General features: G+C 59.1%; 58 protein-coding genes and 4 tRNA genes (2 of these 62 cut by a window edge). 23 read left to right on the top strand and 39 right to left on the bottom strand.

Annotated features, from left to right (window positions below; translation table 11 throughout):
• Together kdsA and ACRQ1B_RS07510 are read right to left on the bottom strand one after the other, a co-directional pair.
• A protein-coding gene (gene kdsA / locus ACRQ1B_RS07505) for a 3-deoxy-8-phosphooctulonate synthase (protein ID WP_432293004.1) crosses the window boundary here: on the bottom strand, positions 1–721 show its 5' portion. It extends 128 nt beyond the left edge of the window; only the first 721 of its 849 coding nucleotides appear in the window; its start codon is at positions 719–721; its stop codon lies off the left edge, out of view.
• Between the two features lie 2 nt (positions 722–723).
• On the bottom strand, positions 724–1,602 hold the full coding sequence (locus ACRQ1B_RS07510; protein ID WP_432293005.1) for a VOC family protein: 879 nt from the start codon (positions 1,600–1,602) through the stop codon (positions 724–726).
• Between the two features lie 172 nt (positions 1,603–1,774).
• Between ACRQ1B_RS07510 and lexA the strand changes: the two genes are divergently transcribed.
• Entirely contained in the window at positions 1,775–2,494 is a 720-nt protein-coding gene (gene lexA / locus ACRQ1B_RS07515; protein WP_432293006.1) for a transcriptional repressor LexA, read from the top strand.
• Here lexA and ACRQ1B_RS07520 read toward each other — a convergent pair.
• Complete coding sequence (locus ACRQ1B_RS07520; protein WP_432293007.1) at positions 2,475–4,940, bottom strand: ComEC/Rec2 family competence protein; 2,466 nt, start codon at positions 4,938–4,940, stop codon at positions 2,475–2,477. The two genes, lexA and ACRQ1B_RS07520, sit on opposite strands and share 20 nt — an antisense overlap.
• 621 nt (positions 4,941–5,561) lie before the next feature.
• Here ACRQ1B_RS07520 and gltA point away from each other — a divergent pair.
• On the top strand, positions 5,562–6,851 hold the full coding sequence (gene gltA / locus ACRQ1B_RS07525; protein WP_432293008.1) for a citrate synthase: 1,290 nt from the start codon (positions 5,562–5,564) through the stop codon (positions 6,849–6,851).
• A gap of 31 nt (positions 6,852–6,882) precedes the next feature.
• On the opposite strand, the gene lpxB is transcribed toward gltA, so the two are convergent.
• From lpxB to ACRQ1B_RS07600, 15 genes are all read right to left on the bottom strand, one after another.
• On the bottom strand, positions 6,883–8,061 hold the full coding sequence (gene lpxB / locus ACRQ1B_RS07530; protein WP_432293009.1) for a lipid-A-disaccharide synthase: 1,179 nt from the start codon (positions 8,059–8,061) through the stop codon (positions 6,883–6,885).
• On the bottom strand, positions 8,058–8,921 hold the full coding sequence (locus ACRQ1B_RS07535; protein WP_432293836.1) for an LpxI family protein: 864 nt from the start codon (positions 8,919–8,921) through the stop codon (positions 8,058–8,060). The genes lpxB and ACRQ1B_RS07535 overlap by 4 nt, the downstream gene beginning before the upstream one ends.
• A 25-nt stretch (positions 8,922–8,946) precedes the next feature.
• On the bottom strand, positions 8,947–9,762 hold the full coding sequence (lpxA, locus tag ACRQ1B_RS07540) for an acyl-ACP--UDP-N-acetylglucosamine O-acyltransferase (RefSeq protein ID WP_432293010.1): 816 nt from the start codon (positions 9,760–9,762) through the stop codon (positions 8,947–8,949).
• Positions 9,762–10,223, bottom strand: coding sequence for a 3-hydroxyacyl-ACP dehydratase FabZ (gene fabZ / locus ACRQ1B_RS07545; protein WP_432293011.1), 462 nt, complete (start codon positions 10,221–10,223; stop codon positions 9,762–9,764). Before fabZ ends, lpxA begins: the two co-directional genes overlap by 1 nt.
• A complete protein-coding gene (lpxD, locus tag ACRQ1B_RS07550; RefSeq protein ID WP_432293012.1) occupies positions 10,216–11,280 on the bottom strand; it encodes a UDP-3-O-(3-hydroxymyristoyl)glucosamine N-acyltransferase in 1,065 nt (354 codons plus the stop codon). The genes fabZ and lpxD overlap by 8 nt, the downstream gene beginning before the upstream one ends.
• A 48-nt stretch (positions 11,281–11,328) precedes the next feature.
• Positions 11,329–13,659, bottom strand: coding sequence for an outer membrane protein assembly factor BamA (gene bamA, locus ACRQ1B_RS07555; protein WP_432293013.1), 2,331 nt, complete (start codon positions 13,657–13,659; stop codon positions 11,329–11,331).
• 196 nt (positions 13,660–13,855) lie between these two features.
• Positions 13,856–14,980: an RIP metalloprotease RseP gene (rseP, locus tag ACRQ1B_RS07560; RefSeq protein ID WP_432293014.1), complete on the bottom strand. Its 1,125-nt coding sequence runs from the start codon at positions 14,978–14,980 to the stop codon at positions 13,856–13,858.
• Positions 14,981–15,054: 74 nt separating this feature from the next.
• A complete protein-coding gene (locus ACRQ1B_RS07565; RefSeq protein WP_432293015.1) occupies positions 15,055–15,888 on the bottom strand; it encodes a phosphatidate cytidylyltransferase in 834 nt (277 codons plus the stop codon).
• On the bottom strand, positions 15,888–16,631 hold the full coding sequence (locus ACRQ1B_RS07570; protein WP_432293016.1) for an isoprenyl transferase: 744 nt from the start codon (positions 16,629–16,631) through the stop codon (positions 15,888–15,890). The genes ACRQ1B_RS07565 and ACRQ1B_RS07570 overlap by 1 nt, the downstream gene beginning before the upstream one ends.
• A 48-nt stretch (positions 16,632–16,679) precedes the next feature.
• Complete coding sequence (gene frr / locus ACRQ1B_RS07575) at positions 16,680–17,240, bottom strand: ribosome recycling factor (protein ID WP_432293017.1); 561 nt, start codon at positions 17,238–17,240, stop codon at positions 16,680–16,682.
• A gap of 60 nt (positions 17,241–17,300) precedes the next feature.
• A complete protein-coding gene (gene pyrH, locus ACRQ1B_RS07580; RefSeq protein WP_432293018.1) occupies positions 17,301–18,023 on the bottom strand; it encodes a UMP kinase in 723 nt (240 codons plus the stop codon).
• A gap of 97 nt (positions 18,024–18,120) precedes the next feature.
• Positions 18,121–19,047, bottom strand: coding sequence for a translation elongation factor Ts (gene tsf / locus ACRQ1B_RS07585; protein WP_432293019.1), 927 nt, complete (start codon positions 19,045–19,047; stop codon positions 18,121–18,123).
• A 247-nt stretch (positions 19,048–19,294) separates the two neighbouring features.
• The gene (rpsB, locus tag ACRQ1B_RS07590) at positions 19,295–20,068 is read right to left on the bottom strand and encodes a 30S ribosomal protein S2 (RefSeq protein WP_432293020.1); all 774 of its coding nucleotides are present in this window, start codon (positions 20,066–20,068) and stop codon (positions 19,295–19,297) included.
• Between the two features lie 185 nt (positions 20,069–20,253).
• The gene (locus ACRQ1B_RS07595; RefSeq protein ID WP_432293021.1) at positions 20,254–20,967 is read right to left on the bottom strand and encodes a pentapeptide repeat-containing protein; all 714 of its coding nucleotides are present in this window, start codon (positions 20,965–20,967) and stop codon (positions 20,254–20,256) included.
• Positions 20,968–21,057: 90 nt separating this feature from the next.
• Positions 21,058–21,888, bottom strand: coding sequence for a cell envelope integrity EipB family protein (locus tag ACRQ1B_RS07600; RefSeq protein ID WP_432293022.1), 831 nt, complete (start codon positions 21,886–21,888; stop codon positions 21,058–21,060).
• Positions 21,889–22,001: 113 nt separating this feature from the next.
• On the opposite strand from ACRQ1B_RS07600, the gene ACRQ1B_RS07605 reads away from it, so the two are divergent.
• Genes ACRQ1B_RS07605 through ACRQ1B_RS07620 form a run of 4 tightly spaced genes read left to right on the top strand, consistent with a single transcriptional unit; the run spans position 22,002 to position 24,896 of the window.
• Complete coding sequence (locus tag ACRQ1B_RS07605) at positions 22,002–22,472, top strand: RidA family protein (protein WP_432293023.1); 471 nt, start codon at positions 22,002–22,004, stop codon at positions 22,470–22,472.
• Complete coding sequence (locus ACRQ1B_RS07610) at positions 22,469–23,209, top strand: glycerophosphodiester phosphodiesterase (protein ID WP_432293024.1); 741 nt, start codon at positions 22,469–22,471, stop codon at positions 23,207–23,209. The genes ACRQ1B_RS07605 and ACRQ1B_RS07610 overlap by 4 nt, the downstream gene beginning before the upstream one ends.
• Positions 23,210–23,240: 31 nt before the next feature.
• A complete protein-coding gene (locus ACRQ1B_RS07615; protein WP_432293025.1) occupies positions 23,241–24,428 on the top strand; it encodes a GNAT family N-acetyltransferase in 1,188 nt (395 codons plus the stop codon).
• Positions 24,429–24,464: 36 nt separating this feature from the next.
• On the top strand, positions 24,465–24,896 hold the full coding sequence (locus ACRQ1B_RS07620; protein WP_432293026.1) for an HIT family protein: 432 nt from the start codon (positions 24,465–24,467) through the stop codon (positions 24,894–24,896).
• Here ACRQ1B_RS07620 and ACRQ1B_RS07625 read toward each other — a convergent pair whose 3' ends face one another.
• The 7 genes from ACRQ1B_RS07625 to ACRQ1B_RS07655 form a co-directional block, all read right to left on the bottom strand.
• Complete coding sequence (locus ACRQ1B_RS07625) at positions 24,897–25,238, bottom strand: AzlD domain-containing protein (protein ID WP_432293837.1); 342 nt, start codon at positions 25,236–25,238, stop codon at positions 24,897–24,899.
• Positions 25,235–25,966, bottom strand: a complete 732-nt coding sequence (locus ACRQ1B_RS07630) for an AzlC family ABC transporter permease (protein WP_432293027.1) — start codon at positions 25,964–25,966, stop codon at positions 25,235–25,237. Before ACRQ1B_RS07630 ends, ACRQ1B_RS07625 begins: the two co-directional genes overlap by 4 nt.
• 97 nt (positions 25,967–26,063) lie before the next feature.
• Positions 26,064–28,592, bottom strand: a complete 2,529-nt coding sequence (gene clpA, locus ACRQ1B_RS07635) for an ATP-dependent Clp protease ATP-binding subunit ClpA (protein ID WP_432293028.1) — start codon at positions 28,590–28,592, stop codon at positions 26,064–26,066.
• A 9-nt stretch (positions 28,593–28,601) separates the two neighbouring features.
• Positions 28,602–28,955 carry an ATP-dependent Clp protease adapter ClpS gene (gene clpS, locus ACRQ1B_RS07640; RefSeq protein ID WP_432293029.1) on the bottom strand — a complete coding sequence of 118 codons (354 nt, stop codon included), beginning with the start codon at positions 28,953–28,955 and terminating at the stop codon, positions 28,602–28,604.
• Positions 28,956–29,309: 354 nt separating this feature from the next.
• Positions 29,310–29,513 (bottom strand): DUF3126 family protein, encoded by a 204-nt coding sequence (locus tag ACRQ1B_RS07645; protein ID WP_112731183.1) that lies wholly within the window; start codon positions 29,511–29,513, stop codon positions 29,310–29,312.
• A 125-nt stretch (positions 29,514–29,638) separates the two neighbouring features.
• Positions 29,639–30,463: a serine O-acetyltransferase gene (gene cysE / locus ACRQ1B_RS07650; RefSeq protein ID WP_432293030.1), complete on the bottom strand. Its 825-nt coding sequence runs from the start codon at positions 30,461–30,463 to the stop codon at positions 29,639–29,641.
• 103 nt (positions 30,464–30,566) lie between these two features.
• A complete protein-coding gene (locus ACRQ1B_RS07655; RefSeq protein ID WP_432293031.1) occupies positions 30,567–31,343 on the bottom strand; it encodes an alpha/beta fold hydrolase in 777 nt (258 codons plus the stop codon).
• Positions 31,344–31,511: 168 nt separating this feature from the next.
• Between ACRQ1B_RS07655 and ACRQ1B_RS07660 the strand changes: the two genes are divergently transcribed.
• The 3 genes from ACRQ1B_RS07660 to ACRQ1B_RS07670 all read left to right on the top strand — a co-directional run bounded on the left by ACRQ1B_RS07660 (position 31,512) and on the right by ACRQ1B_RS07670 (position 33,311).
• Positions 31,512–31,766 carry a hypothetical protein gene (locus ACRQ1B_RS07660; RefSeq protein WP_432293032.1) on the top strand — a complete coding sequence of 85 codons (255 nt, stop codon included), beginning with the start codon at positions 31,512–31,514 and terminating at the stop codon, positions 31,764–31,766.
• A gap of 113 nt (positions 31,767–31,879) precedes the next feature.
• Entirely contained in the window at positions 31,880–32,125 is a 246-nt protein-coding gene (locus tag ACRQ1B_RS07665; protein WP_432293033.1) for a zinc-finger domain-containing protein, read from the top strand.
• 16 nt (positions 32,126–32,141) lie between these two features.
• Positions 32,142–33,311 (top strand): FAD-dependent monooxygenase, encoded by a 1,170-nt coding sequence (locus ACRQ1B_RS07670; RefSeq protein ID WP_432293034.1) that lies wholly within the window; start codon positions 32,142–32,144, stop codon positions 33,309–33,311.
• Here the strand turns inward: ACRQ1B_RS07670 and ACRQ1B_RS07675 are convergent, their stop codons facing one another.
• Positions 33,312–34,505 (bottom strand): cystathionine beta-lyase, encoded by a 1,194-nt coding sequence (locus ACRQ1B_RS07675; RefSeq protein WP_432293035.1) that lies wholly within the window; start codon positions 34,503–34,505, stop codon positions 33,312–33,314.
• A gap of 343 nt (positions 34,506–34,848) precedes the next feature.
• Here ACRQ1B_RS07675 and ACRQ1B_RS07680 point away from each other — a divergent pair, with 343 nt between their 5' ends.
• From ACRQ1B_RS07680 to ACRQ1B_RS07695, 4 genes are all read left to right on the top strand, one after another.
• Positions 34,849–35,871 (top strand): amino acid ABC transporter substrate-binding protein, encoded by a 1,023-nt coding sequence (locus ACRQ1B_RS07680; RefSeq protein ID WP_432293036.1) that lies wholly within the window; start codon positions 34,849–34,851, stop codon positions 35,869–35,871.
• 122 nt (positions 35,872–35,993) lie between these two features.
• Positions 35,994–37,187, top strand: coding sequence for an amino acid ABC transporter permease (locus ACRQ1B_RS07685; RefSeq protein WP_432293037.1), 1,194 nt, complete (start codon positions 35,994–35,996; stop codon positions 37,185–37,187).
• Between the two features lie 3 nt (positions 37,188–37,190).
• On the top strand, positions 37,191–38,348 hold the full coding sequence (locus ACRQ1B_RS07690; RefSeq protein WP_432293038.1) for an amino acid ABC transporter permease: 1,158 nt from the start codon (positions 37,191–37,193) through the stop codon (positions 38,346–38,348).
• A 14-nt stretch (positions 38,349–38,362) separates the two neighbouring features.
• A complete protein-coding gene (locus tag ACRQ1B_RS07695) occupies positions 38,363–39,133 on the top strand; it encodes an amino acid ABC transporter ATP-binding protein (protein WP_432293039.1) in 771 nt (256 codons plus the stop codon).
• A gap of 109 nt (positions 39,134–39,242) precedes the next feature.
• Here the strand turns inward: ACRQ1B_RS07695 and ACRQ1B_RS07700 are convergent, their stop codons facing one another.
• Entirely contained in the window at positions 39,243–39,896 is a 654-nt protein-coding gene (locus tag ACRQ1B_RS07700) for a hypothetical protein (protein WP_432293040.1), read from the bottom strand.
• Positions 39,897–40,180: 284 nt separating this feature from the next.
• On the opposite strand from ACRQ1B_RS07700, the gene ACRQ1B_RS07705 reads away from it, so the two are divergent.
• Positions 40,181–40,330, top strand: a complete 150-nt coding sequence (locus ACRQ1B_RS07705) for a hypothetical protein (protein ID WP_432293041.1) — start codon at positions 40,181–40,183, stop codon at positions 40,328–40,330.
• Between the two features lie 134 nt (positions 40,331–40,464).
• The gene (locus ACRQ1B_RS07710) at positions 40,465–40,995 is read left to right on the top strand and encodes a PAS domain-containing protein (protein WP_432293042.1); all 531 of its coding nucleotides are present in this window, start codon (positions 40,465–40,467) and stop codon (positions 40,993–40,995) included.
• Between the two features lie 90 nt (positions 40,996–41,085).
• Here ACRQ1B_RS07710 and ACRQ1B_RS07715 read toward each other — a convergent pair whose 3' ends face one another.
• From ACRQ1B_RS07715 to ACRQ1B_RS07740, 6 genes are all read right to left on the bottom strand, one after another.
• Entirely contained in the window at positions 41,086–41,283 is a 198-nt protein-coding gene (locus tag ACRQ1B_RS07715; protein ID WP_432293043.1) for a hypothetical protein, read from the bottom strand.
• 172 nt (positions 41,284–41,455) lie between these two features.
• Positions 41,456–41,532: transfer RNA gene (locus ACRQ1B_RS07720), tRNA-Arg, on the bottom strand.
• A gap of 18 nt (positions 41,533–41,550) precedes the next feature.
• The gene (locus tag ACRQ1B_RS07725) at positions 41,551–41,856 is read right to left on the bottom strand and encodes an ETC complex I subunit (protein ID WP_432293044.1); all 306 of its coding nucleotides are present in this window, start codon (positions 41,854–41,856) and stop codon (positions 41,551–41,553) included.
• A 45-nt stretch (positions 41,857–41,901) separates the two neighbouring features.
• Positions 41,902–41,978, bottom strand: a tRNA-Pro gene (locus ACRQ1B_RS07730).
• A 92-nt stretch (positions 41,979–42,070) separates the two neighbouring features.
• A complete protein-coding gene (locus ACRQ1B_RS07735) occupies positions 42,071–42,547 on the bottom strand; it encodes a DUF192 domain-containing protein (protein WP_432293045.1) in 477 nt (158 codons plus the stop codon).
• Between the two features lie 2 nt (positions 42,548–42,549).
• Positions 42,550–43,128 carry a cold-shock protein gene (locus ACRQ1B_RS07740; protein ID WP_432293046.1) on the bottom strand — a complete coding sequence of 193 codons (579 nt, stop codon included), beginning with the start codon at positions 43,126–43,128 and terminating at the stop codon, positions 42,550–42,552.
• A 200-nt stretch (positions 43,129–43,328) separates the two neighbouring features.
• Between ACRQ1B_RS07740 and gloA the strand changes: the two genes are divergently transcribed.
• The 4 genes from gloA (at position 43,329) to ACRQ1B_RS07760 (ending at position 45,194) form a co-directional block, all read left to right on the top strand.
• Complete coding sequence (gloA, locus tag ACRQ1B_RS07745; RefSeq protein ID WP_432293047.1) at positions 43,329–43,769, top strand: lactoylglutathione lyase; 441 nt, start codon at positions 43,329–43,331, stop codon at positions 43,767–43,769.
• Positions 43,770–43,866: 97 nt separating this feature from the next.
• Positions 43,867–44,598 (top strand): prolipoprotein diacylglyceryl transferase, encoded by a 732-nt coding sequence (locus ACRQ1B_RS07750; RefSeq protein ID WP_432293048.1) that lies wholly within the window; start codon positions 43,867–43,869, stop codon positions 44,596–44,598.
• Between the two features lie 173 nt (positions 44,599–44,771).
• Positions 44,772–44,846 (top strand) — tRNA-Glu (locus ACRQ1B_RS07755).
• A 273-nt stretch (positions 44,847–45,119) separates the two neighbouring features.
• Positions 45,120–45,194: transfer RNA gene (locus tag ACRQ1B_RS07760), tRNA-Glu, on the top strand.
• 81 nt (positions 45,195–45,275) lie between these two features.
• Here the strand turns inward: ACRQ1B_RS07760 and recJ are convergent.
• The 5 genes from recJ to ACRQ1B_RS07785 form a co-directional block, all read right to left on the bottom strand.
• Entirely contained in the window at positions 45,276–47,105 is a 1,830-nt protein-coding gene (gene recJ / locus ACRQ1B_RS07765) for a single-stranded-DNA-specific exonuclease RecJ (RefSeq protein WP_432293049.1), read from the bottom strand.
• 123 nt (positions 47,106–47,228) lie between these two features.
• Entirely contained in the window at positions 47,229–47,579 is a 351-nt protein-coding gene (locus ACRQ1B_RS07770; protein ID WP_432293050.1) for a hypothetical protein, read from the bottom strand.
• 70 nt (positions 47,580–47,649) lie between these two features.
• Positions 47,650–48,966 (bottom strand): homoserine dehydrogenase, encoded by a 1,317-nt coding sequence (locus ACRQ1B_RS07775; protein ID WP_432293051.1) that lies wholly within the window; start codon positions 48,964–48,966, stop codon positions 47,650–47,652.
• 71 nt (positions 48,967–49,037) lie between these two features.
• Positions 49,038–50,258 carry an LL-diaminopimelate aminotransferase gene (locus tag ACRQ1B_RS07780; protein ID WP_432293052.1) on the bottom strand — a complete coding sequence of 407 codons (1,221 nt, stop codon included), beginning with the start codon at positions 50,256–50,258 and terminating at the stop codon, positions 49,038–49,040.
• Between the two features lie 99 nt (positions 50,259–50,357).
• Positions 50,358–50,756: a hypothetical protein gene (locus ACRQ1B_RS07785; RefSeq protein ID WP_432293053.1), complete on the bottom strand. Its 399-nt coding sequence runs from the start codon at positions 50,754–50,756 to the stop codon at positions 50,358–50,360.
• Between the two features lie 124 nt (positions 50,757–50,880).
• On the opposite strand from ACRQ1B_RS07785, the gene ACRQ1B_RS07790 reads away from it, so the two are divergent.
• The 4 genes from ACRQ1B_RS07790 (at position 50,881) to radC (ending at position 55,231) form a co-directional block, all read left to right on the top strand.
• Positions 50,881–52,734, top strand: coding sequence for a PHA/PHB synthase family protein (locus tag ACRQ1B_RS07790; RefSeq protein ID WP_432293054.1), 1,854 nt, complete (start codon positions 50,881–50,883; stop codon positions 52,732–52,734).
• Between the two features lie 12 nt (positions 52,735–52,746).
• On the top strand, positions 52,747–53,454 hold the full coding sequence (gene sfsA, locus ACRQ1B_RS07795) for a DNA/RNA nuclease SfsA (RefSeq protein WP_432293055.1): 708 nt from the start codon (positions 52,747–52,749) through the stop codon (positions 53,452–53,454).
• A 105-nt stretch (positions 53,455–53,559) separates the two neighbouring features.
• On the top strand, positions 53,560–54,396 hold the full coding sequence (map, locus tag ACRQ1B_RS07800; RefSeq protein ID WP_432293056.1) for a type I methionyl aminopeptidase: 837 nt from the start codon (positions 53,560–53,562) through the stop codon (positions 54,394–54,396).
• 1 nt (position 54,397) lies between these two features.
• Positions 54,398–55,231: a RadC family protein gene (radC, locus tag ACRQ1B_RS07805; RefSeq protein ID WP_432293057.1), complete on the top strand. Its 834-nt coding sequence runs from the start codon at positions 54,398–54,400 to the stop codon at positions 55,229–55,231.
• A 185-nt stretch (positions 55,232–55,416) separates the two neighbouring features.
• Here radC and ACRQ1B_RS07810 read toward each other — a convergent pair whose 3' ends face one another.
• A protein-coding gene (locus ACRQ1B_RS07810; RefSeq protein ID WP_432293058.1) for a DNA/RNA non-specific endonuclease crosses the window boundary here: on the bottom strand, positions 55,417–56,484 show its 3' portion. The gene runs 984 nt beyond the window's last position; only the last 1,068 of its 2,052 coding nucleotides appear in the window; its start codon lies beyond the right edge, outside the window — the gene reads right to left on this strand; the stop codon is at positions 55,417–55,419.

Genomic DNA, 56,484 nt, shown 5'->3' on the forward strand with positions numbered 1-56,484 from the left:
CACCTGCCACACCGACAGCCACGGCTGCACGCGCAAGCGTTTCTACGAACTCGCGCTGACCGCCGCTCGAACCGCCCTGCCCGCCCGGCTGCTGCACGGAATGGGTGGCGTCAAAAATGACCGGCGAACCGAGCGATGCCATGATCGGCAATGAGCGCATGTCCGAGACCAGCGTGTTGTAGCCGAAGGAAGCACCGCGCTCGCACAGCAGCACATTGCCGTTTCCGCTTTCGGTAAACTTTGCCTGGACATTCTTCATGTCCCAGGGCGCCAGAAACTGGCCCTTCTTGACGTTGATGGCACGGCCGGTTTTTGCAGCGGCCACCAGAAGATCGGTCTGGCGCGACAAAAATGCCGGGATCTGCAGGATATCCACCGTTTCAGCAACGATGGCGCACTGCTCTTCGGTATGAATGTCGGTCAGGACCGGAAAGCCGAATTCCTTCTTGAGATCGGCAAAGATTTCCATTGCTGTTTCGAGCCCGATGCCGCGCTTGCCGGCAATCGACGTGCGGTTCGCCTTGTCGAAGGAGGATTTGTAGACGAGACCGATGCCAAGCTTCTCGCAGAGCTCCGACAGCGTGCCGGCGATCATGAAGGCATGGTCGCGGCTTTCCATCTGGCAGGGGCCGGCGATCAGAGAGAGTTTCTTGCTGTTGGAAAAAAGGACCTGCTTGGCCCCCTCGCCGACGGTTACTTCGGCCTTGGCGCTGACAGCCATGATCACTCCTCGAAAGCAAATACGGCACCCTGTCCGGGCGCCGGGGCAACCATGATACGGCTGCCCTTTTCCATGAATGCGACGTCATTAGCAGCAAGCTTTGCCCGTGTCACGGTGAGATCGGGAACACGGAAGACGATGGCGGCGCCGGTGAGGCCAAGCGTTTGCGATGACTTGAAACCAGCCTCGACCGCAAATTCAGCCCGAAAGGTTTCGGCAGACAGCACCTGCACGGCAGCGTTTCTCGCGGAAAAGCGATGATGCTCGCCGGCAAGCTCCGAACCGGTATCGATCGCGATCTGCAGACGCCCGACGTGAGAAGCCAATGCATTTTCCGCCACCAGCACGACCTCCGCCAAACCGAAAACACCGTTTTCGTGGCGCTCCAGTGTCGCGCGATCGGCCGGCAAGGGATCAAGCCGCTGACATGTGAACACGCCGAAAGAATCACTTTCCCCGCGCCCCGCAAAAGCCAGATGAAAACGGGCAAGTTTTTCCGAACCGTCCGGCAACTTCGCTAGCCGTGAGAATTCCAGCATATCACCGCCGGAAATCCCGGCTTGGGTAAACCGCTCACGGTCGGCACGCGCATTGTCCGTTGCCAGGGCGACGGCAGAAAAGCCCTCCTCGCCCATCACTGTGCGCGCCGCCTGATCCTGCGCCACGAATGCATTACCGGCTGCAATCGAGTTCTCGTAGAGTTCCGAATCCACAACGGCCAACGGCTCCAGATAGGTGCCATCCCTCATGAAAACACAGGCATTTCCCGTACCGAACGGATGTGTGGCGTCGGCCGCAACCGTGAAACCGAGCCGGCTTAATCGCCGACGAGCAATATCGAGAGACGCGGTGGGCAAAACGAGATGGTCGATGGTGAACATGGCCGCCCTTCTTCAAAACAGGCTTGAATAACAGTGATCGACTTTTCCCAGCCCGTGATCAAGCACACCATGCGCCGCCTTCGTTCCAAGCACTACCAATTTTCGTAGTTGCGGAACACACATGGAACATATAGTGTCCGTTCTGGATTTGTTTCACCTTCAAGGACCCGCCATGCTCACGCGCAAACAGCAGGAACTGCTTCTGTTCATTCACGAACGCATGAAGGAGTCCGGTGTGCCGCCATCGTTCGACGAAATGAAGGATGCGCTGGACCTGGCTTCCAAATCGGGCATCCACCGCCTGATCACGGCACTTGAGGAACGCGGCTTCATCCGCCGCCTGCCGAACCGGGCACGTGCCCTGGAAGTCATCAAGCTGCCGGACGCCTATAATGCCAGCCTGACGCCGCGCAAACCGTTTTCACCGAGCGTCATCGAAGGCAGTCTCGGCAAGACCCAGCCGGTCAAGACGGTCACCCCGCCACCGGTCGCCAATGACAGCATTCCGGCCACCACCGTGCCCGTCATGGGCCGGATTGCTGCCGGTGTGCCGATCTCCGCAATCCAGAACACCACGCATGAAATCGCCGTGCCGCCGGAAATGCTCGGCAATGGCGAACATTATGCGCTGGAAGTGCGCGGCGATTCGATGATCGAGGCCGGCATTCTGGATGGCGACACGGTCATCATCCGCAACGGCAACACCGCCACGCCGGGTGATATCATCGTCGCGCTGGTGGATGACGAGGAAGCGACACTGAAGCGTTTTCGCCGCAAGGGCGCATCGATCGCGCTGGAAGCCGCCAACCCGGCTTATGAGACCCGCATCTTCCCGCAGGAACGTGTAAAAGTTCAGGGCAAGCTGGTCGGCCTCATTCGCCGTTACCACTGATCTGCGATCTGCTGCTCAGGAATTGCAGCGGTTCCGGCAATGCCGGATCGAAAACACCTCGCCGCCAGTCATACTGGCGGTGGCGCTCCCAGGAGCGATCAGAGCCATCCATGGCGACAACGACTGACCATTCCTGAGGATCGGATTTTCCGTTAAAGCGGATTTCCAAAGCCCCCATGCGGCGCAGTGCTTCGCCATTGATCATCAGGGCGCCTGATCGGCAGCGATCGAAACGGGCGCGCGCAGCGATCACCACCTGAGCCATATCACAGGCGGGGCCGGCGTAACGCGCATCTTCCACAACCGCGATCGTCGGGCCATCGCGTGGTCTTGCGACACACCATGATCGGGCCGCGCAGGCGAATGTTGCCGAAGGGGTTTCCTGCAGTGCTTTTCGCATGCCCTGCCGGGCTCGGGCGATTTGTTCTGGTTTGAGCGGCTCTCGGCCTGCCCTTGCTACGGCAGCAACTGGCGCTTCTGGACTTGCCGCATTTTTCTTCGCAGCGCCTTTCTCCTGCATAGTGGGAGAAGCCAGGGACACAGCGTCCGAACCGGGCAGGTCTACACTCGTGTTTGCCGCCGTCAAAGCATGACTGGACTGGGGAGGCTTCACCTCCGTGTCCGGTGCCGGAATATCCAGCAAAGTCGGCCCCTCTGGCTGGGGCAATGACAGGGCATGACGCCACTGCGAGTAGATGAAACCGGGCGGACGGACGCGATTGGTGGCGACCTGACCATCCGCCAGAAACGCAGCAAGGCTGCCATCTTCCGAAACGAGAAAATCCGGCGGCGGATCGTGCCCTGCCCGCCATGAGAGAAAAATGGCCAGAGCCAGAAACGGCAGCCCCAGCAGATAAAGCCGCGTGCGCAGCAAGGTCAGGATAAGGAAGCCAGCCGTTGCGATGGGAAGAAACCAAGTCGGTTGGCGGCCGATGCCGACATCGCCACCCCAGCCGGCAACGGTTTTGGCGACGATGATGACGCCCTCCAGCCCCATGCCCATCACGTTCAAGAACGGCCCATCCAGCCCAAATGGCATCACCAGCATTGCAATCAGGCCGAACGGCATGACGATGAACGAAACGAGCGGCATGGCAGCCAGATTGGCGGCCAGCCCGTAGGTGGAAAGACGGTGAAAATGGTCGATGGAAAAGATGGCCGTCGACAGGCCACCGATCAGCGACGTGACGAAGACGCCACCGACCAGATGCCCCAGGGCAAAAACCGGTTTGAGCGCTGCCGGGCGCCATGGCGGATCGTCGCTATTCGCCTCCCTGCGCCTGCTCCATGCCGAATAGCCCGCCACCAGCGCCACCGTGGCGGCAAAGGACATCTGGAAACTCGGCCCCAGAATTTCCGAGGGAGAGACGACAAGAACGACCAGCGCCGCCAGCGCCACATTGCGCAGGCTGATCGACGGACGGTCGAAAAACACGGCGGCCAGCATGATCGCCATCATGATATAGGCGCGCTCGGCGGACACGCCGAAGCCGGAGATCAGGTAATAACCGGTCGCCATCAGAAGTGCTGCACCCGCCGCCAGCTTCTTGACGGGAAACGCCTGCGCAAAACCGGGCATAAGAGCAAACAGGCTGCGCATGCCGACAAAAAAGATACCGGCCGCCAGCGCCATGTTCAGCCCGGAAATCGCAACGATATGAGCCAGCCCAGAGACACGCAGCGCCTCGGTGGTCTCCGTGGAAATGGCACGCCGTTCGTCGGTCACGATGGCGGCGGCAAAAGCCCCGGCATCGCCGGGCACCGTGTCACGGATGCGAGAGGCAATCGCGCTGCGCCAGGTGAAAAACATCCGCTCCATGGCCCGCCCCCAACTGGCCGTGACAGAACCATCAGCGGCCACAGGCGCGCCGTAGAAAAAGCCGATGGCGCCAATGCCGTCGAAATACGAATTGAAGGCAAAATCGACCGACCCCGGCAGAACCGGCCCTGACGGCGGCGATATCCGTGCCCGCCCGCTGATCCGGTCACCGATCTCGAAGACCGTCTTGTTGCTGCGCGAAATCACGGTGATGCGTTCAGGCTGCCGCCGCAGTTTCGGCGATTCCGTCTTTTCCAGCGCCAATACATAACGCCATCGCCCCTCGCCGCTCGGCTCACGCATCTCGACAACGCCCGTCACCACGGTCGTCACCGGCTGATCAAGCATGACCGTCGCCATACGCCAGTTTTCGCAAGCCGCCAGCAACATCCCGGCCAGAAAGAAGAGCACGGCCAGCATCACATGGCGCATCCACCCTTCATGAGCGCGCAAAAACAGGCTGAGGATGGCGCAAACCACAAACGCCACTACCAATGACCATGGTGCGGGCTCCGTCGGGAGTGCGAACCAGATGGCCGCGCCAAGGCCGACAAGAACCGGAATAGCCAGAAAGGCATGCCCATATGCCCGCTCCTCGGCGAGCATTGCCGGCAACGCCACTTTCACGCGGACGCCAGCCGCCCGAGCTTTTGATGCGATCGTGTAAGAATGATGTGGCGCGACGCCGAAAGATCGCGTTCGGCGGAAGAAACGCAAACCAGAAGACGCAACAACAGCACGCCAAAGTGGGGTGCGACCATTCGCGTCATTGTCTCGACGATGAGGAAGTCCCGCCGGCTCACCCGAAAGTGAGTCCGTTCCGGCTCCAAAACGGTCTTTCGGATGGCCGTTCTGGGTGCTTTTCGACGTCAAATCCGACCGAAAATCCGGCTGCTGCTGAAGCTCCGCCGGCATCCACCCCTCCCAAACGCCGCTCAGCCAAACACGACCAAAGATTGCATTTCCAGACGCAGTCCGTCAACGCGAATTCCACTCTGACAGCCTGATGCGCAGGACTGAAAAGGACATAACGATATCGAGAGATAAAGTGCTGAGGCGAAACAAATCGGCAAGCAGGCAAAACTACAGATTGCCGCCAAAATAGTCTGCTTGCCTACATATTTTTCGCATTGCACAAATACCGCCCACAGGCGCTTGGCAGCGAGCGTCGGATCATATAGCTAATCAGGACGCTTCTTTTCTTTTGGCGCTTCTCCAGCGCCATTTCCGCCTATTTCGGAGGATTATATGACGGATACGAGCGCAAACATCGTTCTTGGCGATAAAAAAGTAGAGATGCCGGTCAAGAAGGGCACGATCGGGCCTGACGTGATCGACATCGGTGCATTGTACAAGAACACCGGCGCCTTTACATACGACCCCGGCTTCACCTCCACCGCCTCGTGCGAATCCAAGATCACCTATATCGATGGCGACAACGGCGTGCTTTTGCATCGCGGTTATCCGATCGAGCAGCTGGCTGAACACGGCGACTTCCTGGAAACCTGCTACCTGCTGCTGTACGGCGACCTGCCGACCGCCGCACAGAAGAAGGATTTCGATCATCGCGTCACGCACCACACCATGGTGCACGAGCAGATGAACAAGTTCTTCAGCGGCTTCCGTCGCGATGCTCACCCGATGGCCGTCATGGTCGGCACGGTCGGCGCTCTGTCGGCCTTCTATCACGACTCGACCGACATCACCGATCCGCATCAGCGCATGGTGGCGTCGCTCCGCATGATCGCCAAGATGCCGACGATCGCCGCGATGGCCTACAAGTACCATATCGGCCAGCCCTTTGTTTATCCGCAGAACGATCTCGACTATTCGTCGAACTTCCTGCGCATGTGCTTTGCCGTGCCCTGTGAAGAATACAAGGTGAACCCGGTTCTGGCCCGCGCCATGGACCGCATCTTCATCCTTCATGCAGACCACGAGCAGAACGCTTCGACCTCGACCGTGCGTCTGGCCGGTTCGTCGGGCGCCAACCCGTTTGCCTGTATCGCCGCCGGCATCGCCTGCCTCTGGGGCCCCGCTCATGGCGGCGCCAATGAAGCAGCGCTCAACATGCTGCAGGAAATCGGCACGGTTGACCGTATTCCGGAATATATCGCCCGCGCCAAGGACAAGAACGATCCGTTCCGCCTGATGGGCTTTGGTCACCGCGTCTACAAGAACTACGACCCACGCGCGAAAATCATGCAGAAGACCACGCATGAGGTTCTGGCCGAGCTTGGCCACAAGGACGATCCGCTTCTGCAGGTCGCCATGGAACTTGAGAAGATCGCGCTGACCGATCCTTACTTCATCGAGAAGAAGCTCTATCCGAACATCGACTTCTATTCGGGCATCACGCTGAAGGCGATGGGCTTCCCGACCACGATGTTCACCGTGCTCTTCGCGCTTGCCCGCACCGTCGGCTGGATCGCCCAGTGGGCCGAGATGATCGAGGATCCGCAGCAGCGTATCGGCCGCCCGCGCCAGCTCTATACCGGCGAAGCGCAGCGCGATTACGTTCCGGTTTCCAAGCGCTAAGCTCGAAACAATCAGACAAAGAAAAACCCGGTCAATGGCCGGGTTTTTTATTGTCCAGAAGATCGAGCACGATGGCGGCTGCCGCCTCTCCCGGCGGCACGGGCACGCTCAGGTTCTTCCAGGTCAGATCGAAACCTTCGAGCATGGCGCGACGCGGGCCGCTGTCGAAGGAAAGCTGCTCGGCCCAGCGGCAGAGAGCACCGGGACGTACGACCTCATTGATATATTCCGGCACCACGACCCGGTCAGCAATCAGGTTTGGCAGAGCGCCGGACCATATTTTGATGCGCTTGGCCATCATCGTGATCAGCCAATCGGCCTTGTAGGCCGAGACGACCGGAACCGTTGCCAGTGCCAGTTCGAGGATGACGGTGCCCGACGCTGCGATTGCCGCATCCGCTTCGGCAAAAGCGGCCCATTTCCCGGCCTGATCGACCACCATCTCGGGTTTGATCTCGAAACCCGCAACGATCTCGCGCACCAGCGCCTCACGACGCTTGACCGTCGGCAGGATAAAGCGGGTCGGGCCGTTGCGACGGGTAAATTCCTGCATCACCTCGCCGAAAATCGGCAGCAATGCCTTGATCTCGGCTCCGCGTGAGCCCGGCAGAAGCAGGATGGTTTTCGGATCACCGGCATTTTTCAAAGGCCTTGCGGCGCGCAGTGCCCGCACCCGCAAAATCTCGGGATCGGCCGTCAGCCGGTGCCCGACGAAATCCGTCCTCGGCCCACCCAACCGCTGCATCGCTTCCGGCTCGAACGGCAACACGGCCAGCACGCGATCCACATAGGGCAACATCGCCTTGGCACGATATTCCTTCCACGCCCAAACGCTGGGGCAAACATAATTGACGATCGGCAGGGCGGGCAGAGCTGCCCTCACCTTCTTCGCCACCCGATGGGTAAAGTCGGGGCTGTCGATAATGATCAACACATCGGGTTTTGCGGCAATGATCGCATCCGCCGTCTGGCCAATGCGGCGGATCAGGTTCGGCAGGCGAGCCAGAACCTGTGTAATCCCCATGATCGACAGTTCGGAATAATCGAACAGCGACTGCAGGCCCTGTGCTTCGAGTGAATCTCCGCCGACGCCGACCAATGCGACAGGTTGACCAGTCTTTGCCTTCAGCGCCGCGATCAGGTCTCCGCCCAGCAGATCTCCCGACACTTCGCCTGCAACGACGGCCACCTTCAAAGCGGGTTCGCTCATAACAATCCCTCATCCGGCAGGCCGGCATCGATGCCACAGACAAAGATGCCTTCGGCATCCGCCAGCGCAATCATCTCGTCGCGATCCAGAACCAGCGCGCGTCCGGCCTCGACGGCAATACCGGCAAGCCCCGCCGCTGCGGCGTTGCGCACCGTCGAGGGACCGATGGTCGGCAGGTCGGCGCGAATATCCTGCTGCGGCTTGCAGAGTTTGACCAGCACGCCCTTGCGACGTGCGGAAACACGTCCGGCAGCCCGGAGCGCCGCGACACGCTGCAACATCGCATCTGTGCCCTCAACGCCCTCCAGCGCGACGATACGACCGCCGACACTGACGGAACCCTGCCCGACATCCAGTTCGCCAAGCAGCCGAGCCGCATGGCCTGCCTTTTGGATATCACGACGATCGTCATCCGAAGGCTTCACCGCGCCAACCGGCCCGACAGTCGCCAGAAGGTCCGGCGCGATCTGGTGAACGCCCATGACCTCACAACCCATCGCCTCGAACAGGCGGATGACCATCTGCAACACGGTATCGTCGCCACCGGCCAAAAGCGTGCGCACAACGGACGGCATCTTGCGGATCGTGCGCCATGTGGGGCGGATCTCGCGCCATTCCGGCCTGCGCGCAACACCACCCGACATGACCACACGACCGATGCCGCGCTCACGCACGGCCTTTTCGATGGTCGCCAGATCACCAACACTGGCGGGCACACATTCGAAGGTGGAAAAATCGCGGTCGGATTCGTTCTTCAGCGGAACGATCAGCGGGTCCTCGCCGGCCCGACGGGCGGCTTCAGCCACGTATAACGGCAAAAGGCCGCTTCCGGCGATGATCGCCAAGCGGCCTTTTGAAATTTCTGCCGGAACGCCGGCCAAGAGATCAGGCCTTGCCACGATGCGGCGAAGAAATCGCGCGATCGCTGTCGGCACCGATAAAGTCGAGGATTTCCATGACTTCCGGGCAATCCGCATATTCGTCGCGCAAAGCAGCGGCATTGGTGCGGATATTGCCTTCGGCCTCAAAAATATCCTTGAAGGCGCGGCGCACCTTGTGGATCGTCGCACGCTCGATACCGGCGCGCGTCATGCCGACCACATTGAGGCCGCCGAGAAGGCCCGGATTGCCGTTCAGCATGCCATACGGGATCACGTCATAGTTCACGGCAGACAGGCCACCGATAAACGCCTGACGACCGATGCGGCTGAACTGGTGCACGGCCGAACCACCGCCGAGAATGACGCGATCGCCGACCTTCACATGGCCGGCCAGCATGACATTGTTCGACATGATGATGTCATTGCCGAGAATGCAGTCATGCGCGACATGCGAATTGGCGAGGAACAGGCAGCGATCGCCGACAACGGTCGTGCCGCCGCCATCCACCGTGCCGGTGTTCATTGTCACACCTTCGCGCATCGTGCACATTTCGCCGACGAACAGCGTGGTTTCTTCACCGGCGTGATGCACGCTCTGCGGATCGCCACCGATGACGGCCATCGGAAAAATGCGTGTGCCGCGACCAATCTGCGTCCGGCCGGTAACAACCGCATTGGAGACCAGCTCGACGTCAGCGCCGAGAACAACCTTCGAACCGACCTGACAAAACGGGCCGATCGAAACGTTTTCGCCGATGACCGCACCATCCTCGACAACTGCCATCGGATGGATGCGTGCGCTTGCTGCTATCGTGCTCATTACTCGCCCTTGCGGCGGATCATTGCGCCGATGTCTGCCTCTGCGACGACGGCGCCATCCACCTTTGCATCGCAGTGGAACTTCCAGATGTTGCCGCGCTGCTTCTGCTTGGTGACATGGAATTCAACGCGATCGCCCGGCACGACCGGCTTGCGGAAGCGGGCATTATCGATCGTCATGAAGTAGACGAGATTGCCGCCTTCACCTTCCTTCAGCGCACAGATGGCACCGGCGGTCTGCGCCATGCCTTCGACGAGAAGAACGCCCGGCATAATCGGCTGTTCCGGAAAATGTCCGGTGAAATGCGGCTCGTTGGCGGTGACATTCTTGATGCCGATCGCCGAATTATCACCGTCGATCTCGATGATCTTGTCGACCAGCAGGAAAGGATAGCGGTGCGGCAAGAGCTTCATGATCTGCTGGATGTCTGCCGACGCCAGGGTCGTGTTGCCCTCAGCCATTCCGGTCTCCTCTTTTCTTTGCACGCTCATCGGAGCGCATCATGATTTCAGCAATATCTCTCAAAAAATCAGGCATGGGACGCGCCGGGATGCCACCATATTTGGCCTTTGGCGGAATGTCGCCGACAACGCCACTCATGGCTGCGATCTGCACGCCATCGCCAATGGTGATATGACCATTGATGCCCGAGGCGCCGCCGATCATCACGCCGTCGCCGATCGTCGTCGATCCGGCAATACCCGTTCCCGACGCAAGACCGCAATGACGGCCGATGCGAACGTTATGGGCGATCTGCACCAGATTGTCGATCTTGGTGCCTTCGCCGATAACGGTATCGTCCATGGCGCCGCGGTCGATCGTGGTGTTAGCGCCGATCTCGACATTGTCCTGAATGATCACGCGACCGATCTGCACGATTTTCATGAAGCCACGCGGCCCCGGTGCATAACCAAAACCGTCCTGGCCGATGCGTGCACCGTTATGAATGATCACGCCGTTCCCGATCATCGACGCAACGACGGAAGCGCCGGCAGCAATGGTGCAGTCCCGTCCGATCGTGACATTGGCGCCGATCACGGTCCCAGCCCCGATCCGCGTGCCGGTTCCGATTTCGGCCCCAGCTCCGATCACAGCCATCGGCTCCACATGCACACCGTCTTCCAGACGCGCCGTCGGATCGACATAGGCCGCTGGCGAGATACCGGCGGGCTCGGATGTCACGGCACTTGGCCGCAAACCTTCCGGATGCAGAAGAGCACCTGCCGCCGCGAATGCGGAATGCGGCGCACGCGTCAAAAGCACCGGAATATGATCGGGTATAGCAGAACGCAGACCGGCATCACACAGGATGGCCGTGGCCTGACAGGTTTCCAATTCTGCCTTGTTCTTGCGGGAAAGGATGTAGCAGATATCGCCCGCCTTTGCGCGCGAAACCGGCGAGACGGAGCGGACCAGCCGCTCGCCTGCCGTCTCATCCAAAAGCTCCGCCCCCAGGTGGCGGGCGAGCTCTTTCAAGCTCACCCCCTCATGGGGCGGAAAAAATCGATTATCGTCCATCAGCCTCAGCTCCAGAACATTTTATGTGGTCGTTCTGGACCAAAAGGATCAGAACTGGTTCGCCATGCTGAAGCGGAAGTTCTGCGTTTCGTCGTAGTCTTCCTTGGCAACCGGCACGGCGTAGTCGACGCGCAGAGCGCCGAAGGGCGATGCCCAAGTCAAGCCAGCACCAACCGATGCACGGATGGAGTTGTCGTCACGTACACCAACTGCCGGCACGTCGTTGCCGTAAAGCACGCCAGCATCAGCAAAGGCGTTCAGACGCAGACCGAAGTCTTCAGGCAGACCCGGAGCCGGAATGCTGACTTCCGCCGACGCATTGAAGTAGGTGGTGCCGCCGAGCGCATCGCCATTCGGCATACGCGGACCGAGACCGTTGTTCTCGAAACCACGAACCTGCTTGCCGCCAAATGTGAACTGATCGAAGATGTTCAGCTTGTCGCCCGTTGCGATCACGTGTCCTGCACCTGCCGAGAGCTGACCGATGATATCGGCCTCGTCGGACAAGAGCGTGAAGTAACGAGCACGACCGTAGATCTTGTAGTATTCGGAGTCGCCGCCGAGACCCGCATATTCATGCGTCACGGTTGCATAGATACCTTCGCGCGGAAGGGTCATGCTGTCGACCGTGTTGTAGGTCAGCGTCTGCGAGATCGAAGACTGTACGTAATCGCCATGGTTGATCATGTCGATATACGGCTGAGACAGGTTACCGTTATTCAGGTAATCGCTATTACCGTCGTAACCGATTTCTTTGTACGTGTAGCGGAACGTCGTTGCCAGATCTTCGGTGATCGGCGCCGTCACGCGCAGCGTAAAGCCCTGCTCATTGTAGTCGTAGTAGTCTTCAGACGAAGACTGGCTTCTGAAGACGTCGAAACCGGCAGCCAGACGATAACCGAGGAAATAGGGCTCGGTGAAGGACAGCGAGTAGGTACGCGCATCATCAAGACCGCCACCAACGGCGATGCGGATGTACTGACCGCGGCCGAGGAAGTTCTTTTCTTCGATCGAGGCTTCGAGGATCGCGCTGTCGCTGCTCGGCGAATAACCGACACCGATACCGAACGAACCGGTCGACTGATCTTCAACATCAACGATGATGATGACGCGGTCGGCGGACGTACCCTGCGTGGTCGAGATATTGACCTTGCCGAAATAGCCCAGAGCCTCGAGACGACGCTTGGCGCGCGTGATCATGGTCTGGTTGAAGGCATCGCCTTCGCTGATATCGAACTCGCGACGAATGACATAGTCACGCGTACGGGTGTTACCGCGGATTTCGATACGCTCGACGTAAGCGCGCTCACCCTGGTCGACCAGGTAGGAGACGCCGATCGTGTTGTTCTGGAAGTTGCGGTCGCCGCGCGGCGTAACACGTGCAAACGGATAACCCGCTGCAGCGACGCGCTCGGAAATCGCTTCCATCGACTTCTGGATGTCGCTTGCCTTGTAGGTGTCGCCGGTCTGCGTCTTGACGAGCCCCTGAAGATCTTCAGCGTTGATGCCTTCAACCGTCGATTCGACGCGCACATCACCAAACGTGTAGCGCTGACCTTCTTCGACCGTGAAGTTGACCGTATAGGCGTTCTTGGATTCATCCAGAACCGCATCCGAAGACACGACGCGGAAGTCGGCATAACCGTGGTTATAATAGAACTGGCGCAGCGCCTCTTCATCGGCACGACGCTTGTCGTCGTTATAGACGTCCTTGCGGGTCAGGAACGACAGCGGGCCGGATTCCTTCGTCGCGATCACATCGCGCAGACGACGGTTACCATAGGCCTGATTGCCGACAAAGTTGATCGAATCGATCTTGGTGCGATCGCCTTCATTGATCTGGAACGCGATATTGACGCGACCCTGACCGACCGGAACAACCTGCGTGGTGATCTCGACATCGCTGCGGCCGGTTGCCGAATAGGCCTGCTTGAGGCGCTCGATGTCGGAGGCAAGCAGAGCATCGCTGTAAGGACCGAGCGGCTGCGTCTGTACGGCGCCAGCCAGCTTGTCATCCTTGATCTTGCGGTTGCCGTTGAAAACCACCTGGTTGACCAGCTGATTTTCGTTGACGGACACCACGAGCGAACGACCGGAAACACTGATGCGGACGTCGGAAAAATAACCTGTGGAATACAGGCGCTTCACCGATTCATCGATGTCGGCTTCGGAGAAGCTCACACCCGGACGAATGGTGATGTTGGAGCGAACGGCTTCTTCGCCGGCGCGCTGGGCACCGCGGACTTCCACCCGCTGGATGGTAGCGGCCTGGGCAACCGGGGCAGAGGCAAGCACAACGACACCCGCACCCGATGCGACAACACTAGCAGACAGCGCAAACGCCGACACTGCGTTCAAAAACTTTGAACCAGCTTTCATATTCACTTCTTACCTTTTTCCGTTGTCCCTAGACGGGTGGCACCCGACTCCGGCCACGTGTGTCGTTTTACCTTCTTTTGTCCTACAAGCAAGGCATCGCGTTAATTTCTATTTACTTCCTTCGCAGCCGTGGCGCATTCGCCACGCGGACATGCAAACAGGGTAAATAAACGGTTTATGCACCGTTCTGAAACACTTAACCGATCCACCTGCCGATCGTGTCATTCCATGTGGCGAACACCATCAGCGTGAGAATCAGCGCAAAGCCCAGCCTGAAGACGATCTCCTGAACCCGCGCATTCAGGGGACGCCCTCTCACTGCCTCAAGCGCGTAAAGCAGCAGATGGCCACCGTCAAGCACCGGAACCGGCAACAAATTCATCAACCCCAGAGATACGGAGATAACCGCCGCAAAATTCAGCACGGCGACGAAACCCAGCGTCGCCATCTGCCCCGTTGTCTCGGCGATCCGGATCGGACCGCCGATCTGATCGGCGCGCATGCGCCCGGCAAAGATATTGGCGATGTAACGGCCTGTGCCGGTAATGATATTGCCGGTTTCCTTGAAACCTTCGATGACGGCCGCACCCGGAGAGAACTGCTGGACGCGGAAATTGCCGCGCTGTTCATTGGTGACGATGCCGATCAGGCCGAGTTCCACCTTGTTGCCGAACTGGTCAGTGATTTCCTCACGCTTGGGCACCATCGGCAGATCGAGACGCGAACCTTCGCGCTCCACGGTCACAATGATCGGCACCAGTGGGCGGATGCTGACATACCGGCGAACTTCGTCAAACGTCGATACGGTGTGGCCATCGAGTGCCACCAGCTTGTCGCCGACCTCGACGCCGGCAACCTGTGCGGCACTGTCAGGCCGCACCTCGGCCACCACCGGATCGGCGACGACCTTGCCGTAGACGCTGAATAGAACCGCGAAAATGGCGATGGCGAGGATGAAATTGGCGATCGGACCGGCAGCAACCGTTGCCGCTCTTTTCCACAGCTTTGCGCCTGCAAGCGTCTGGCTGCGCTCCGTCTCGCTCATCCCGGTCAGCGCATCGGTGCCCGGCATGCTGGCCGCATCCTCGTCACCGTAAAACTTGACATAGCCGCCCAGCGGAATCGCCGAGATCTTCCAGCGCGTGCCGTGACCATCGGTGTAGCCGACCAGTTCCGGCCCGAATCCCACCGAAAACGCCACGACCCGAATACCGCTCCATCGGCCGACGAGGTAATGCCCCATCTCGTGCACGAAGACGAGCACGGAGAGAACGAGGATAAACGGGATGATATACCCGGTAAGCACGCCGAAAATTGCCATCACGCCATCCATTCCTGCTTCGCCGGCTCCCTGCCCTTAATTTATGTCTCAGATTTCATGCTGTTATGACGGTCTTAAAGACCGAAAAGAAAACCGGCAACAGAGGTTTCACCGTAGCCTGTCCAGGCTGCATGCGCCATGGCCAGCAGAAACGCCGCGAAACAGGCGAAAACGAGACCGTCAACACGGTCCATCACACCGCCGTGACCGGGAATGAGGTGGCTGGAATCCTTGACGCCGAATCGGCGCTTGATGAAGGACTCGAACAAATCGCCGATCTGGCTCGCCACAGACAGCGCAAAAGCCAGGATGACGGTGCGCAACGATACCTGCGAGAAGAAGGACAGCAGCAGCACACTTCCAAGAGCGACGCCCGAAACGGTCCCGCCGATCGCGCCTGACCATGTCTTGCCGGGAGAAATACGCGGAGCCAGTTTTGGGCCGCCGATAGAACGACCAAAGAAATAGGCAAGGATGTCGGTACCCCAGACGACGGCGAACAGGAACAGCGTTGCCATCAGACCGAACTGGTCGCTGCCGCGAATCGCTGCCAGCGAGATACCGCTCAAGCCCGCATAAAGCACACCAGCGGGCATCCAGCCGCTGCCGCGACGCAGAAACTTCAAAAGAAGCGCGGTGATGGTGAAACCGCCCAGCAGCGGCGCGCCGAGCCCGATATCGCCGAACGCAAGATTGGCAGCGATACAGATGACCGCCACCCAACCGAAGGCATCCCCCCGCAGGTCCACTTCCGGCAGCCGGGTCATTTTCGACCACTCGTAATAGATCAGCAGCGACATGGCGGCAGCGAACAGCCGAAAGGGCGTGCCACCGTACCAGGTAGCCGCCAGCGTGACCGCCGCCATGACAATCGCTGAAATCGTGCGCTTTTTGAGCTCGCTTGCCATCAGCCGGCAACCGCCGCCGGCTTGGCGGTCAAGCCACCAAAACGCCGGTCGCGCGCGGCATAGGTCTTCAAGGCATCAAAGAACATCTGGCGATCGAAATCCGGCCAGAAATCCGGCAGGAACAGGAATTCCGAATAGGCAGCCTGCCAGAGCAGGAAGTTGGAAAGGCGCTCTTCACCGCTCGTGCGGATGATCAGGTCCGGATCGGGAATTCCAGCAGTATCGAGGCGCTGATCCACCATGGCCGCGTCGATATCCTCCGGCCGCAGCAGGCCGGCGGCAACCTCGCTCGCCAATCGTTCGATGGCGCGCAGAATCTCGTTCCGTGAACCGTAATTGAAGGCAATGACCAGGGTCAGCCCGGTATTCTTGCTGGTTGTTTCTTCCGCCTCGATCAGCATCGGCAGCAGATCGCCTTGGAGATTGCGGCGATCGCCGATGATGCGGATCTTCACGTTGGAGCGGTGCAGCTCAGCCAGATCGCGCCGGATGAAACGGCGCATCAGCCCAAGCAGGTCGGTCACCTCGGTTTCCGGCCGGCTCCAGTTTTCCGAAGAGAAAGCAAAAAGCGTCAGATATTCAACGCCTGCTTCGCCTGCAGCCTTGACGGTCTCGCGGACAGCCTCAACACCTTTGGTGTGACCGATCGTGCGCGGCAGGCCGCGCTGGTTTGCCCAGCGACCATTGCCATCCATGATGATGGCAACATGCTTCGGGATCACGGTTAGATCAGGTTTCACCATTTTCGGTCCGACGTTTATGACAGCGATGAGCGGGCAATCATGCAGGCCTTAAACCTGCATGATTTCCTTTTCCTTCTCCGCAAGCAAGCGGTCCAGTTCGGAAATCGCATCATCTGTCATCTTCTGGATCTTTTCCGACTGCGCGCGGCTGTCGTCCTGACCGAGATCGCCGTCCTTTTCAGCCTTCTTCAAGGCATCCATGCCGTCACGGCGAACGTTGCGAACGGCAACCTTGCTCTTTTCCGTGTAGTCGTGAGCGACCTTCACGAGCGACTTGCGGCGCTCCTCGTTCAGTTCCGGCAGAGGAATGCGCAGATTCTGCCCATCCATGATCGGATTGAGGCCGAGGTTCGATTCGCGAATGGCGCGATCAACCGCGTTGACCATCGACTTGTCCCAGATGGACACGCCGAGCATGCGCGGCTCGGGAACGGTGATGTTGGCGACCTGGTTCAACGGCACGCGCGAACCATAGGCTTCGACCGTGACCGGATCGAGAATGTTGGCAGAGGCGCGGCCCGTGCGCAGCGAGGCAATATCGCTCTTGAAGGCCGTAACAGCGCCGTCCATGCGACGCTTGATGTCGTTGAGATCGATGGCACCGCTCATCTTAAACTCCGTATGTTGCTTGAGGTCCGCTGCGGCCGTGCGCGCGGACCTCCTTGAAGATCAGTTGTCGACAACGACGGTCTTGAGACCACCGCCGGTCAGGATTTCGGCGAAACCGCCGCGTTCGTGAATCGAGAAGACGATAATCGGGATCGTGTTCTCCTGCGCAAGCGCTACCGCCGTAACATCCATCACCGCGAGCCCCTTTTCCAGAACTTCCGCATGGGTCAGCTGCTCGAAACGGGTTGCGGTCGGGTCCTTCTTCGGGTCGGCGGTGTAGATACCATCGACCTGCGTGCCCTTGAACAGCGCCTCGGCGCCGATTTCGGCCGCACGCAGGGCGCCGGCACTGTCGGTCGTGAAGAACGGGTTGCCCGTACCGCCGGCAAAGATCACTACCCGGCCTTGCGAAAGATGATGCAGCGCCTGACGCTGCGAAAAGCTTTCACAGATTTCCGGCATGGAAATGGCCGAAAGAACCACCGTATCGACACCGAGCTTGCGCAGCGAGGTCGCCAGCGCAAGTGCGTTGATGACGGTGCCCAGCATGCCCATATGGTCCCCGGTGACACGATCGCCACCCTTGGAAGCCACGGCGACGCCGCGGAAAATGTTGCCGCCGCCGACAACGATACCGACATCGACGCCCATGCGGCGCGCATCGGCGATATCAGCCGCAATACGGTCGGCTACGGTCACGTCAATGCCAAAACCCTGGCTGCCCATCAGGGCTTCGCCGGACACTTTCAAAAGCACACGTTTATAAATTGGCTGGGAAGACATGGATACTCCTTCGAGGCTCGCACCGCCAAGCCGGATACACGAAGGGCACCGCGTTGTCACGCGATGCCCCTGTGATTATTGATATTGTATAAAGTTATCAGCCCTTGGAAACGGCTGCGACTTCAGCTGCGAAGTCGGTCTCTTCCTTCTCGATGCCGTCGCCGAGCAGAAGGCGGGCCATGCCGGTGACTTCGATCGGTGCGCCGACTTCCTTTTCGGCAGCCTTGACAGCTTCACCGACGGTCAGGTCAGGGTTGATGACGAAAGCCTGCGACAGAAGGGCAACTTCTTCGAAGAACTTGCGCATGCGGCCTTCGACCATCTTTTCGATGATGGCTTCCGGCTTGCCGCTCTCGCGCGACTGTTCGATGAAGACGTTGCGCTCGCGCTCGGCGACAGCAGGATCGACTTCTTCCGAACGGATGGCGAGCGGAGCCGTTGCAGCAATGTGCATGGCAACCTGGCGGCCGATGGCGTTCAGGGCATCCTTGTCGCCGGTCGACTTCAGGGCAACCAGAACGCCGAGCTTGCCGAGACGGTCGGCAGCAGCGTTGTGGATGTAGGTGGCAACAACGCCGTCTTCGACTTCGAGAGCAGCCGAACGACGCAGGTTCATGTTTTCACCGATGGTGGCAACAGCGTCCTTGATCGTGTCGGTGACCGACTTGCCGGTTGCCGGGTAGGCAGCCGCGCCAACGGCTTCAACGGTGCCGTCGGTGGTCAGAGCCACGTCGGCAATGCCGCGAACCATGGTCTGGAAAGCGTCGTTACGGGCAACGAAGTCGGTTTCGGAGTTAACTTCAACGACAACAGCCTTGGTGCCATTAGATGCAACGCCGATCAGGCCTTCAGCAGCCGTGCGGCCCGACTTCTTGTCGGCCTTTGCGATACCCTTGGCGCGCAGCCAGTCGATTGCTGCTTCGATGTCGCCGTTATTTTCGGTCAGCGCCTTCTTGCAGTCCATCATGCCTGCGCCAGACTTTTCGCGCAGTTCCTTCACCAGTGCAGCGGTGATTTCAGCCATTGTGAGCCTCTTGTCGGTTCGAGTTGCGTGCCGCCGGAAAAACCTCGGCGAACTCAAGGTTTTGGGAACGAATGTACCCGGAAGTATGACAGGGTGATGAAGATCATCACCGGCCTGTCGTCTCAACCGCGAAAGTCATCTGATGCGGGAGGACAGGTCCTTAAACGACCAAGGCCAGGGATTGGTATCTCTGGCCTTGGACGAATTCGAGAAGAAGGAGCGGTCAGTGCCGCTCCGCCCCAGACGATTAAGCCTGAGCTTCGGCTTCGCCTTCGAGAGCCGGCTCGATCGGAGCTTCGGCCATACCGCCGAGGTCACGACCGGAAGCGCCCTGCTGGCGAGCGATACCGTCGATGGCAGCGCGTGCCATCAGGTCGCAATACAGCGAAATGGCGCGCGAAGCGTCGTCGTTGCCCGGGATCGGGTAGTCGATCAGGTCCGGATCGCAGTTCGAGTCGATGATAGCAACGACCGGGATGCCCAGGCGCTTGGCTTCGTCGATGGCGATCTTTTCCTTGTTGGTGTCGATGATCACCATCAGGTCCGGGGTGCCGCCCATGTCGCGGATACCGCCGAGAGCCTTTTCAAGCTTCTCGCGTTCGCGCTCGAGGTTCAGGCGCTCTTTCTTGTTGTAGCCGGACTGTTCCGAAGACAGGATCTCGTCGAGCTTGCGCAGACGGGCGATCGAGTTCGAAATGGTCTTCCAGTTGGTCATCATGCCGCCGAGCCAACGCGAGTTGACGTAGTACTGGGCAGAACGCTTGGCCGAGTCAGCGATCAGCTCGGAAGCCTGACGCTTGGTGCCAACGAACAGAACGCGGCCGCCACGGGCAACGGTGTCCGAGATGACCTGCAGGGCGCGCGACAGCATCGGAACGGTCTGCGCGAGGTCGATGATGTGGATGTTGTTACGATCGCCGAAAATGTACGGCTTCATCTTCGGGTTCCAGCGATGAGTCTGGTGGCCGAAGTGGACGCCTGCTTCGAGAAGCTGACGCATGGAGAAATCGGGCAATGCCATGCCTAGTTATCCTTTTCCGGTTGAACCTCCGCAAGGCGAACAGCACCCTCTTCGAGGATGCCACCGGGCGGAACTGCCCGGATTTCTCCCGGACGATCCCATGCCTTACGTGTGGAATGGTGGTGCCCATACAGTGCTTCACCCTTGAGATCAAGGTGAAGGCTTAAAAAAGATGGGACGAAAGCTCAATCCTTGGGACAAGGCCAGACTGCCGGGGCACGCAAACCTTTCGGCAATTTCGTCGCTGCGTCACCACAGGACAGATCGACCTGAGCCTGGGCCAGATCCATGGCACCGGATAAATCCAGCCCTTCGATGCGCGTCAGGAACATGAAGGCGCGATCAAATCGCGGCGGCGTCGTGAAGGTTGCCTTGCTCAGATCGGCACGCGACAGATTGGCAAGCGTGAAATCGACATCGCTGATATCTGCCTTGTCAAAGCTGGTGCGTCCCAACTCGGCCTTTTCGAAATTGGCGCCCGACAGGTTGGAGCCACCGAAATTGGCCCGTTGCAATTCGGCCGATTCGAAACTCGCTGCCTTGGCGGAAATGTTCTGCAAACCGGCACGATAACCTTCGGCACGGGAGAAGTCAGCCTTGTCGGCCGTCGATCCTGTAAACCAGGCGCGAATGATCCGTGACTTTTGCAGATTGGCACCGTTCAGGTTGTTGTTCCTGAGATCGGTCATCGAGAAGTCGGCCTCGGAAAGATTTGCGCCCTGAAAATCATTACCCGACATCATCAGGTTCTTTTTGACGCAACCGCTCCAATCGACACGGGCGGCAGCCGATGAGCCACAACTACCGGCGCCAAGTGCTGCAGGCGCAACAAAATAGCTGCCACCGGCGATGACCGCGATACAAAAGAGACCGGAAAAAATGCCCGACTGCCGAACCATCGCCCGAATTCCACCAAGTTCCGAACTTCCGCCATTATATATGGGACGGAAACATGTTCACGTCATCACTTTCCGCTGAAATGCGATCGTTTATTTACAGTCCGGCGCACGATCGAGCACTTCAAGTTTGGCAAGCTGACCGGTCAGTACGAAATCACCATAATCCATGGTGAGATCACGGGTGATGCCATTGTCGTAAAGCTTGAACGACATGCGATAGACAGGCACCGCATCGCCCTCACCGCTATCGTTGAAATAGGCGATCGTTACCGGCCAATAGTCCTGCTTGGAGAATTCTCCGGCCTGCCCCGCATCGGCATCATCCGCCTGCGGCGTCTGCTTCTGGCCGACGACGGTCGAGGTCAGCAGGCTCTTGTCGCCGTCTTCCGAGCCGTCGAAAATCCGGGCCTCGAAGAACCGTTTGCCGTTGCGGGCATTGTCTAGAACCTCAAGCATATGCTGCGTCGGAAACTGGCTGGGCGTCAGGTCCAGTTCGCGCGCATCCGGCTTCTGCAACTCCACTTTCACGCCGGTCGACACATTGGTCGCCTCGCCGCTCACCTGCTTGTCGAGCTGCTCGTCGGTGAAGGACTTGGTCTCGAAGCGGAATTCCTTGAGATCGGCATTCTCGAATGTGGTCGTCTGCTGGTCTGTGGTACGCTGGTCTTCGCCGGTATCCGTCTTGGTGACGAATCGGAAATTGGTGGTGAAGCCGGTGCAGGCGGAACCGGTGAATTCGTAGACCATGCGGCCATACATGCCCTCGATGCCGGAACGTTCCGACACATCCTTGAGCTTGAGATCGTAGACCGCCCGGTGCGGGATCAGAGCCCGCGCACCTTCGACGCCGGCAGCGGCCGATGTGGCGGTGGACGCCATCAACGTCGCCGTGAATGCCAGCCCGAGCGTCAAACGAAACATTCAATCTCTCCTATCGGACTCACGGCGCAGTGTTATAAGAACGCCATCGAGTAATGCTTATCGTCCTGCATGCAGGATTTCTGCTCATATTACAACAAAAGCCGGAGACCGAAATGTCCGATGCCATCGAAAGCCGCCTGAAGGAACTGGGCTACACCCTTCCCGTCGCAGCAGCGCCTGCCGCCAACTACGTATCCTACGTCATCAGCGGCAATCTGCTCTACATTTCCGGCCAATTGCCGACTGAAAATGGCAAACTTGAGATCAAGGGGCTTGTCGGTCAGGACGTCGATGTCACGGCCGCCAGCCGCGCCGCCGAACTTTGCGCCATCAACATTCTGTCCCAGGCGAAGGCAGCGCTTAACGGCGATCTCGGCAAGATCAAGCGCGTGGTCAAGCTGTCGAGCTTCGTTGCATCTGCGCCGGGCTTTACCGAGCAGCATATCGTCACCAATGGCGCATCGAACCTGATCGCCAATGTTCTCGGCGAAGCCGGCAAGCACGCCCGCGCCGCTGTCGGCATGGCGGCCCTGCCGCTCAACGCCGCCGTTGAAATCGAAGCCATCATCGAGATCGACGTATGACCTCCCAAAACTCTGGTGCAGCCTGGATCAAGGACCTGCCGGTCGCCCATCGCGGCTACCACGACATGAACAACCAGATCTGGGAAAACACGCTGTCCGCCTTCGAGCGGGCAGCGGAAGCCGGTTTCGCTATCGAATGCGACCTGCAGCTCTCGGCCGACAGCGAAGTCATGGTTTTCCATGACGACACGCTGGACCGCGTTTGCGGCATTTCGGGCGATGTGCGCGAGCGGACCGCCGCCGAACTCGGCATGCTGTCGATCGGCGGCACCAAGGACCGCATTCCGACGCTGAAACAGATGCTGGCTCTGGTGGCCGGTCGCGTGCCTCTGGTCATCGAGATCAAGGGCCGCACCGCCGAACTGGATGACGGTTTCGTTGAAGCCGTTCTGGAAGTGCTGGAAGGCTACAAGGGCACCGTCGCCCTGATGAGCTTCGACCACCACATCCTGCGCGACCTGAAGCGTGTCGAAGCACCCTACCCGCTCGGCCTCACCGCCATGGGCGACAAGCCGGATGATTTCTTCAAGCACGACGATGCCATGCATCTCGGGCTGGATTTCATTTCGTACCACTGGCCGCATCTACCCAACACATTCATCTCGGCCCAGCAAAAAGCCGGCATTCCGATCATCACCTGGACGGTGAGGGATGAAATGGCGCGCGAACATACCTATAAACATGCTGACCAGATGACGTTTGAGGGTTTTGACCCGAGGGAGACTTCCTCCCGCTAAAAGGCAGACTTCCTGCCGCCAAAAGAGACGCATGACCGGAAATCTCACGATCCGCATCGAAAACGCGTTCAAAGCGATCAGCCCGCAAAGCTGGTCGCGCCTCTCCGGAACCCACCGGGGCGGCACCCTGCCCTACAATCCCTTCCTCTCCCACGCCTATCTCTCCGCTCTGGAAGAATCCGGCTCGGCCACGGCCAGGACCGGCTGGCATGGCCATCATCTTCTGCTGGAAACCGAAGGCGGAAAACTGATCGGCGCCATTCCCGGTTATCTGAAAAGCCATAGCCAGGGCGAATACGTGTTCGACCACGGCTGGGCCGACGCCTTCGAGCGTGCCGGCGGGCGCTATTATCCCAAACTGCAATGCACCGTGCCGTTCACGCCTGCCACTGGCCCGCGCCTGCTGACCGCCGAAGGCTACGACGCTGACGTGATGCAGGACACGCTGGCGGCCGGATTGCAGGAAGTCACGCGCCAACTCGGCATTTCATCCGCCCACGTCACTTTCGTGCGAGAAGAGGAACTGGCGGCGCTGGAGGATGACGGTTATCTGCACCGCACCGATCAGCAGTTCCATTTCATCAACAATGGTTATGCCGATCACGCGGCTTTTCTCGACACATTGTCATCCCGCAAGCGCAAGGACCTGAAAAAGGAACGCCGCGCGGCACTCGAAAACGGCATCACCATAGACTGGCTGACCGGTTCGGACCTCACGGAAGAAATCTGGGACCAGTTTTTTACCTTCTACATGGATACCGGCGGCCGCAAATGGGGCCGGCCCTATCTCACACGCCAATTCTATTCGCTGATCGGCGAGCGCATGCCCGATGACATCCTGCTGGTAATGGCCAAGCGCGAAGGCAAATACATTGCAGGCGCCATCAACTTCATCGGAGAGGATGCGCTTTACGGCCGCCACTGGGGCTGTATCGAGGATCACCCGTTTCTGCATTTCGAGGTCTGTTACCATCAGGCCATCGATTTCGCATTGGCCAAGGGCCTGAAACGCGTCGAGGCCGGCGCACAGGGCGAACACAAGCTGGCGCGTGGTTATCTGCCCGTCACCACCCATTCCGCCCATTACATCGCCCATCCGGGCCTTCGAAATGCCGTTGCCCAATATCTCGAGCGCGAGCGGCGTGACGTTGAGGAAATGAGCGGTTACTTAAGCGAACACAGCCCGTTCCGCAAAGGCGAACGGCAGGAACAAGACTGAAACGCGGAAAAGCACCCCTAAGGAGAGGATTTATCCATGAGCGGCATCGCCTATGACGACGGCAACATTTTTGCAAAGATCCTGCGCGGCGAAATCCCCTGCCACCGCGTTTATGAAGACGCCGATACGCTGGCCTTCATGGATGTGATGCCACAGGCGCCGGGCCATCTCCTCGTCATCCCCAAGCAGCCGTCACGCAACATGCTGGATGCCGATCCGGCAGTCCTCGCCAAAACGATTGCCGTGGTGCAGAAACTCGCCAAGGCCGCCAAGGACGCTTTTGATGCGGATGGCGTGTTTATCGCGCAGTTCAACGAACCGGCTGCCGGCCAGACCGTCTTTCACCTGCATTTCCACATCATCCCGCGCCACGAGGGTGCGGCACTGAAACCGCATTCCGGCAAAATGGAAGATGGCGACGTGCTTGCCACCAACGCCGAAAAAATCATCGGCGAACTCGGCAACTGATTACGGCTGCAACAGCAGCAATCCGCCAATCAGAATGGCGATCGGCACCAGCACGCCGACCGCCACTCTTTTTCCCGTCCCGAGAAACACCGCAAACCCGATGCCCGCAGCGGCCAGACGCAGCCAGAGCGGCGAGTTGGCAAGCGTGCCGGTCGGGAATACGATCAGCTTGGCCGTGACCGCCATCACAAGCGCGGTCGCTACCGCCCGCACCCAATACAGCGCCTCGGAATCCTCGTTCAGCCGGTGGCCGATCAGCACGCCCATCCAGCGCCAGATATCGGTCGCCAGAAACCCGGCAACCACGATGACCACATAGGTCCACCAGCCATCCGCCATCAGATCCGCCCTCCGCCGGCCTTGCGCCGCCGATATCGATCGATCAGATAGGCGACCGTGCCGCCGCCGATGCCGGCGACCAGAACATCAAATCCGGGCACCACCAGCGCCAGTGTCGGCCCGGCGACGATGCCGATGACAAAGGCGAGCTTGACCACCGGCTGCACCGCACTCGCCCATAGCGACGATATGAAATAGACGGGCGTCAGCATGAATAGCGCGCCTGCGATGACTGGCGGAAATTGCGAGACGATGCCGTAGCTGACGCCGACGATCAGCGTATTCGTCAGCGTCAGCGTCATGCCGAAACCGGCAAAAAACGCCACGCGATATTCACGCGGCACGTCGCGCAGATGCCGCGAGGCAAAGACCCAGGATGTGATGGCGATGAAATGCGATACGAACAGCAGCACCGGCAGCGGTGTCTTCTTCGCGCGCATTTCCGGCATGATCGACGCCACCATCGGCATCATGCGGATCGATGACAGCGTGACCGCGATGAAGGACGCCGTGATATGGGCATTGCCGAGCATGCTGCCGACGAGAATCATCTGCGCCGGCAAGGCCCAGATGCCGAGCGTCATGGCGACGGCCTCGCCGCGCGTCAGCCCTGATTCCAGCGCGAAGGCGCTGAAGCCGACATAGGATGTCATCAGGATGAAGGCGGGCAAGGAGAAAATGCCGCGCATGCCGGTCAGGAACCAGCCGAGATTGCCGCGAGGTGAAGACATGGGTTGTCCGGTTATCATTCATCAACCGGACTACAAAAACGACGATGCCGGGACAAGCCCGGCATCGCAATGTTTAGAGAGAACCGACCCAGGCGGCTCACTTTTTCTTCGGCACTTTCGGCACAGCGCCAGCCTTTTTCGGAGCGGCCTTGGCAGGCTTCTCCTCGGCGATCACGTCACCATCGTCCACGACCTCAGCCTTGGCAGAACCCTTGGCTTTCGGTTCGGACTTCTTGGCCGTTTTCGGCTTCGAAACCTTACCCTTTGCCTCGGACGTCGCGCCCTTCACTTCGGCCTCCGGCTTCGGCTTCACCGGCGCGGCTTCGGAAATGCATTCGAGCTTCAGCGTGTCCTTGCCTTCGCCGTCCTTGCCGACCGTCACATTGACCACACCACCCTTGCGCAGCTTGCCGAACAGGATCTCGTTGGCGAGCGGCTTCTTGATGTACTCCTGGATGACACGCGACAGCGGCCGCGCACCCATCTTTTCATCATAGCCCTTGTCGGCCAGCCAGGCGATCGCATCCTGATGCAGGTCGAACGTGACATTGCGCTCGGAGAGCTGGGTTTCCAGCTGCATGACGAACTTCTGGACAACCTGATGGATGACCTCCGTCGGCAGCGGTGCGAACGGAATGATCGCATCGAGACGGTTGCGGAATTCCGGCGTGAACAGGCGGTTCAATGCCTCTTCGTCTTCACCGGTGCGCTTGGAGGAACCGAAGCCGATGGCGGCCTTGGCCATTTCCGATGCGCCCGCATTGGTCGTCATGATCAGGATGACGTTACGGAAATCGATCTTCTTGCCGTTGTGGTCGGTCAGCGAACCATGGTCCATGACCTGCAGCAGGATATTGTAGATATCCGGATGCGCCTTCTCGATTTCGTCGAGCAGGACCACGGAATGCGGATGCTGGTCGACGCCATCGGTCAGAAGACCGCCCTGGTCGAAACCGACATAACCGGGAGGTGCGCCGAGCAGTCGCGAGACCGTGTGGCGTTCCATGTATTCCGACATGTCGAAGCGCAGCATTTCCACGCCGAGCGAAGAAGCAAGCTGTTTGGCCACTTCCGTCTTGCCGACGCCGGTTGGGCCGGAGAAGACGTAGGAGCCGATCGGCTTGTTCGGTTCGCGAAGACCTGCACGGGCAAGCTTGATCGCCGTCGACAGCGCCTCGATCGCCTTGTCCTGACCGTAGACGACGGAACGCAGTTCCTTTTCCAGGTTGGCGAGAACCATCTCGTCATCCTTGGACACTGTCTTCGCCGGAATGCGGGCCATCGTGGCGATCGTCGCCTCGATTTCCTTCTCGGTGATCAGCTTGCGGCGCTTGGAAGCGGTCAGCAGCATCTGCGCCGCACCGGTCTCGTCGATCACGTCGATCGCCTTGTCCGGCAGCTTGCGGTCGGAGATGTAGCGGGCCGAAAGCTCGACAGCCGCCTTGATCGCCTCATTGGTGTAACGCAGCTTGTGGTATTCTTCGAAATAGGGTTTCAGGCCCTTCATGATTTCGATCGCATCGTCGATCGACGGCTCATTGACGTCGATCTTCTGGAAACGACGGACCAGAGCCCGGTCCTTTTCAAAGAACTGGCGATATTCCTTATAGGTGGTCGAACCGATGCAGCGGATCTGACCCGAGGACAGAGCCGGCTTCAACAGGTTGGACGCATCCATGGCACCGCCCGACGTCGCACCCGCACCGATGACGGTGTGGATTTCGTCGATGAACAGGACCGCGCCCGGAAACTCTTCGAGTTCCTTGACGACCTGTTTCAGGCGTTCCTCGAAGTCACCGCGATACCGGGTGCCGGCGAGCAGCGTGCCCATGTCGAGCGAGAAGATCGTCGCATCGGCGAGCGCTTCCGGCACCTTGCCTTCAACGATACGCTTGGCGAGTCCTTCGGCGATCGCCGTCTTGCCCACGCCCGGATCACCCACATAAAGCGGGTTGTTCTTGGAGCGGCGGCAAAGCACCTGGATCGTGCGATTGACCTCCGAATGGCGACCGATCAGCGGATCGATGCGACCGTCCTTGGCCTTGTCGTTCAGGTTGACGCAATAGGCCTTGAGTGCATCGGCAGGCTTCTTGGTCGCACCATCATCCTGCTCGCGCGAGGACGAGGATTTGGCATCCGCATCACCTTCTTCGGCACCGCGCGGCGTGCGCGTTTGCGATGCACCCGGCCGCTTGCCGATGCCGTGACTGATATAGTTGACCGCATCATAGCGCGTCATTTCCTGCTCCTGCAGGAAGAAGGCGGCGTGGCTCTCGCGCTCGGCAAAGATGGCGACGAGCACGTTGGCACCGGTCACTTCCTCACGGCCGGAAGACTGGACGTGGATAACGGCGCGCTGGATGACGCGCTGGAAGCCGGATGTCGGTTTAGAATCCTCGTCGTAGCCGGTGACGAGGTTGGCAAGTTCGTTATCGACGTAATCGGAAACCGTCTTGCGAAGATTGTCCAGATTGACATTGCACGCGCCCATCACAGCCGCCGCATCGGAATCGTCGATCAGCGCGAGGAGCAGATGCTCCAGCGTTGCATATTCGTGGTGCCGCTCATTGGCGAAGGTCAGTGCCTGATGCAGCGCCTTTTCGAGACTAGGCGAAAATGTTGGCACGGCGTTACCTCACTTCTTTTCCATAACACATTGCAGCGGATGCTGATGCTGTCGGGCGAAATCCATGACCTGACTTACTTTGGTCTCTGCGACCTCATACGTAAAGACACCACATTCTCCCACGCCATGATTGTGAACGTGGAGCATGATGCGCGTCGCCGCGTCGAGGTCTTTCTGGAAAAAACGCTCCAGAACATGAATGACGAACTCCATGGGAGTGTAGTCGTCATTCAGCAAAAGCACACGGTAGAGACTTGGCTTCTTGGTCTTCGGTTTCGTTCGGGTGATCACCGAAGTTCCGCGATTACCTTCGTCGCCGTTTCCGTTCTTGTCGTCCTGCATAAAGATCGGCGCTGCGATCATCGTCTTTCATTCCCCAGTCGTCCGGCAGCCGATCATTGGGAGGTTGATCGAACCGGACATTGGACCTTTAACTTAGTTCATTCGCGAAGGATTTTAAGCCCTCCACGCTCCTGCGCAATCACAATTCCGAAACGGAAGTCATCCATGAAGCGGAAAATGCGGGACTGCACGACAGTATCAAGTCATCCCGACAACGATTGATCTCGCTGTTGTCGGTCATATAGGAGCGGCGGCTCATCGAAAAAAGATGCGCCCGCTAGCTTGCGCCGGGCCGACTTGCGAACGTCCCTGTTGCCGGCCATGAAAAAAGCGGGCCTGAAGCCCGCTCCGTTCATGTCCGGTATCCGATGTCGATCAAAGATCGACGTCGAGGATCGCCATCGAGAAGTTGTAGGAACGCTCTTCGTCCTCGTCGTCCACGTAGACAACGCCCAAAAATTCGTCGCCGGCATAGACCTCGGCCGAGTCATCCTTGCGCGGGCGCGCCTTGACCACGAAGGTCGGGTTGAAAACGCGCTTGAAATAGGCGTCGAGTTTCTTGATTTCGTCCGGTTTCACTGGCGTTTCTCCGTCTGTCGTTCGTGTTGCGGCGCTTGTGACATGGGTTGGCGGGAATTGTAAAGACGGGAAAAACCGCCATCCTCAATGATGAGAATGGCGAGATAGCGCACTGGCTTTCAGGGTCAATCCTCGGCCAGCAGCATCTGGTTCATGACGCGCGACGGCTCCGAGCAGCCGGCATTGCCGACAACCTTTGCGGGAACACCGGCAACCGTGGTATTGTGCGGCACGGGCTTGAGCACGACGGAACCGGCAGCAACACGTGAGCAATGGCCGATCTCGATATTGCCGAGGATTTTGGCCCCTGCCCCGATCAGCACGCCATCCCCGATCTTCGGGTGACGGTCGGCGCCTTCCTTGCCGGTACCGCCCAGCGTCACGCCATGCAGGATCGACACATTGTCACCGATCACCGCCGTTTCGCCGACGACGAGGCCCGTGGCATGGTCAAGGAAGATGCCCTTGCCGATGCGGGCGGCGGGATTGATGTCCGTCTGGAACACGCTGGAAGAACGGCTCTGCATGTAAAGCGCGAAATCGCGGCGACCGCGGTTCATCAGCCAGTGCGCAAGGCGATGCGTCTGCAGGGCATGAAAACCCTTGAAATACAGTACGGCCTCGAGGAAGCGCAGGCAGGCAGGATCACGGTCGTAAACGGCCTGGATATCGACGCGCAGGATGGCGCCCCATTCCGGCCAGTCGGCCAGCATTTCCTCAAACGTCTGGCGCAGGAGAACGGCCTGCAGATCCGGATGGTCGAGGCGCTCGCAGATGCGATGGATGACGCAGTCTTCCAGCGAACGATGGTTCAGCACCGTCGAATAGAGAAAGGCGGCAAGCAATGGATCGTGCTCCGCTCCGGCGCGCGCTTCCTGGCGCAGCGTATCCCAGATCGGATCCACCATGGCGACGGCATCCTTCTGCAGGGCCTCGTGACGTGCGGACATGGAGACTTCCTTGTTTCTTCAGGCGCTCATTATATAGAACAAGTTTGCGACGATACCAATGGCACTGGAAATGCATTCCGGTGAACCATAGGTTCAGCGCCATTCAAAGGCTTGCATAGAATTCCAGCACAGCCGCCTTGAACACGCGGTCGCCGACGGCCAGCATGTGGTCGCGGTTCGGTATGTCCAGCGCCTGCGCGCGAGGCATCAGTGCCGCCAGTTCCTCCGGCGAACCGGCGATATCATCCTTGGTACCGACACCGATCAGCGTCGGAATGTCGATCTTGCCCATATCGGAACGCTCGACCAGATCGCGCGAGCCACGGATGCAGGCTGCCAGCGCATCACGGTCACTTTTCGTCTGCTCGGCGAACATGCGGAACATGCGGCCGCGTTCATGCGTGACATCGTCCACGGACGGCGCCACCAGCGCATCCGCGATCGGATCCCAGTCACCGACGCCATCAGTCATACCGATGCCCAGACCACCAAGAACCAGCGAGCGGATACGCTCCGGGTTGGCAAGTGCCGCAAAGGTGGAGATGCGCGCGCCCATGGAATAGCCCATGAAATGCGCCTGATCGATGCCGAGATGATCGAGCAGCGCGATCGCATCGGTCGCCATCACCCACGGGCGATAGGCTTCGGCGTCGCGCGGCTTGTCGCTTGTGCCATGGCCACGATTGTCGAGCGCGATGACGCGGTAGCCCGCCTCGCCCAGCGTTTTCAGCCAGCCCGGATGCACCCAGTTGACCGTCGCCGTCGAGGCAAAACCGTGGATCAGCAGCACCGGATCGCCGGACGGCTCGCCTTCGTCGAAAAACGAAATCTTCAGGCCATCATGGTCGAACTGCGAAAAGGTCGGGGCATTGAGGTTCATGGCATATCCTGTCTGGACGGCATATTTCGTCTCGCGGCCTTGATAGCATGAAGCCGCCTTCGGTGCTTAAACGCAATTTTTGGTGCAAGTTTCAAGTGCGCGCGATCAAATCCACTTCATCATGACGATGACGCGGTCTATAAGCGCGGCAAATCGAAAGGACAAATCTTGGCTGCACGCGACCGATATTCCCGAAAGCTCGAATGCTCGCAATGCGGACACGCCGGTTATGCCGAGGTCTCCGAGGACGACGATCCGCGCCGCAAGACGCCGGGATTTCAAGTGGACGAGATGCCGGTCGGTTTTGTCACGGAATTCGCCTCGAACGATCCGCGCAAACACATGATCCGCTGCCGCTGCGGCCACAAGTTCCGCTTCGAACAGAAGACCGTTTATGCGCCGGGCGGAGAACCGAGACGCTGAACTGACAGACGACAAGATGCGACCTTTCCGAGAATGGTCACATTAGAATTTTTCCTACACATTCAGCGGGCCTCACTATATGGTCCGTCGCAACACATCGATCGGAGACGAACATGGCCGGGCATGCAATTCCTCACTTCCAGAACGACGGCGGTCACGCGGTCATCGCGATCGGTGTCAAGGAATTCATGTGCACGGGCGCCAACGTGCCCTTCGACCATCCGCACATCTATATCGATATGGGCGACGACAACGAGAAGGTCTGCTCCTATTGCTCGACGCTCTATCGCTACAATCCGACACTGAAGGCCGACCAGACCGAGCCGGCCGGTTGCGTGTTCCACGTCAAGGCGGCCTGACCTCCGGTCCAAGCCCATGACAATCAAAAGAGTTGCGATCGTCGGCGCCGGCATGGCCGGCCTGACGGCGGCCTTGGCATTGGCGCGTCGCGGCATTGCCAGCGATATCATCGAACAGGCAACGCGCCTTGAGGAAGTCGGCGCGGGCCTTCAGGTGTCGCCGAACGCTTCGCGCATTCTCGCCGAACTCGGCGTCCTGAAATCACTGGAAACGGTCTGGAACGAGCCCGATCACATCGCGCTCGCTTCCGGCCTGTCGCTTCGCGTTCTGGCCAATGTGCCGGTCGGTCGCTTCGCGCGCGAGCGTTGGCGCGCGCCTTACGGCGTATTGCACCGGACAACCCTCCAGAGCGCCCTGCTCTCGGCTGTCCAGCAACAGCCTTTGTGCGCACTCCATCTCGGCGCCCGTCTCGATCATCCTGACCTTGATGCATTTGCCGCCACGACCGGCCATCGTCCTGACCTCGTCATCGGTGCGGACGGCGTCTGGTCGCAGGTGCGCACCATCGTACCGCAGTCACCCATCCCCACTTTTTCCGGCAACATCGCCTGGCGCCTGACCATACCGGCACGCAAGGCGCCGCCGGCGCTGAAGGTCAATGCGGTCACCGCCTTCATGGGACCGGGCGCACATCTGGTTTCCTATCCGCTGAAAGAAATCGACGGCTACAACGTCGTTGCCATCTCCACGGGCCTCAATCCGGGTCAGACATGGCAGGCACATGCCAATACAAAACAGCACGACCTGCTGATGCGGCAGTTCTCGCTGTGGCATTCACAAATCCAGGAACTGCTCAGTCAGGCGAAAGACGCAACCTTCTGGCCCCTCTACGAAGTCGAGCGCGGGCAGTGGCACAATGGCCACGACACCGTCCTGATCGGCGACGCGGCCCATGCCATGATGCCGTTTGCCGCCCAGGGTGCCTCGATGGCGATTGAGGATGCGGCACGTCTTGCCGTGCATATCAGCCGCTCGGGCACGTTGGCGGAACGGCTTACCGCTTTCGAACAGGAACGGGTGGCCAGAACCGACAAGGTGCGCAATCGCGGCGCATTCAATCGTTTCGCCTATCACGCCCGTGGGCCCGTTCGGCTGGCGCGTGATGCGGTTCTTTCGTTGCGGTCGCCGCAATCGCTTGCGGCTGACCTGGACTGGCTCTACGGCTTCAACGCCGCCGATCCCTGATCATTTTACCGCGGCAGCCGCCGCGTTGAAGCCGGCTTCAAGGTCACGCTTGATGTCGGCGACATCTTCTAACCCGATCTGCAGGCGGATGACCGGGCCTTCGCTCGGCGCCTTGCGGATCGTGCGGTCCGACAGGTTGACCGGCACGGCGAGACTTTCATAACCGCCCCAGGAATAACCGAGGCCAAAAAGTTTCAGCGCATCCAGAAAGGCATGCGAGCGCGTCTTGAACTCCGCCTGCTCATCGACCTTGAGCACGAAGGAAAACACACCGCTCGCGCCCTTGAAGTCACGTTTCCAGATGTCGTGCCCCGGAAAGCTCGGCAATGCCGGATGCAGAACCTTGGCGACATCGTCGCGGCTTTCCAGCCATTTGGCGATTTCCAGCGCGCTTTTCTGGTGGTGTTCGAGACGAATGCCCATGGTGCGGAGACCGCGCAGGATCTGGTAGGAATCGTCCGGCGCACCGCAAATGCCCATGGCGCCATGGGCTGCCAGAAGTGCCGGCCAGTGTTTTGCATTGGCCGAAACTGACCCCATGACGACATCGGAATGACCCGACGGATATTTTGTCGTCGCGTGGATGGAAACGTCGACACCGAAATCGAGCGGGCGGAAATAAAGCGGCGTCGCCCAGGTATTGTCCATGGTGACCACGCAGTCATGCCTGTGCGCCGCATCGCTGATGGCGCGGATATCCTGCATTTCCATCGTGTTCGAACCCGGCGCTTCCGTATGCACGAGTTTCGTGTTCGGACGGATCAGGGCTTCGATGCCAGCGCCGATTTCGGGATCGTAATATTCGACCTCGACGCCCAGTCTTTTCAGCATCGTATTGCAGAAATGCCGAGCCGGTTCATAAACCGAATCGACGATCAGCGCATGATCCCCCGCCGACAGATAGGCGAGGAACGGAATGCTGATGGCGGCCAGTCCCGACGGCACCAGAACTGTGCCGGCAGACCCCTCCAATTCATCCAGCGCCTCGCATAGTGCGTCTGTCGTGGTCGTGCCGCGGGTACCATAGGTATATTTCTGATCGTGACGCTCCATCGTGCGGCAATCGGGGAAAAGCACAGTCGACGCGTGGACCACCGGAGGATTGACGAAACCGTGATAATCACGCGGATTGTAGCCGACATGCGCAAGCCGCGTGTTTGGTCCAGCATTGTCTAAAAAAGTGTCTTTTGTCATATCCTGCTCACGGCCCTCTTTCAAAGATTTGACGCAATCTTTGGCAGACGTGCGGCAGGAGGGTCAAGCCGCAGGCAAAACCGAGAAAATATCGGCGCTCCCATAGCTTAGAGCTTATGCAACCCATGCTCAGTTATTGAGCTTTTGCTCGCACACTGTGCATATTTTCGCATTTGTTATGGTTTGAGGCAGGAATTAGGCAGGCGCATCTTGACCATGACTGGTTTTGCGACTGTGATAGGCATTGCTCGTCATGGGGAGGCCTTGCGAGCAGTCAGGGCAGCGAGCAGTTATGCTTTGCAGCCGGCTGGGATCCATCACAAAAACAGATAAGGTTGGGAAAATGAAAAAGACGCTTCTGTCAGCTGCAATTGGCGCAGCAGTCCTGGGCATCGGCTCGGCGGCATCCGCGGCCACGCTCGACGACGTCAAGGCCAAGGGTTTTGTCCAGTGCGGCGTCAACACCGGTCTCGCTGGCTTTGCACAGCCGGATGCATCCGGCGCCTGGAAAGGTTTCGACGTCGATTACTGCCGCGCCGTTGCAGCCGCGATTTTCAACGATGCCAGCAAAGTGAAATACACGCCAACCACCGCGCAGAGCCGCTTTACCGCCCTGCAGTCGGGTGAAGTCGATATTCTGGCCCGTAACACCACCTGGACCATCAGCCGCGACACCGCGCTGGGCTTCAACTTCCGTTACGTCAACTACTATGACGGCCAGGGCTTCATGGTTCCGAAGTCACTGAACGTGAAGTCGGCTCTCGAACTGTCCGGCGCCGCCGTCTGCGTTCAGTCCGGCACCACGACCGAACTCAACCTCGCCGACTATTTCCGCACCAACAACCTGCAGTACAACCCGGTCGTCTTCGAAAAGCTCGAAGAAGTGAACGCCGCCTACCAGGCCGGCCGTTGCGACGTTTACACGACCGACCAGTCGGGCCTGTATGCCACGCGTCTGGCGCTCTCCAACCCGGACGAGCACGTCATTCTGCCGGAAATCATCTCCAAGGAGCCGCTCGCACCGGCCGTCCGTCAGGGTGATGACAAGTGGCTCGACGTCGTGACCTGGGTCGGTTACGCCCTGGTTCAGGCCGAAGAATTCGGCATTACCCAGGCCAATGTCGATGAGTTCAAGAACTCAACCAACCCGGACATCAAGCGCTTCCTCGGCACCGAAACCGATACCAAGATCGGCACCGACCTCGGCCTGACCAACGACTGGGCCTATAACGTGATCAAGGGCGTCGGCAATTACGGCGAAGTTTTTGAGCGCAATATCGGCCAGGGCAGCCCGCTGAAGATCGCTCGCGGCCTCAACGCTCTGTGGAGCAAGGGCGGCCTGCAATACGCACCGCCGGTCCGCTAATCGCATGATCTGAAAGTCCGCAAGGTGGCCCCGCCCCTTGCGGATTTTTCTTCCTGAACGTCTAAAAACAAAAATAAAAACAAACAAAAGGCCCATAAGAGGCTACAGGGGATTGGCATAGCATGACGGATAAAGCCGTAATTGCGCCCCCGCCCAAGCGGGAAACCACATCACTTATCTACGACCCCAAGGTTCGCAGCATCTTCTTCCAGGTGTTGACCGTGGTTGTCATCGTCGTTTCTGTCATGTGGATCGCCCACAATGTCAGCACCAACCTCGCCCGCTCGAATACGGCTTCGGGTTTCGGCTTTCTGAACGGCCGCTCGGGCTTCGATATCGGCCAGTCTCTGATCGCCTATTCCAGCGATTCGACCTATGGCCGCGCCATTTTGGTCGGCTTCCTCAACACGCTTCTGATTGCCGTCACCGGCATCATTACCGCGACGATCGTCGGTTTCATCATCGGTATCGGGCGCCTTTCGAAGAACTGGCTGATCGCCAAGCTCTGCACGGTCTATGTGGAAGTATTCCGCAACATTCCGCCGCTGCTGGTTATCTTCTTCTGGTATTCCGGCGTTCTGGCCATCTTGCCGCAACCGCGCGATGCCATTCAGGGACCTCTTTCGACCTTCCTCAGCAATCGCGGCCTGACCTTTCCTTATCCGGTCTGGGGTGAAGGCGCATCGATGCTTCCGATTGCCTTCGTCGTCGCGGTCATCGCTGCAATCGGCTTCGGCTTCTGGCAAAAGAAGCGCCAGATGCGGACCGGCAAGCAATTGCCGACCGGCTGGATCGCTGCGGCCATCATCATCGGCCTGACGCTCGTCACATTTTTCGCCATGGGTTCACCGCTCACCTTCGACTATCCGATCGAAGGTCGCTTCAACCTGTCCGGCGGGGGCAATATCCGGCCGGAATTCGTCGCACTCTATCTCGCCTTGTCGCTTTATACGGCTGCCTTCATTGCGGAGATCATCCGCGCCGGCATCAAGGGCGTCGGCAAGGGGCAAACTGAGGCGGCGGCGGCACTCGGCCTGCAGCCGAACAAGACGACGCAGCTCGTCGTCGTGCCGCAGGCCTTCCGCATCATCATTCCGCCGCTGACCAGCCAGTATCTCAACCTGACGAAAAACTCGTCTCTGGGTGTGGCAATCGGCTTTCCCGAACTGTTCTCTACCGGCAGCACCTCGCTGAACCAGACCGGTCAGGCGATCGAGATGATCTCGATCATGCTGACCATCTACCTGACCATCAGCATCGTCACCTCGCTGTTCATGAACTGGTTCAATGCCAAAATGGCCCTGGTGGAGAGATAAGCGATGACCGACAACAAACTCTCCTACGTCCGCGGCGACATGCTTGCCGCCGAAGCACCACCGGTCAGCAACAACAGTGCTGCCGGCTGGCTGCGCACCAATCTGCTCGCCACGCCAAAAGATGTCGTCCTGACCATTCTGGCGCTGGCGCTTCTGGCCTTCACCCTGCCCGGCATCATCAACTGGCTGATCATTCAGGCGAGTTGGGTCGGTTCGGACCGTTCGGTCTGCGCCACCGTCGCACAGGGCGGCATCCAGCCGGACGGCTGGAAGGGCGCCTGCTGGGCTTTCGTACAGGATCGTTTCCAGCAGTTCATCTTCGGTCGTTATCCGCTTGATGAACGCTGGCGTGTGATGCTGGTCGGCGCCATGTTCATCGTGCTGCTCGTGCCGCTGATGATCCCGAAACTGCCGCACAAGGCGGTCAACGCCGTCCTGCTTTTCGTCGTCTTCCCGGTGGTCGCCTTCTTCCTGCTACATGGCGGTTATTTCGGCCTTCAGCGGGTGGACACCCCGCTCTGGGGCGGCATGATGGTGACGCTGATCCTGTCCTTTGTGGGCATCGCCGTTTCCTTCCCCGTCGGCATTCTTCTGGCGCTGGGGCGCAGATCCCATATGCCGGTCGTCAAAATGTTCTGCGTTCTCTTCATCGAGGTGATCCGTGGCGTGCCGCTGGTCATGGTTCTGTTCATGGCCAACGTGATGTTGCCGCTCTTTCTGCCGACCGGCTGGACGATCGACAATTTTCTACGCGCTCTCGTGGGCGTGGCATTGTTTGCCTCGGCCTATATGGCGGAAGTCATCCGTGGCGGTCTGCAGGCCATTCCCAAGGGTCAGAGCGAAGGCGCTGATTCTCTTGGTCTCAGCTACTGGCAGAAAATGCGGCTGATCGTATTGCCGCAAGCCATCAAGGTGGTCATCCCGGGCATCGTCAACACGTTCATCGGACTGTTCAAGGATACCTCGCTCGTGTCGATCATCGGCATGTTCGACCTCCTCAACATCATCCGCCTGAATTTCACCGACACGACCTGGATCACGCCGATGACGCCACTGACGGGTCTCGTCTTTGCTGCGCTCGTCTACTGGATCTTCTGCTTCGGCATGTCGCGCTATTCCGCCTTCATGGAACGGCACCTCGATACCGGCCACAAACGATAATAAGGGGAAAAAACATGGCTGACGCCCAACCCAAAATGACCGTCTCCTCCACCGACGTCGCTGTCGAAATCATCGGCATGAACAAGTGGTATGGCGACTTTCACGTGCTGCGCGACATCAACCTGAAGGTAATGAAGGGCGAGCGCATCGTCATCGCCGGGCCTTCGGGCTCCGGCAAGTCGACGATGATCCGTTGCATCAACCGCCTGGAAGAACATCAGTCCGGCAATATCATCGTCGACAATATCGAGCTCACCAACGATCTGAAGAAGATCGATGAAGTGCGCCGCGAAGTCGGCATGGTGTTCCAGCACTTCAATCTCTTCCCGCATCTGACGATCCTGGAAAACTGCACGCTGGCGCCGATCTGGGTGCGGAAGATGCCGAAGAAGGAAGCCGAGGAAGTGGCGATGCACTACCTCAAGCGCGTCAAGATCCCGGAACAGGCCCACAAATATCCGGGCCAGCTGTCCGGCGGCCAGCAGCAGCGCGTGGCGATCGCCCGCTCGCTCTGCATGAAGCCGAAGATCATGCTGTTCGATGAACCCACCTCGGCACTCGACCCGGAAATGGTCAAGGAAGTGCTCGACACCATGGTGAGCCTTGCCGAAGAAGGCATGACCATGCTCTGCGTCACCCACGAAATGGGCTTTGCCCGCCAGGTGGCCAACCGGGTGATCTTCATGGACCAAGGCCAGATCGTCGAACAGAATTCCCCGCAGGAATTCTTCGACAATCCGCAGCACGAGCGCACCCGCCTCTTCCTCAGCCAGATCCTGCACTAGGCCCGCCCTGCGCGGATCGAGCAAGATCGAAAACACGAAAGGGGCGCACTGCGCCCCTTTTTCAATCCCGACTTTATGATGCAGCGACGCAGCTGAGGCCTCGGCCAGTTCACCACTTGAACGTATATCGCGCTCCGATATTGCTGGTCGGCCGATCTGCGTTGGTGGTCTGGTCGATCCTGCCATTCAGCGACAAACGCTCGGTCACCTTTTGCTCGACAGCAATGCCGCCACCGAGTTCCTTGAACGTATCCAGCGCCTTGGCCTCGATGATGACGGCCGTGCCGGTGCCGGCGCGGGAAAATTTCACCGATTGCGTGGCCTCGCCCTTCCAGGCATCCGCCGCACCGTCATAACGAACACCGTACTGGCGGCTGAGTTCGACATCGAGCGTCTCGCTGGCGATGCGCTTTTCCGACATGGTGACGCGGGCAGCGCTGCTGCCGCTTACCGCGTCGAGATTGACGCCAATATCGCGTTTCAGCTGATAGGCCGGCGTCTGGATGCTGGAGGCGGTCACCTTGCCCCAGAAACGAACCGGCGTATTGACCACCGCCCCCCTGTTCGAGGCATCGAGGCCAAGATTGATGCCCGCTTCCGTCTGCAATTCGTTCGGGAGGCGAAGGCCAAGCTTCACAGCATAGCTGGTGTCGGAATTTTTGGTCGGCGCCCAGATCAACGGTCTTTCATCCGCAAATGCGGAACCAGCCGATATCATCAGCAGTATGGGCGCAAAAACCGCGCCCGCGCGTAAATGAAACATATCCATCAATCCTCATCGAGGCTTTTGACTGTGCGCCACGCATCCGCTTCGATGCGCTTTGACGCAGTTCGGGCCTGCACGGACATCCATGGGCTGAAAAAGCCCTGCCCTGCGCTGACGAAGTCCCGGACCCGACAGGCCCGGAAACGAAATAGACTACGATCTAATGGTGCTTTTCAGCTCATGAACCATACAAAGCATGGCGATCGGCCCTGCATCATACAGCAGCCTCAACGCATATAAGCATACAAAAAAATGTGGCTTTTACAAAGCCTGAATGTAGCATGAACAAGGAATTCAGCTTCGGTTTATCTGTGCCTTGCTGCAAATATGCCGCAACGCAGCGCAATTGCATTGTTAAAACTGGGTCAAAACAGGCCGAAATCAACCCGAATGCCGCCGGTGCCCCGATAGATCACCGCAGCGCAGCATGACGGCCGATGTGATTCGGCGAGGTTTGGGTATCAGTGCATCATGTCCACAGGATGATACATCGTCACATATGCAATGCGCTTGCTATTTCCGTATTGAGGAATAGTCTGGGATGATCTTCTGTTGAGGCTTCATCATGAGCGAACCAGAAACCAGCATTTTTGCCTTGTCATCGGATGATGCCGGCATCTTCCACTGGAATGTCGACACCAACCTTCTCTGCGCCGACGAGCATTTTGCCGAAATTTTCGGTCTTGATGCGGATGGTGTCCGCGACGGATTACCGATCGAAGCTTATCTGGCAGCGGTGTGGGAAGGTGATCGCCGCGACGTCGCCAAAACCCTTCATCACGCGATTTCGACTGGCGGTTCCTGTTTTCAGGATTATCACGTTACCCGCCCTGACGGGAGTATCGTCCATGTTGTCGGCATAGGTCGTTGTTTCCGCAATATCGAGGGCGAAGCGACCCGTTATGTCGGCGTGGTGTTCGACGATGTCGAACTTGATGCCGGCCAGATAAAAAAACTGTTGTCTGACCAATATGTCGGCACAAAAGAAGCGGCTTTCGAACTTGAAGGCGACACCGCATCCCAGGTTCTCACCCGCGCTATGAACAGGGCGGAAGAGGATGACCAAAAGAAAAAGAGCGTTGTCGTCCACCACTGAGACCGGCGCCTGCCTCCCACTGATCAGATAGCACTGAGGCCACCTTCCCGATGCGCGGGAATCGCGCACCGTACCGTCGTCGGTCTTCAGTTAGCCGTCCAAACGCAGACTCAACTGCCGCCCAGCCTTCAAGGCAGCCGCAGGCTGACGTGTATTGGCAATCTGGATACGTTCGAAACGGCTTTGCTTTTCACGCTCCCAGCGCTCACGCCGCTGTCTGGATTTTTCCACGGCGGCAAGCGCACGTTCGATGATGGCATCCGGGCTTATGCTACGCTCAGTCTGCATGATGGTCTCCTGCAAGCGCTTTGTTCTCTTTATGTTCTCACATAATTCAGAAATGTCAAGCGCAGCGCCTTTTGCCGAACACATGCGGGGATCCGCCGAACATGCAAAGCCTGAAAGCATAAAGGCGCCGGATCAAGATCCGACGCCTTTATGCTTGAGTATCAAAGATTTATGGCGACCCCTGCAGGACTCGAACCTGCGACCTACTGCTTAGAAGGCAGTTGCTCTATCCAGTTGAGCTAAGGGGCCTTCTCCGGGCGCCTTGGATCAGTGCGTCCAGGGCGTCGCGCGGTTGTAACGGAAATTGTCGGTGTAGGAAACGGTCTGGCGGGCCGGCTCTTTCGGCTGGATCACACGATATTCGATACCGTTGCGCTCCGCATAGGCGCAGGCCTGCTCCAGCGTTTCAAAGGTGAGCTTGAGTTGCTGCTTCATGTCGCCGGTGGAGGTGTAGCCGAGGATCGGATCGATACGGCGCGGCTCTTCCTGGTCGAATTCGAGCAGCCAGAGATGCGTCTTCGCCTTGCCGGACTGCATGGCGGTCTTAGCTGGACGATAGATCTTGGCGGACATGCTGTGCTCGTTCCCCGATATGGGCGTAACCGAGCCCGGTATCGATGGTCGGAGTGGAGAGATTCGAACTCCCGACCCTCTGGTCCCAAACCAGATGCGCTACCAGACTGCGCTACACTCCGTTCCTGCGATGAATGCGAGATACACGGTTCATGCCGTTGCTGCAACAGCAAAAAACGCTCTCACCACATCAAATGTCAAAGCCATGCACGGTTTATTTCGCATTGCCGATCTGGCCGCTTCTCACAATATCGCCCGCCTTGATGCCGAGCGCCTTGCTGCGCCCGCCATTCAGCTCAAGAACGTATTTGATCGGCCCGCGCGAGGAAATGATCGCGTCGGATTGCGGTTCGGCATTCTCGTGAATATGTGTGATCGTCCCATTGCCGTCGATAAACAGCATGTCGAGAGGAATGAGCGTGTTGTGCATCCACATGCTGACATCACGCGACAGGCCGAAATCGAACAGCATTCCGCTGTCCGGCGCCATGTCCCGGCGCAGCATCAGGCCCTGTTCGCGCTGTGCATCGTCGAGAGCCAGCTCGACCGTGAACGTGTGCTGTTTGCCTCCCGCCGATTCGATCGTCAGCGGCTCGGTCCCGAACCGCACGGGTGCAGCGGCAGCATTGGCCACAAACAGAGAGAGCGCCAGAACGGCGCTCACGAACAATGTCGACACGGCGGCGCGCATGATCAATGCGCCCTGTTGCCGGGATTGGGATTGTCGGGATGGATTTCCGCCGCCATCATGCCCTTATCGCCGGGTCCGAAACGCACCAGCACGACCTGGCCGGGGCGCAGCTCAGTGAGACCGAAGCGGCGCAGCGTTTCCATATGGACAAAGATGTCCTCGGTCCCCTCGCCGCGCGTCAAAAAGCCAAAACCCTTGGTGCGGTTGAACCATTTGACGATCGCCCGCTCCAGACCGCTGGTCGGCGTCACCTGAACGTGGGTGCGAACCGGCGGCATCTGCGATGGATGCACCGCCGTCGACTGGTCCATGGAGAGAATACGGAAAGCCTGATAACCGCGATCGCGCCGCTGGATCATCGCGACGATGCGCGTGCCCTCGAGGATCGTCTGGTAGCCATCCCGGCGAAGGCAGCTCACATGCAGGAGAACATCCTGCATGCCGTTATCGGGCACAATGAAACCAAATCCCTTGGCCACGTCGAACCATTTTACCACGCCGGTGATTTCGATGAGCTCGACCGGTTCGCCCGAGAGTTCTTCGAATGCGGCAATGTCTTTCGATGACATTCTGTCAGCCATGTTTTCTCAGCCCCTCGATACGCGTCACGAAGTTACGGTTAACTGATTCTTAGAGGTCAGAATAACATTGCGCGGACCGTAGAGCGCAAGCCCCGACTTCTTTTATCTTCTGCTTAAAGGGCATGCCTTGTCCGAGGCTGGCGACTGATGCATATCCCAAGGCGTCGCCACGCCTGACATCACGAGCATTAGGAGACCTCATGCGTTATCTTCACACCATGGTCCGCATCAAGGACATCGACGCGTCGCTGAAATTCTACACCGAAATCTTCGGTTTGCAGGAGGTGCGTCGCACCGAAAACGAAAAGGGACGCTTCACGCTGATCTTCCTCGCCGCCTCGGAAGACGTGGAAGCCGCGCGCGCGCAAAAGGCACCCTGCCTCGAACTCACCTACAACTGGGACGCAGAGGATTACACCGGCGGCCGCAATTTTGGCCACCTCGCCTACGAGGTCGACAATATCCATGAGTTCTGCCAGCACCTGATGGACAAGGGCGTCACCATCAACCGCCCGCCGCGCGACGGCAACATGGCCTTCGTTCGCTCTCCCGACGGCATCTCCATCGAAATCCTGCAGAAGGGCGCAGCCCTGACGCCGGCTGAGCCGTGGGCATCGATGCCGAACACCGGCAGCTGGTAACAACCGACCACAACATAACAACGGCTTTCCCGAAAGCCTGACACAGGCTTGCATGTGCATCATGCAGGCCTGTTTCGTTTCAGAGCGGGGAAAACCAATGTCCGGTTCGTCCATTTTCAAAACTCGAATCGGCCTTTCTGTGTCGCTGACACTGGTTGCGCTCGCCGTTACCGGCTGTTCGCTGACCTCCAAGAAGCCGGAGGTTGCGGCCATCGAACAAGGCCCGAGGCCGAAATCCGCTGCAGAAGCGATGCAACGTGTTGAAAACTCCAGGCAGGTCGCCAACGACGCGGGCCGCAGCAAGGCCTTTGTCGATCCGCTGGTCAGCGCCCGTCCCGGCCAGAGCGTGCGAGATTTCCGCGCGTCCGGACGAACAGCCGCCGCTGCCATGCGCTCAAACACTGCCCCAGCCGCGGAAACGGCGCAGCCGCAAAACACCGCCGCCTCCCCCGCCACGCTGGAAACGGCACAATCGGCAATGGCCGGCGTCGTCACCCAACCAACCGGCATCCAGGCCGGCCGCAACAGCATCTTCTCGGCAAACGCGGCGCCGGCCACCGATCTCGGTGCCGGCGTTGCGGAATCACCGGCAGCCGCATCCCGGGTTTCCAGCGCCACGGGCTCACTCAGCGCCGATGCCGTCGCCTATGCACCGGTGCGCAGGATCAGCGGCACCACCGGAGGCCTGTTTGCCGGCGGCCCGCAACTGGCAGCCAGTGCCGATAGCAACGCACCCGCAGAACCGGCGACCAGCCATGCGCCTCCCGGCATTTCCACCCGCCCGTCGGTGCCGGCAGCCGCACAACCGGTCGCGCAGGGCCTGTGGTGAACACCAACGCCTGACCAGGGGCCGGGAACTGGCTGAAATCCCTATGTTTTTTCGAAAATCCGGAGAGACCTGTGGGCGTCGTCATTTTTTTGTAAAAAATCATCATTGGGCGCTTGCGGAAAAAAAAAGGCCTGACTATAAGGGCGCCACCGCAGCAAACGCGGACACGGCATGCGCCCTTCGTCTATCGGTTAGGACGTCAGATTTTCATTCTGAAAAGAGGGGTTCGACTCCCCTAGGGCGTGCCACTCTTTCCCCAGCACACAGCGATCAACAAGCCTGTTATTCACGGCTTGTCCCCAGCCTATCAACAGGCTTTTCCGTGGCGCACACACAGTGTTGCCTGCTGCGCAAACAACTGTTTTTCCTGACAAAACCAATCCTGACTCGGTCATCATCCACAGCCCGTCCGGGCCAGTGACATTTTTACGAATAAATTCGTGCGAATGATCATTTTACCGCTTGCGGCATTCAAAGACCCTGACTATAAGGCACCCACCGCAGCAAACGCGGCACGGCATGCGCCCTTCGTCTATCGGTTAGGACGTCAGATTTTCATTCTGAAAAGAGGGGTTCGACTCCCCTAGGGCGTGCCACTCCCTCCCCCTTAAGACTATCATCGAAGCATCAAAAGTCTTCGCGGACAGCGGCTCGTCCGTTTGAAAAGATCGCCCCTCTCAGAGCGATCTTGCGGCATCCAGAATGCGCAACTGAACACGGCGGCTGGATTGCCAGTGATCAGCGCTCAGATTGCCGGCCACATGCACCTGCGTGCCACGGCCATTGAGCAGCAATTGCCCAAGCGGCGTATCGGCCGAACGAAAACTGATTCCATCGAGGCGGCTGCCATCGACAGCCTCCAGCGTTACCTTCACATGCGACGCGCCGACTGTGCGCGAATCGACAATCCTGTGCGACGGCAGCGCAAACACCGGCTGCGAATGGCCCGAGCCGTAAGGCCCTGCCTGTTCCATACGATCGATCAGTTCCAGCGTGGCACCGGAGGCCGACAGGGCACCGTCGATTTTCAGAACGTGATTGGCAACCAGCGTCGGCACATCTTTCTCCGCACGCGTTTCGAAAAAGGCGCGCAGCTTGCCCAGATTGGCGCGATCGACCGTCAGGCCGGCCGCCATGGCGTGTCCGCCCCCCTTGGCCAGCAGCCCCTCATCCACGGCCGCACGCACCATCCTGCCCATGTCGAAGCCCGGAATGGAGCGGCCCGAACCCGTGCCGCGTCCTGACGGATCAAAAGCGATGGCAAAGGCCGGCCGCTTGAACTTTTCCTTGATACGGGCCGCGATCAGCCCGACGATGCCCGCATGCCAGTTCTGGTTGGCAGTAACGATGACGGAGGCGTTTTCGCCGTTCCCGTATTCGGCCAGAACCTCGCCCTCGGCTTCCGCCAGCATGATGGCTTCCATCGCCTGACGCTCACGATTAAGCTCGTCCAGCCGCTCGGCGATGACATCGGCCGCAGGCCCGTCGTCCAGCGTTAGCAGACGGCTTCCGAGCGCAGCGTCGCCGATACGGCCGCCGGCATTGATACGCGGGCCGATCAGAAAACCCAGATGATAGGGCGTGACAGGGCCCGCCAGCCCCGCCTTGCGAAACAGCGCAGCCAGGCCCGCATTGCCCATATGGCGTGCCGCCAGCAGGCCCTTGACCACATAGGCGCGGTTCAGTCCCTTCAGCGGCACGACATCGCAGACCGTCGCCAGCGCCACGATATCAAGCCATGCCAGAAGATCGAGCGACCCTGCCTTGGGATGCTTTCGTTCACGCAGGATCCGCGCCGTGGCCACCAGAACGAGGAAAACGACCCCGGCGGCGCAAAGATGCCCCTGCCCCGACAGATCGTCATCGCGGTTCGGATTGACCAGCGCCAGGCATGGCGGCAGGTCTTCGCCCAGTTGGTGATGGTCGATCACCACAACATCGCAGTTCTCGTCGCGCGCCACGGCGAGCGACTCATGGCTTGTCGAGCCGCAATCGACGGTCACGATCAGTTGCGCGCCATTGTTGATCAGCTGCCGTATGGCAGCCGGATTTGGGCCATAGCCTTCAAAGATACGGTCAGGGATATAGATTTCGCTCGACAGGCCAAAATGATGGAGGAAACGCGACATCAGCGCCGATGAGGATGCGCCATCGACATCGTAATCGCCGAAAATGGCAATCCGCTCCTCGCGGACAACGGCATCGGCCAGACGCGTGGCCGCCTTTTCGCAATCGGTCAGCGTCAGCGGATCAGGCATCAACGATCGAATGGTGGGATCGAGAAAGGCCGGCGCCTCATCCACGCCAACGCCGCGACCAGCCAATACGCGGCAAACAAGTTCAGGAATACCGTGGACCTGCGACATCGCCAAAGCGCGGTTAAGGCCCGCCTGGTCGAGGCGCGCCATCCAACGCTGGTCGCTGACGGATTTTTCCACACCCAGAAAAGCACGTGCAATCGGGTCTGCGGGTTCGGATGCGGTCGGCATGATAGGGCTTGGGCTCATGGGAGCCATCTAGCCTAAATCGAAGGCACCCGACAATGGCCAGACGACGCATCGCAACATGCGGCGAAACGAGCCCGTGAAATAGAAAAACCGCGTCTATCGGAAAGCTGTGCCTGTTAAGGCCTAAAAAAGCCAGACGATGAGGGAGATCACCATCACGAAAAATGCCGGCACCGACAATAGAACCAGAAGCGCCGCCCAGTTGCGCGTGCCCTGAAAATCGTCGTCGCTTTCGCTCCCCTTCCAGCCTTCGAGCAGTCGAATATCGGCAATCCTGTCTGCTGCCGCATCGACGATCAAACGTGACAGGTTTTCCGCCACACCCAATGACATTTCAGAGAGCCTCCCGATTTTTTGATTGAAGTGTTCAATACACCAAAACCAAATACAAAACCAGCCCAAGGGTTTCACGGGTAAGATCTTACCAAAAATAAACTTAATGCAGTTCTGCACGACAAAAAGCGATGCCGCCAAAAGCGGCATCTCATACTTTAGATGCAGACATGCTTTAAGAGTAAAATATCCGTGAGTGAACGGATAAGTCTTAGAAAGCCTTGGGGCGCTCGATACGGATCACCTGCGGTTCACCTGCCAGATATGTGCCGGACTTGATAGCATCAACCGCCTGACGGATGGATTGTTCCGTCGTGGCATGGGTCACGAGGATGATCGTCTTCGAATCCGTTTCCGAACCCTTGGCCCTTTGCACGATGGATTCCAGCGAAATACCGTTATCCGCCATGCGCGTCGCCACATCGGCAAACACACCGGCGCGGTCGAGAACGGTCAGGCGGATGAAATAACCGCCTTCATGGCTCTGCATCTGCGCGCGCGTGTATGGCGCCAGAGAAGCCGCCGGCGTACCGAGCACAGGAACGCGCTGTGTGCCTGGCTGGCTCTTGGCAATGTCGGCAATGTCGCCCAGGACGGCCGAGGCAGTCGCATTGCCGCCGGCGCCGGGGCCAACCATCAGAAGCTCGCCCAGAATGTCGGATTCGATCGCCACCGCATTGGTCACGCCATCCACCTGTGCAATCACGCTGTCATGCGGCACCATCGTCGGGTGTACGCGCTGCTCGATGCCGGTATCGGTGCGCAGCGCCACGCCCAAGAGCTTGATGCGATAACCGAGATCGGCCGCCGCCTGAATATCCTCGATCGAGATGTTGGAAATACCTTCGAGATAGATCTCGTCGGCGGCAATCTGCGTGCCGAAGGCGAGCGTCGTCAGGATGGCCAGCTTGTGTGCCGTGTCATTGCCCTCGATATCGAAGGTCGGATCGGCTTCGGCATAACCGAGACGCTGGGCTTCCTTGAGGCAAGCCTCGAACGACAATCCTTCCTTCTCCATGCGGGTCAGGATGTAATTGCAGGTGCCGTTCATGATGCCGTAGACGCGCGACACGGTGTTGCCGGTCAGCGATTCACGCAGCGCCTTGATGACAGGAATGCCACCGGCAACGGCCGCTTCATAGTTCAGAAGCACGCCCTTGTCTTCCGCCATCACGGCCAGCTCAACGCCGCAACGCGCCAGCAGCGCCTTGTTGGCGGTGACGACATGCAGACCGCGCGCGAGTGCCGCCCGCACCGACTGATCGGCCGCCCCTTCGGCGCCGCCCATCAGCTCGACGAAGACATCGATATCGGCGGAATTCGCCATCTCGACAGCAGAATCGAACCACTGGATGGCAGACAGATCAACACCGCGGTCGCGGCTCTTGTCGCGTGCGCTGACCGCCGTAATCGTAATCGGACGTCCGCATGTCATGGCGAGTTCGTTTGCACGCTCGCCAAGAATGCGCACCAGGGACGAGCCCACGGTGCCAAGACCCGCGATGCCGATTTTGAGGGCGTCTGCCATCTGTCTTTTCCTGATTTTATTTCAAAAAGGCGGGAGTGGCCGAAATCATCCGGCCACGGATAGAAGTTTGCTCAGCGATGCGCGTTGAGCGAGATCACGTTGTGCATGGTCTCGTCGGCGGTCGACATGAACTTCTTGATGTTGCGCGCAGCCTGACGGATGCGGTGCTCGTTTTCGACCAGCGCAAGACGCACATAGTCATCACCCTGCTCGCCGAAACCGATGCCCGGCGCCACGGCCACATCGGCCTTCTCGACCAACAGCTTCGAGAACTCGAGCGAACCGAGATGGCGGAATTTTTCCGGAATCTTGGCCCATGCGAACATGGTCGCAGCCGGCGGCGGCACTTCGAAGCCGGCCTTGCCAAAGGTGTCGACCATCACGTCGCGGCGACGCTTGTAGACATTGCGCACTTCGGCGATGTCGGCGCCATCACCGTTCAGGGCATGGGTCGCGGCCACCTGGATCGGCGTGAACGCACCATAATCCAGATAGGATTTGACCCGCGTCAGCGCGGCGATCAGGCGCTCGTTGCCGACGGCAAAACCCATGCGCCAGCCGGGCATGGAGAAGGTTTTCGACATCGAGGTGAACTCGACGCAGACATCGATCGCGCCCGGCACTTCCAGAACCGACGGCGGCGGCGCCTTTTCGTCGAAATAGATTTCCGAATAGGCAAGGTCGGACAGAACGATCAGCTCATGCTTCTTGGCGAACGCGATCACGTCCTTGTAGAAATCCAGCGAGGCGACATGCGCCGTCGGGTTGGACGGATAGTTGATGATCAGCGCCAGCGGTTTTGGGATCGAATGTTTGACCGCACGCTCGAGCGGCGGAAAGAAACTCTCGTCCGGCTCGACCGACATCGAGCGGATCACACCACCGGCCATCAGGAAGCCGAAAGCGTGGATCGGATAGGTCGGGTTCGGGCAAAGGATGACATCGCCAGGCGCCGTGATGGCCTGCGCCATGTTGGCAAAGCCTTCCTTGGAGCCAAGGGTGGCGACAACCTGCGTATCCGGGTTCAGCTTCACGCCGAAACGACGGGCGTAATAAGCAGCCTGCGCCCTGCGCAGACCCGGAATGCCCTTGGATGACGAATACCGGTGCGTGCGCGGGTCCTGAACCACTTCGCACAGCTTGTCGACGATCGCCTTCGGCGTCGGAAGGTCGGGATTGCCCATGCCGAGATCGATAATGTCCGCGCCACCCGCTCGCGCGCTGGCCTTCAAACGGTTGACCTGTTCGAAGACGTAGGGCGGTAGGCGCCGGACCTTATGAAACTCTTCCATGTCTCTCCCCTTGGAAGGATAAAAGCCTTGAACCGCAACCAATGCGGCTCACATCAGGCTGGAGGCGTGCTTTGCGTCCAAATCGGCGCAAACGCAAGCCTATTTGCCGGAGATTTTAGCGTCCGCGTCGGTTACGTGACCGGTCGCGACGGCCTGCAGTTCGGCAACACGCTGCTGGTATTCTCTTTCCGAGATCGAACCATTGCCCCGCGCGCGCGCCAATGCCGACATCTGGCTTTCCTGGCTGGTATATTCGGCATCGTCGATCTGGGTGTTTGCGGCGGTCAGCTTGCCGTCGAAAGTCGGGTATCCGCCCCCCTGCTTGCGGGCCACCGGACCGGGCGTGACGCTGCGCGCCGGAACCACGGTTGCTGTCGGCGCGGTGTTGGGAATGCCGTCATCCAGCGCAAAGGAATTGCAGCCGGACAGCCCCACCGGAATGGCAATCAGGGCAGCCACGAAAGACAGTCTGCCGAACCCATGCCTCATTTTTTCCATTCCCTGCGTCCACCTTTCATCGAAACGTCTGTTGGCGAACGCCAATCGCTGGACTTGTATTCGCTTTCGAGCGCCATATACAAACGAAAATGGACTTTAATTCAACAGAGACCGGACGGCCAGCGTGAGCGCAAAAAAAGACCAGACCGGCAATACGGAAAACCAGGGTTTTCCCGGGTTTGATCCCGCCTCTGTGGACGCCTATCTGGTCAAGGATCCCCATACGCTTGCGATGAACCTCGCTCGCGCCGCCGAAAATTTCGGCAAGGCCGCGACGGAATGGCTCGGCCCCCGCGAACGCGGCGAGCTTGTGGATACGCTCGATCCGCTCACCGACCTGATCAAGACGCTGTCGAAAGTGGCCGAATACTGGATGGCCGAACCGCAGCGCACGCTCGAAGCGCAGACCCTTCTTCTGTCGAGCTATATGACCATCTGGTCGCGCTCCGTCGCCCGATTTTCCGGCGAAGCGGTGCCGCCGGAACCGGAACTGCCAAAGGACAAACGATTCGCCGACGAGGACTGGAGCAAAAATCCATTCTTCGCGGTGCTGCGGCAGGCCTATGTTGTCACCGCCGCATGGGCCGAACAACTGGTCAAACAGGCGCAGGATCTCGATGAACACACCCGTCACAAGGCCGACTTCTACCTGCGGCAGGTAACGGCGGCGCTCTCCCCCGCCAATTTCGCGCTCACCAACCCGGAAGTGTTTCGCGAAACGGTCGCCTCCAGCGGCATCAATCTCGTGCAGGGCATGCGCCTGCTCGCCGAGGATATCGCCAAGGGCGGCGGCGAGCTGCGCCTGCGCCAGACGGACGAAAGCCGCTATGTCATCGGCAAGGATCTGGCCATCACCTCCGGCAAGGTGGTCGCCCGTAGCGAGATCTGCGAGATCATCCAATACGCACCGACAACCGAAACCGTCTTAAAGCGCCCGCTGCTGATCATTCCGCCATGGATCAACAAGTTCTACATTCTCGACCTCACGCCGCAGAAAAGTTTTGTCCGCTGGTGCGTGGAACAGGGCCATACCGTTTTCATGGTCTCCTGGGTCAACCCGGACGAGCGCCATGCGAAAATGGGCTGGGAAAGCTATATCGACGACGGCATCGATTTTGCGCTGAAGACCGTCCAGACCGCTACCGGCGAACGCGAGATCAACGCCATAGGTTACTGCGTTGGCGGCACGCTGCTGGCGACTGCCCTTGCCCGGAAGACCGAAAAACCAAAAGCCCGACAGCCACGCGTCGTCTCCGCCACATTTCTCGCCGCACAGGTGGATTTCACCCACGCCGGCGACCTGAAAGTGTTCGTGGATGAGGAACAGCTGGTGATCCTCGAAAAACACATGGCCGACGTCGGTTATCTGGCAGGATCGAAAATGGCGACGGCTTTCAACATGCTGCGCGCCTCCGAACTGATCTGGCCCTATGTCGTCAGCAATTACCTCAAAGGTCGAGATCCCCTGCCCTTCGACCTGTTGCACTGGAACGCCGATTCCACCCGCATGACACCGGCCAATCACGCCTATTACCTGCGCAGTTGTTATCTCGACAACGCCTTAAGCCTTGGCAAGATGGAGCTGGCCGGACAGCCGATCTCGCTCTCCGACATCAAAATCCCGGTCTACAGCCTCGCCACCCGCGACGATCACATCGCGCCGGCGAAATCCGTCTTCAAGGGCAGCATGCTCTTCGGCGGCCAAACCGAATTCGTGCTGGCCGCTTCCGGCCATATCGCCGGCGTCGTCAATCCGCCGGAGCGCAAGAAATATCAATACTGGTCCGGTGCACCTCTCTCCGGCACGCTCGATGACTGGCTATCCGCCGCCTATCCGGAAGAAGGCTCATGGTGGCCGCACTGGCAGGCCTGGATTTCCACGCAGGACGACGCCCATGTTCCCGCCCGCCAACCGGGCGGAACCAAGCTGAAACCGCTCGGCGAAGCGCCCGGCACCTACGTCCTCGTCCGTTCCTGAGTTTCCCAGAAAATGCGCTTTGCCTCCCCTCTCGTGCCGGCCACGCTGATCAGCCGTTACAAACGCTTCCTGTTCGACGCCGTACTCGAAGACGGCACCCAAATCACCGGTTCCTGCCCGAACACCGGCTCGATGCGCGGCCTCACAACGCCGGGCTCCCGCGTATGGCTGTCGGAACACGACAGCAAGACCCGCAAATACCGCCACATGTTCGAAATGATCGAGGCGGATGGCACGACGGTCGGCATCAATACCGGCCTGCCCAACAAGCTGGCGGAAGAAGCCATCCTTGCCGGTATCGTGCCCGCGCTTGCCGGTTACGATCTTTTGCGCCGCGAACAGAAATACGGCCTGAAATCGCGCATCGATTTCCTGCTATCGGGCGAAGGCCGGCCGGATTGTTATGTCGAGGTCAAGAACGTGCATTTCATGCGGACACCCGGCCTTGCCGAATTCCCCGACACGGCCACCCAACGCGGCGCCCGCCATCTCGATGAACTCGGGGATATGGCAGAGGCCGGTCATCGCGCCGTGATGCTCTATGTCATCCAGCGCAACGATTGCGATTCCTTGCGCATCTGCGGCGATCTCGACCCCGTCTATGCTAACGCCTTCAAACGTGCGGCATCCCGTGGCGTGGAGGCTTATGCGCTGGCTTGCGAAGTGTCGCCGGAGGAAATCCGCGCGACGAGGCTGATTGCGGTGGAAGAACTTCTCTGAAATCCCGTCACCGCCGACACAAATCCGCCTCCCCTAAATCAAGGTAATGGACGAACCCCGCCTCACTCCTTTATGAACGAAAGGAAATCTCATGAAGGCACGGCAATGGTAAGTTACATCGAAGCGGTCTCCGCCCCCTTGAAGAACACTGGCGCGATCCGGCTGTATACGGCTGAGGATTTCGCCGGCATGCGCAAGGCGTCGCAACTGACCGCCCGTTGCCTCGATGAACTGGCCGCACTCGTCAAGCCGGGCGTCACCACCAATGCGCTCGACCGTTTCATCTTCGAATTCGGCATGGACAACGGCGCGCTGCCGGCCACGCTCGGTTATCGCGGCTACAAATATTCCGTCTGCACCTCGCTCAACCATGTCGTCTGTCACGGCATGCCCGATGACAAGCCGCTGCGCGAGGGCGACATCGTCAATATCGACGTCACCTACATTCTCGATGGCTGGTATGGCGATTCGAGCCGTATGTATCCCGTCGGCCAGATCAAGCGCGCCGCCGAGCGCCTGCTGGAAGTCACCCACGAATGTTTGATGCGCGGCATTGCCGCCGTCCGCCCCGGTGCCCGCATCGGCGCCATCGGTGAAGCCATCCAGACCTATGCCGAAGCGCAGCGCTGCTCCGTCGTGCGCGATTTCTGCGGCCATGGCGTCGGACAGATTTTTCACGATACGCCCAATATCCTGCATTACGGCCGCGCCGATGAAGGCCCGGAAATGCGCGAGGGCATGATTTTCACCATCGAGCCGATGATCAATCTCGGCAAGCCGCATGTGAAGGTTCTGGCCGATGGCTGGACCGCCGTCACCCGCGACCGCTCGCTGTCGGCGCAATACGAACACGCCGTCGGCGTCACCGCCACCGGCTGCGAAATCTTTACGCTGTCGCCGGGCGGCCTCGACCGCCCCGGCCTGCCACCACTACAGGGCTGACATGGCAAAACCTCCCGCCTTCCCCTCGACTGACGGTGAAAATTCCGCGGATGGGGCGGAGGCGGATAAGAATTTTGTTGATGAGCGCGGTTTTTTCGCCGAGCAGGCCGGTCGCCGCGACAATATCAAGAAGGCCATAGAGGACAGCGGCGCCACCGAACCGCCCGCGCATTACATCGGCCATCGCGAGCGTCTGCGTGACAAATATCGCGATCATGGCGATACCTCGCTCGCCGATTATGAAGTTCTGGAACTGCTGCTGTTCCGGTCCATCCCGCGACGCGACACCAAGCCGCTTGCCAAAACCCTGATCGCCCGTTTCGGCAATCTTGCCGGCGTGCTCGGCGCGCCGCTTGGCCTCTTGCAGGAAGTCAAAGGCGTCGGCGAAAACGTCGCGCTGGACCTGAAACTCGTCGCCACCGTCGGCCAGCGTATGCTCAAAAGCGATTTGCGCGAAAAGCAGGTTCTGTCCTCGTGGTCATCGGTCATCAACTATTGCCACGCGGCCATGGCCCATGAAGAGCGCGAGCAGTTCCGCATCCTCTTTCTCGACAAACGCAACGCCCTGATTGCCGACGAGGTGCAGGGCAAGGGTACGGTCGATCACACCCCGGTCTATCCACGCGAAGTGGTGCGCCGCGCGCTGGAACTTTCGGCGACAGCCATGGTTCTCGTCCACAACCATCCGAGTGGCGACCCGACCCCGTCACGCGCCGATATCGACATGACCAAAACGATCATCGATACGGCCAAACCGCTCGGCATCGCGGTGCATGACCACATCATCATCGGCAAGGACGGCCATGCCAGCCTGAAGGGTTTGAGGCTGATCTGAATAAAGCGGTTGCCGGTGGGCCTCGATCCCCCGCCCGGCTTGCAACATGCCTGTCTAAAACACGGTCTTCATCCGAGCGAGATATCGACACGGCGTCACAGTCCTGCGGGTTCACTTACCACGCGCAATCTTCTACTTTTGTTCACCCTTGCCGCAAGGCAGCGACACACTTCGCGAGCCATGCCTTAGAATAAAACAATGTCTTCGAACGTGGTCAAAGCGTCGTCATATCCCCCCGCAAGACGTTCAGAAGCAGAGATGGACCGGCGAGTTCCGGGCACCGGAATTTTGGGCGAAGCGAGCGGATCAAATTCACTCAGCGACTTCGCCTCTATCCCTGCCTTTTGTTCCCCGTACGTAAATTTGAGACCGGTCAAATCCTCGATAAAGCTGAGTGAGCGCTGATACGTTGCATAAATGCCGCCCTCAAAAGGCTGGCGCCCTGCTTTTTCCAATCCGTATGTATCGATCGTTCTCTTTTGGCTCAGAACATATCCAGTGGCGAAAAGTTTCCCATCTTCATCGACGGCAACTACAACTTTCCAGTAGTCCAGAGGATAGGCGATGTTTCGATAGATAGGATCGGCAACGCCAAATACTGGTCCCGTTATGACCTGAACATCGAATTTTTCCCGCGCCCGCTCTTCAAGCACATACAGCTCTAACCCGTGCCAGAGATGGATACTCGGATCCCTATCCTTGTCCTGATTAAAGATTGCGTGCTGCGGTGAGCAATTGGGCCATACGAAAGTGCTGTTGGCACGACGGATCGCCTCGACGGGCGTGTTGCCCCATTCCATATCTTCACGCCGCGTCAGGTGTCCTTTATCGAACTTGTTCTTGTTGTAGCTGTAATAGCTGTCATCGATCTGATGATTGCGATCGATGCGATCATCATACCGCCAGCTTGCCGCCACCCCTGCAAGTTGTGTCCGCATGCCACCGCAGACATTGGCCGCGGAAAAAAAAGCGAGACGCCGATCCTTGTTCATCACGACGCTGAAGCCATTGTAATTCAGCACGCCGGCGGTTTTCTGTTCTGCCGTAAAACGCTGTTTATAGGCGTCGCATAAAGGCGCGATACGCTGTGTCTCAACTACGATCGGCAAATTGACACGAAGATCCCCCTTGCCCAGGAACTCCGGATTATAACCCTTTGTCCAATCCTCGATAGGCTCGACAGAGGCTCGAATTCGTTCCTTTCTCTTTTTCACCGTGGCGCTTTCCAGACCAACAAAGGCCGCCTCGGCAGC

The organism is Endobacterium panacihumi (assembly GCF_050847465.1).
Lineage (GTDB): Bacteria > Pseudomonadota > Alphaproteobacteria > Rhizobiales > Rhizobiaceae > Neorhizobium > Neorhizobium panacihumi.

Coding starts and splice junctions, on each gene's coding strand:
- ACRQ1B_RS07510 (WP_432293005.1), bottom strand. CDS start 1,602: ATGTTCACCATCGACCATCTCGTTTTGCCCACCGCGTCTCTCGATATT.
- lexA (WP_432293006.1), top strand. CDS start 1,775: ATGCTCACGCGCAAACAGCAGGAACTGCTTCTGTTCATTCACGAACGC.
- gltA (WP_432293008.1), top strand. CDS start 5,562: ATGACGGATACGAGCGCAAACATCGTTCTTGGCGATAAAAAAGTAGAG.
- lpxB (WP_432293009.1), bottom strand. CDS start 8,061: ATGAGCGAACCCGCTTTGAAGGTGGCCGTCGTTGCAGGCGAAGTGTCG.
- lpxA (WP_432293010.1), bottom strand. CDS start 9,762: ATGAGCACGATAGCAGCAAGCGCACGCATCCATCCGATGGCAGTTGTC.
- fabZ (WP_432293011.1), bottom strand. CDS start 10,223: ATGGCTGAGGGCAACACGACCCTGGCGTCGGCAGACATCCAGCAGATC.
- lpxD (WP_432293012.1), bottom strand. CDS start 11,280: ATGGACGATAATCGATTTTTTCCGCCCCATGAGGGGGTGAGCTTGAAA.
- bamA (WP_432293013.1), bottom strand. CDS start 13,659: ATGAAAGCTGGTTCAAAGTTTTTGAACGCAGTGTCGGCGTTTGCGCTG.
- rseP (WP_432293014.1), bottom strand. CDS start 14,980: ATGGCAATTTTCGGCGTGCTTACCGGGTATATCATCCCGTTTATCCTC.
- ACRQ1B_RS07565 (WP_432293015.1), bottom strand. CDS start 15,888: ATGGCAAGCGAGCTCAAAAAGCGCACGATTTCAGCGATTGTCATGGCG.
- ACRQ1B_RS07570 (WP_432293016.1), bottom strand. CDS start 16,631: ATGGTGAAACCTGATCTAACCGTGATCCCGAAGCATGTTGCCATCATC.
- frr (WP_432293017.1), bottom strand. CDS start 17,240: ATGAGCGGTGCCATCGATCTCAACGACATCAAGCGTCGCATGGACGGC.
- pyrH (WP_432293018.1), bottom strand. CDS start 18,023: ATGTCTTCCCAGCCAATTTATAAACGTGTGCTTTTGAAAGTGTCCGGC.
- tsf (WP_432293019.1), bottom strand. CDS start 19,047: ATGGCTGAAATCACCGCTGCACTGGTGAAGGAACTGCGCGAAAAGTCT.
- rpsB (WP_432293020.1), bottom strand. CDS start 20,068: ATGGCATTGCCCGATTTCTCCATGCGTCAGCTTCTCGAAGCAGGCGTC.
- ACRQ1B_RS07595 (WP_432293021.1), bottom strand. CDS start 20,967: ATGGTTCGGCAGTCGGGCATTTTTTCCGGTCTCTTTTGTATCGCGGTC.
- ACRQ1B_RS07600 (WP_432293022.1), bottom strand. CDS start 21,888: ATGTTTCGTTTGACGCTCGGGCTGGCATTCACGGCGACGTTGATGGCG.
- ACRQ1B_RS07605 (WP_432293023.1), top strand. CDS start 22,002: ATGTCCGATGCCATCGAAAGCCGCCTGAAGGAACTGGGCTACACCCTT.
- ACRQ1B_RS07610 (WP_432293024.1), top strand. CDS start 22,469: ATGACCTCCCAAAACTCTGGTGCAGCCTGGATCAAGGACCTGCCGGTC.
- ACRQ1B_RS07615 (WP_432293025.1), top strand. CDS start 23,241: ATGACCGGAAATCTCACGATCCGCATCGAAAACGCGTTCAAAGCGATC.
- ACRQ1B_RS07620 (WP_432293026.1), top strand. CDS start 24,465: ATGAGCGGCATCGCCTATGACGACGGCAACATTTTTGCAAAGATCCTG.
- ACRQ1B_RS07630 (WP_432293027.1), bottom strand. CDS start 25,966: ATGTCTTCACCTCGCGGCAATCTCGGCTGGTTCCTGACCGGCATGCGC.
- clpS (WP_432293029.1), bottom strand. CDS start 28,955: ATGATCGCAGCGCCGATCTTTATGCAGGACGACAAGAACGGAAACGGC.
- cysE (WP_432293030.1), bottom strand. CDS start 30,463: ATGTCCGCACGTCACGAGGCCCTGCAGAAGGATGCCGTCGCCATGGTG.
- ACRQ1B_RS07655 (WP_432293031.1), bottom strand. CDS start 31,343: ATGAACCTCAATGCCCCGACCTTTTCGCAGTTCGACCATGATGGCCTG.
- ACRQ1B_RS07665 (WP_432293033.1), top strand. CDS start 31,880: ATGGCCGGGCATGCAATTCCTCACTTCCAGAACGACGGCGGTCACGCG.
- ACRQ1B_RS07670 (WP_432293034.1), top strand. CDS start 32,142: ATGACAATCAAAAGAGTTGCGATCGTCGGCGCCGGCATGGCCGGCCTG.
- ACRQ1B_RS07675 (WP_432293035.1), bottom strand. CDS start 34,505: ATGACAAAAGACACTTTTTTAGACAATGCTGGACCAAACACGCGGCTT.
- ACRQ1B_RS07680 (WP_432293036.1), top strand. CDS start 34,849: ATGAAAAAGACGCTTCTGTCAGCTGCAATTGGCGCAGCAGTCCTGGGC.
- ACRQ1B_RS07685 (WP_432293037.1), top strand. CDS start 35,994: ATGACGGATAAAGCCGTAATTGCGCCCCCGCCCAAGCGGGAAACCACA.
- ACRQ1B_RS07690 (WP_432293038.1), top strand. CDS start 37,191: ATGACCGACAACAAACTCTCCTACGTCCGCGGCGACATGCTTGCCGCC.
- ACRQ1B_RS07695 (WP_432293039.1), top strand. CDS start 38,363: ATGGCTGACGCCCAACCCAAAATGACCGTCTCCTCCACCGACGTCGCT.
- ACRQ1B_RS07700 (WP_432293040.1), bottom strand. CDS start 39,896: ATGTTTCATTTACGCGCGGGCGCGGTTTTTGCGCCCATACTGCTGATG.
- ACRQ1B_RS07705 (WP_432293041.1), top strand. CDS start 40,181: ATGAACAAGGAATTCAGCTTCGGTTTATCTGTGCCTTGCTGCAAATAT.
- ACRQ1B_RS07710 (WP_432293042.1), top strand. CDS start 40,465: ATGAGCGAACCAGAAACCAGCATTTTTGCCTTGTCATCGGATGATGCC.
- ACRQ1B_RS07715 (WP_432293043.1), bottom strand. CDS start 41,283: ATGCAGACTGAGCGTAGCATAAGCCCGGATGCCATCATCGAACGTGCG.
- ACRQ1B_RS07725 (WP_432293044.1), bottom strand. CDS start 41,856: ATGTCCGCCAAGATCTATCGTCCAGCTAAGACCGCCATGCAGTCCGGC.
- ACRQ1B_RS07735 (WP_432293045.1), bottom strand. CDS start 42,547: ATGCGCGCCGCCGTGTCGACATTGTTCGTGAGCGCCGTTCTGGCGCTC.
- ACRQ1B_RS07740 (WP_432293046.1), bottom strand. CDS start 43,128: ATGGCTGACAGAATGTCATCGAAAGACATTGCCGCATTCGAAGAACTC.
- gloA (WP_432293047.1), top strand. CDS start 43,329: ATGCGTTATCTTCACACCATGGTCCGCATCAAGGACATCGACGCGTCG.
- ACRQ1B_RS07750 (WP_432293048.1), top strand. CDS start 43,867: ATGTCCGGTTCGTCCATTTTCAAAACTCGAATCGGCCTTTCTGTGTCG.
- recJ (WP_432293049.1), bottom strand. CDS start 47,105: ATGAGCCCAAGCCCTATCATGCCGACCGCATCCGAACCCGCAGACCCG.
- ACRQ1B_RS07775 (WP_432293051.1), bottom strand. CDS start 48,966: ATGGCAGACGCCCTCAAAATCGGCATCGCGGGTCTTGGCACCGTGGGC.
- ACRQ1B_RS07780 (WP_432293052.1), bottom strand. CDS start 50,258: ATGGAAGAGTTTCATAAGGTCCGGCGCCTACCGCCCTACGTCTTCGAA.
- ACRQ1B_RS07785 (WP_432293053.1), bottom strand. CDS start 50,756: ATGGAAAAAATGAGGCATGGGTTCGGCAGACTGTCTTTCGTGGCTGCC.
- sfsA (WP_432293055.1), top strand. CDS start 52,747: ATGCGCTTTGCCTCCCCTCTCGTGCCGGCCACGCTGATCAGCCGTTAC.
- map (WP_432293056.1), top strand. CDS start 53,560: ATGGTAAGTTACATCGAAGCGGTCTCCGCCCCCTTGAAGAACACTGGC.
- radC (WP_432293057.1), top strand. CDS start 54,398: ATGGCAAAACCTCCCGCCTTCCCCTCGACTGACGGTGAAAATTCCGCG.